Origin of the sequence: Caulobacter ginsengisoli (assembly GCF_030814835.1) — a bacterium.
Taxonomy (GTDB): Bacteria; Pseudomonadota; Alphaproteobacteria; order Caulobacterales; family Caulobacteraceae; genus Caulobacter; species Caulobacter ginsengisoli.
Genome location: NZ_JAUSVS010000016.1, coordinates 1 through 55942, shown reverse-complemented (window position 1 = coordinate 55942; position 55942 = coordinate 1). Strand labels below are relative to the sequence as shown.

Genomic DNA, 55942 nt, shown 5'->3' with positions numbered 1-55942 from the left:
CACTGTCTCGGCCGCCTCGGCGTCGTCGGCGGCGACCAGCACATCGGCGTCGATCGCCCCGCCCGCGGCCAGCTTCTCGGCCCCGATGGTCTGCAGGGCCGAGACCACCCGCACCGTCTCGCCCAGGGCCTGGGCCGCCTCGACCGCGGCGGCGCCGGCGGCGGGCAGCTGGACCGTGCCGACCTTGGGCGGGCGCAGGGGGACGGTGGTGTCGACGAATATCTTGCCGGCCACGGCCTCGCGGACCTGGGCCAGAGTCTCGGCATGGGCGGCGTAGGGCACGGCCAGCACGCAGATCTCGGCGCGCGCGGCGGCTTCAGCGAGGCCGGCGCCGCTGATGGCGATGTCCGGATAGAGGGCGGCGAGGCCGGCGGCGGCGTCCCGGGCCTTGGCGGCGTCACGCGAGCCGACCACCACGGTCCAGCCCGCCCGGGCCAGACGCATGGCCAGGGCCGAACCCAGGGCCCCCGTGCCGCCAAGAATTGCGATACTCGCCACGCTCTCCCCTTGTCCCAGACCCGCCAAAAAGCGGTCGCGCGGGTTTCCTCCCGCCTTCTGTCGGATGACTATAGACTCTGATCATAATTATGATCAACTATGCAAAATGACATCGGCTCCGAAGCCGGGATTCGAGGAGGAGACCATGGGTGAGACCCCCATCGCCGAAGGCCTGTTCGAGGTCGTCGACGGCGCCCCGCGCCTGATCGGCGGGCGGCGCAAACGCGACGGAATCACCGTCTTCCCCATGCCCGCCGGTCCCGAGGGCCGGCTCTATGACCCCGTGCGCCTTTCCGCCGAGGGCACGCTCTGGTCGTTCACCGTGCAACGCTTCCGGCCCAAGTCGCCGCCCTATGCCGGGGCCGACGACGAGGCCAGCTTCCGGCCCTTCGCCATCGGCTATGTCGAGCTGCCCGGTGAGGTGATCGTCGAGTCCAGGCTCGAGGTCGACGACTTCGCCGCCCTGCGGGTGGGCCTGCCCATGCGCCTGGCCCTGGCCCCCTTCGCCCTGGCCGGGGGCGAGACCGTCACCAGCTACGTCTTCCGCCCCGCTGCCTGAGAGAAAGCCATGACTGACGTCCACATCATCGGGGCCGGCATCCACCCCTTCGGCCGCCATGACGAGATGAGCGGCCTGGACCAGGGCGTGTTCGCCGTCCGCCAGGCCCTGGCCGACGCCGGGCTGGCCTGGGAAGACATCCAGTTCGCCTTCGGAGGCTCGGCCGCGGCCGGCAATGCCGACGCGGCCCTGCCCCGGCTGGGCCTGACCGGGGTGCAGTTCATCAACATCGCCAACGGCTGCGCCACCGGCGGCTCGGCGCTGCTGTCGGGCTACTGGGCGGTGAAGTCCGGTGAGTTCGACATCGGGGTGGTGCTGGGCTTCGACAAGCATCCGCGCGGGGCGTTCAACGCCGACCCGGAGGCCTCGGGCCTGCCGCGCTGGTACGGCCAGGTCGGCATGATGCTGACCACCCAGTTCTTCGCCAACAAGATCACCCGCTACATGGACCTGCACGGCATCACCCCCCGCTCCCTGGGGCTGGTGGCCGAGAAGGCCTACCAGAACGGGGCCCTGGCCCCGCATGCCTGGCGCCGCACGCCGGTGGACTTCGAGACCATCATGAGCTCGCAGATGCTGTCCGACCCGCTGACCAAGTTCATGTTCTGCTCGCCGGCCGAGGGCGGGGCGGCGCTGATCCTGGCCTCGGACCGCAAGATGCGCGAGCTGGGCCTCAAGGGTCCCAAGATCCGAGGGGCGGCGGTGCGCACCCGCGGCGAAGGCTCCTTCGAGGTGTTCGCGCCGTCGCTGAACATCACCCGTGGCCCTTCGCCCACCCAGACCGCCTCCAAGGCGGCCTACGAGATGGCCCAACTGGAGCCCAAGGACGTCGATGTCGCCCAGTTGCAGGACACCGAGTCCGGGGCCGAGATCATGCACATGGCCGAGAACGGCTTCTGCGCCGACGGCGAGCAGGAGCAGTGGCTGGCCGAAGGCGCCACGAAGTTGGGCGGCCGGCTGCCGGTCAACACCGACGGCGGCTGCCTGGCCTGCGGCGAGCCGATCGGCGCCTCGGGCCTGCGCCAGGTCTACGAGAACGTCCAGCAGCTGCGCGGCCGGGCCGAGGACCGCCAGGTCGAGGCGGCTCGCATCGGCTACAGCCAAGTCTATGGCGCTCCGGGTCTGTCCGGCGTGGTGATCCTGGAGGCCTGACCCCCCACAGGTTTCGGCGGGCGCCCTCCCAATCGTTCCGTCGCGACTGCGCCGCCCGCGGCTGGCTCTTCCGAGAGGGCCGCGGGCGGCGCCCTTTCGCAAATCCGCTAGATTATGATGACAATCATGATAAATAAGACGACCAAGAACCGCCGCATGGGAAGCGGCGGCGGCCAGGTGGGAGCCCGGGATGTTTTTTGAGCACAGCGACGAGACCAAGCACTGGGTCGGCAAGGTCCAGCAGTTCCTGGACGATGAGATCTATCCCAACGACGCCCTCTATCACCGGCAGGAAGCCGAGGGCAGCCGCTGGAAGGCCGTGCCGATCGTCGATGAGCTGAAGGCCAAGGCCAGGGCGGCGGGCCTCTGGAACTTCTTCATGCCGCCGCACAGCGGCCAGACCCATGTCGACGACAGCTTTCAGTTCGAGGGGGTGCAGCTCAGCAACCTGACCTTCGCCGCCATCGCCGAGCAGCTGGGCAAGATCGGCTGGGCCAGCGAGGTGTTCAACTGCGCCGCGCCCGACACCGGCAATATGGAAGTGCTGATGCGCTACGGCACGCTGGCCCAGAAGGAGCGCTGGCTGCGCCCGCTGATGAACGGCGAGATCCGCTCGGCCTTCCTGATGACCGAGCCGGCCGTGGCCTCCTCGGACGCCTCCAACATCCAGACCAGCATCGTCCGCGACGGCGACGACTATGTGATCAACGGCCGCAAATGGTGGTCCTCGGGCGTCGGCCACCCACGCTGCGACGTCTATATCCTGATGGGCAAGACCGATCCGAGCGCCCGCACCTACGGCCAGCAGTCGATGCTGCTGGTGCCGGCCAACACCCCGGGCATCACCATCGAGCGCATGCTGCCGGTATTCGGCTACGACCATGCCAGCCATGGCGGCCACGGCCAGGTGCTGCTGGAAAATGTCCGGGTCCCCGTCCAGGACGCCCTGCTGCTGGGCGAGGGCCGAGGCTTCGAGATCGCCCAGGGCCGCCTCGGCCCCGGCCGCATCCACCACTGCATGCGCATCATCGGCTGCGCCGAGATGGCGCTGGAGAAGATGTGCAGGCGGCTGCTCAGCCGCCGGGCGTTCGGCAAGCAGCTCTCCGAGCATTCGATCTGGGAGCAGCGGATCGCCGAGGCCCGCATCGATATCGAGATGTGCCGGCTGCTCTGCCTGAAGGCCGCCTGGATGATGGACACGGCCGGCAACAAGTCGGCGCGCGGCGAGATCGCCATGATCAAGGTCGCCGCCCCGCGCATCGCCTGCAAGATCATCGACGACGCCATCCAGGCCCATGGCGGGGCCGGGGTGACCACCGATTTCGGCCTGGCCGAGCTCTACGCCAACAACCGCATCCACCGGCTGACCGACGGTCCGGACGAGGTGCATGCCCGCACCGTGGCGCGGATGGAGCTGGGCCGCTATCCGGCGCCGGCCTCGGCCTGAAGGAGGCTGGCATGGGCATGGAGACAGCCGCGGAACAGGCCTTCCGACAAGAGGTCAGGGCCTTCCTGGCCGAGAAGCTGACCCCCGAACTGGCCGCCGCCGCCGCCCGCCAGGCCGGGGTGTTCGCCGACGGCGAACTCAGCCGCCGCTGGCACCGCATCCTCTACGAACAGGGCTGGGTCGCCCCGGCCTGGCCGAAGGAGCACGGCGGGCCGGGCTGGACGCCGCTGCAGCGCTTCATCTTCGACGACGAATGCGCCCGGGCCGGCGCCCCGCAGATTCCGGTGATGGGCCTGCAGATGTGCGGTCCGGTGATCATGCGCTACGGCACGGCGCAGCAGCAGGCCTTCTTCCTGCCGCGCATGCTGTCGGGCGAGCACTACTGGTGCCAGGGCTACAGCGAGCCGCAGTCGGGCTCGGACCTGGCCTCGCTGCAGACCCGGGCCATCTGGGAGGGTGACGACTACGTGGTCAACGGGACCAAGATCTGGACCACCCACGCCCAGCACGCCAACTGGATGTTCCTGCTGGTCCGCACCTCGGTCGAGGGCAAGGCCCAGGGGGGCATCAGCTTCCTGCTCACCCCAATGGACGCCCCCGGGATCAGCGTGCGGCCGATCATCAGCATTTCCGGCGAGCACGAGGTCAACCAGGTCTTCTTCGACGACGTCCGCATCCCGGTCGCCAATCGGCTGGGCGAAGAAAACGCCGGCTGGACGGTGGCCAAGCATCTGCTGGAGTTCGAGCGCGGGGCGGGGGCTTCGGCCAGTCGCCTCAGCCGCATGCTGGACCAGGCCCGGATCATCGCCGGCCGCGAGCTGAGCGGCGAAGGCTCCAGCCTCTGGGAAGACGATTCCGACTTCCGCGCCCGCTTAAACGCCCTGCGTATCGAGGTGGCGGGCCTGGCCCATGCCGAGGCCCAGGCCGCCGCCCAGCTGTCGGCGGGCAAGGACATCGGTTCCACCGCCTCGCGGCTGAAGCTGCAGGTCTCGACCCTGCAGCAGCGGGCCACCGAGCTGACCCTCGAGGCGCTGGGCGCCTATGCCGCGCCCGACCAGCGGGGCGCCCTGGGCTATGGGGCCAATGGCGAGCCGATCGGTCCCGCCCACGCCGTCACCCCGACCGCCCGCTACCTCAACACCCGCGCCGCCACCATTTACGGCGGCTCCAGCGAGGTGCAGCGCAACATCCTGGCCCGGGCGCTCCTGGGGTCGTGAAAACGCCCTGCCGCCGCTTTTTCGATTGCAATCAATAATAATCATCATCATAAATAAACACGACACAAACAGCCCATCGGACGACACCTGTCTGTCGCCGCGTCGGGCTCAAAAAACAGCCCGCCCGCTCAGGGCCTGACGGAGGAAACCGACGTGAACGCGCTCGTCAAAGAGTTCAAGGTGATCGACACCGACACCCATGTCATCGAGCCCTATGACCTGTGGACCTCGCGGATTTCCACGAAGAAGTTCGGCGACAAGGTCCCCCACGTGAAGTGGGACCCCAACATGAACGAGGACGCCTGGTTCTTCGGCGCCGACCGCACCGGCGCGGCCGCCGGCGCGGCCATGGCCGGCTGGCACGAGTATCCGCCCAAGCGCCCCCAGCGCCTGGAGCAGGTCGATCCCGGCCTCTACAACAACCTCGCCCGCCTCAAGAAGATGGACGAGTGCGGCATCTGGGCTCAGGTCCTGTATCCCAACGTCGCCGGCTTCGGGGCCGGCCGCTATCTGGCGCTGGGCGACCAGGAGCTGATGCTGGCCTGCGTCCAGGCCTATAACGACTGGCTGACCGAATGGTGCAGCGTCGCCCCCAAGCGCCTCATCGCCCAATGCGCCCTGCCGTTCTGGGACATCGAAGCGACGATCAAGGAAATGACCCGCTGCGCCCGCATGGGCCACAAGGGCGTGGTCATGTGCGGCGAGCCCGAGCATTTCGGCCTGCCCAAGCTGACCGACCCGCAATGGGACCCGCTGTGGGCCGCCGCCCAGGAGATGGGCCTGCCGATCAACTTCCACATCGGCACCGGCGACATGTGGTATTTCGAGATGATGCACGAGAGCATCGGCCGGCATGCCGCCTTCGCCTCGATGGGCGCCCTGTTCTCCATGGACAACGCCAAGGTCATCTCGCAGATCACCTGCGGCGGCGTCTGCGAGAAGTTCCCCAAGCTGAACTTCGTGTCGGTCGAGAGCGGCGTCGGCTGGCTGCCCTATCTGCTGGCCGGCCTCGACTACCAGTGGCTGAACTGCGGGGCCCACAAGGAAAACCCGCACATGAAGCTGCTGCCCAGCGAGTATTTCAAGCGCCAGGTCTACGGCACCTTCTGGTTCGAGAAGGCGACGCTGAAGCCGGCCATCGACATCATCGGGGCCGACAACATCCTCTACGAGACCGACTTCCCCCACCCGACCAGCATGTACCCCGGCCCGGCCACCTCGGCCCAGTTCCCCGCGGACTATATCGAGGAGGTCTTCGTCGGCATCGACCGCAAGGACGTCGAGAAGATCCTGCACGGCAACGCCGCCCGCATCTACCACCTGGAAGACTGATCCCGGCGGCCGGGCTTCGGCCCGGTCGTCCCCTCAGACGAACCAAACGGGAGGCGGGGTGAGCGACTATTTCGACATGTCCGGCAAGGTGGTGCTGGTCACCGGCGGCAGCCGGGGCCTGGGCTACGAGATGGCCAAGGCTTTCGCGCGACAAGGCGCCGACCTGATCATCGCCAGCCGCAAGCTGGACGCCTGCGAAGCCGTGGCGGCCGAGATCCAGGCCATGGGCCGCAAAGCCCTGGCCGTCTCCTGCCATGTCGGCGAATGGGACGCCCTGCCCACCCTGGTCGAGGCGGCCTACGACAGGTTCGGCAAGGTCGATGTGCTGGTCAACAACGCCGGCATCGCCCCGACCGCCCCCAGCTCGCTGGAGATCACCGAGGCGCTGTTCGACAAGACCGTGGCCATCAACTTCAAGGGCCCGTTCCGGCTCTCGGCCCTGGTCGGCGAGCGGATGGTGGCGGCCGGCAGCGGCTCGATCATCAACATCAGCAGCACCGCCGCGGTCGTCCCGGGGCCGGCCTATCCGGTCTATGCCGGGGCCAAGTCGGCGCTGAACATCATGACCCGCTGCCACGCCTTCGAGTTCGGCCCCAAGGTGCGGGTCAACGCCATCATGTGCGGACCGTTCTGGACCGACATCGCCAAGGCCTGGCGCGAGGAAGCCGACCGCACCTCCAAGGCGGCGGCCAAACGGATCGGCCGGCCGGAGGAGATCGCCACCACCGCCCTCTACCTGGCCAGCGACCAGTCCAGCTTCACCACTGGGACCATCATCCGCCTCGACGGCGGCGACCGATGAGCCTGAAGGGAAAATACCTGGGCGCGGTGGCCGAGATGCGGCCGCAGCATCGCCTCGACGTGGCGCGGCTGGAGACCTGGCTGGCCGGCGCGGTCGCCGGCTTCAAAGGCCCGCTCAATATCCGCCAGTTCGAGGGTGGCCAGTCCAACCCGACCTACCTGCTGGAGACCCCCGACCGGCGCTACGTCCTGCGCCGCAAACCGCCCGGCGTGCTGCTGCCCTCGGCCCATGCGGTGGACCGCGAGTTCCGGGTGCTGAGCGCCCTGGGCGGGGCCGGCTTCCCTGTGCCCGAGGCCCTGGTGCTTTGCGAGGACGACGACGTCATCGGCTCGATGTTCTACGTCATGGCCCATGTCGACGGGCGCATCTTCCTCGACTGCACGATGCCGGACCTGTCGCGGGACGACCGCGCGGCGGCTTTCGACTCGGCCAATGAGACCCTGGCCCGGCTGCACAGCCTGGACCTCGAGGCCCTGGGCCTCACCGACTACGGCCGACCCGGAAACTACTTCTCCCGCCAGATCGGCCGCTGGACCAAGCAGTACCAGGCCTCGCAGACCAGCGACATTCCCGAGATGGACCGGCTGATGGAGTGGCTGCCCGGCGCGGCGCCGACCGATGAGACAGCCAGCCTGATCCACGGCGACTATTCCTTCCACAACCTGCTGTTCCACCCCACCGAGCCGCGGGTGGTGGGGGTGCTGGACTGGGAGCTGTCGACGACGGGCCATCCGCTGGGCGACCTCTTCTATCACGGCATGGAATGGTACCGGCCGGCCGGCAGCGACGCGCGCGGCACGCTGAAGGACGCCGACCTCGAGGCTCTGGGCGTGCCCAGCCTGGACGCCTATGTCGCCCGCTACTGCGAGCGGACCGGCCGGCCGCCGGTCGAGAACCCCGGCTTCTACCGCGCCTACAACCTGTTCCGCGTCGCCGCCATCATCCAGGGCATAGCCGGCCGGGCCCGCGAAGGGACCGCCGCCACCGCCGACGCCGCCGCCCAGGCCGACCGGGTCGCGCCCCTGGCCAGAGCCGCCTGGGCCGAGGCCCAGAGTGTGGGCGCGGTCTGATGGCTGAAACCTTCCATCAATGGACACTCGCCGCCCGGCCGCTGGGCCGGGCCCTGGCCGAGACCGATTTCGACCTTGAGCTCGCCCAGCTCCCCGAGCTGCGCGATGGCGAGGTGGTGGTCCGCACGCAGTGGCTGGCCTTCGACCCGGCCCTGAAGGGCTGGATGGAGAACATCGCCGGCTATGTCGACGCCATGGCCATCGGCGATCCCATGCGCGGCTCTGGTCTGGGCGAGGTGGTCCAGTCGCGCCATGCCGACTTCGCGCCGGGCGACATCGTTCACGGCCCGCTGGGCTGGCGGGAGATGGCGGTGGTCGACGCCGCCCTGCTGGCCAGGGTCCCGGACGGGACGCCGCCGACCGCCTCGCTGGGCGTGCTCGGCACGACGGGCCTGACCGCCTATCTGGCCCTGGTCGAGATCGGCAAGCCCAAGCCCGGCGACACCGTGGTCATTTCGGCCGCGGCCGGGGCCACCGGATCGGTGGCCGGCCAGATCGCCAAGCTGGCCGGCTGCCGGGTCATCGGCCTGGCCGGCGGTCCGGAGAAATGCGCCTGGCTGGTCGACGAGCTGGGGTTCGACGCCGCCGTCGACTACCGCAACGACAAGGTCCGCGCCCGGCTGCGCGAGCTCTGCCCCGACGGCATCGACGTGATGTTCGACAATGTCGGCGGCGAGATCCTCGACGACTGCCTGGCCCGGCTGGCCGTGGGCGCGCGGGTGGTCATCTGCGGCGGCATCTCGCGCTACAATTTCGATCCCCGCGACGCCGGACAGATGCCGCCCGGACCGCGCAACTATTTCAACCTGGTCTTCACCGGCGCGACCATGCAGGGCTTCCTGCTGCCCCGCTACGAGGCGCAGATTCCCCTGGCCCGGCGGCGGCTGACCGACTGGGTCGGCTCCGGCGCCCTGCGCTACAAGGAAGACATCCAGACCGGTTTCGAGAACGCCCCGCGCACCCTGATGCGGCTGTTCGAGGGGCGGAACTTCGGCAAGCAGCTCCTGCGCCTTTGACCTATCCCAAATAAGGGCAATTGCTCTTGTGGTTTAGATCTATGACGATGATCATCCCGATCTCGACAGGATTTCCAAGGCGGTCTCCGTGCCCAGACGAACCCCAGCCAGATCATCTCCTGTCCGGCGAAATCTGAAGACCGCCGAGATCGTGGCGTTGGAGATCGTGCGCGACATCGTCGATCACGACCTCCAGACCGGCGACCGCCTGCCACACGAGCCGGAGATGCTGGCCCAGTACCGGGTCAGCCGCTCATCCCTGCGCGAGGCCCTGCGGCTGCTGGAGACCCAGGGGCTGATCGCCATCCGGCCCGGGGCCGGGGCCGGCACGGTGGTCGGCGAGGCGGCGCCCAGCAACCTGGGCCGCACCCTGACCCTGTATCTGCACATGTCGGACGGCACCTATGACGACCTGCTCAAGGCCTGGATGCTGACCGAGCCGCTGCTGGCCGGCCTGGCGGCGGCCAATCCGGATCGCGAGTGGGTCAGGGAGGTGATGGAGCCCTTCCTGGCGACCCATGACGGCGGCCCCCAGCGCGACATTCCCTCGGGCCTGGCCTTCCATGACGCCGTCGCCGAGTTGTCGGACAACCGGACCCTGGCCCTGACCCTGCGCGCCATCGGCTTCATCGTTTCGGACCACGTGCTGATGATGAAGGACCGCGACGGCCTGGAGACCTTCATCGTCGACGACCACTGCGGCCTAGCCCAGGCGATCATCGACGGCGATTCGGCCCTGGCCCAGCGGCTGATGGCCGAACATGTCCGCCATGTCGTCGATGATTTCCGCGCCTTCTGGCCGCGGCGGGTGGGCCAGCGCGTCACCTGGCGCTGAGCCGGCGGAGCCTTTCCGCAAAGGTTGTGGATCGTCCGCGCAAGCGGCGTCGGCAGGCCTGCAAATTACCATGATAATCACCAGTAATCTGAGTTTTCGGCCCTCCGGCGGCGTTGACAATGATAGAGATTATCATCATGATCTCGTCACAAACAAAAACATAAGACGAATTGGGAGGAGAGCGCGGGCGGGTCAGAACCACTAGGATTTTCAGTCCTTTGCGGTATGCCCTCTTTGATCTCTCGGATGCGCGTTGCGTGGTCCGGGCACGCTTTGGTGTGCCTGGGCGCCAGACAAACATAACGACAGCGAGGGAGGGGAAACATGTCTCGCAAGACCCAACTGAAATACGGCATGCTCTGTGGCGGAGCGACAATGGCCCTGGTCATGGGGCTGGGACTGCCGGCCCTGGCGGCCGACGCCGAGCCCAAGCCGGCCGACGCCACCGTCTCGGAAGTGATCGTCACGGCGACCAAGCGCGAGGAAGCGCTGAGCAAGGTCCCCGTCGCGGTCAGCGCCTATTCCGGCGACCAGATCCAGGCCGAGCGGATCACCAATTTCGACAGCCTGTCCTCGGCGGCCCCCGGCCCGACCTTCGTGCCGATCTCCGGGGCCAGCGGCTCGCAGGTGCAGATGCGCGGCCTCTACGCCTCCGATGACTCGCCGGCCTTCGACACCCCGGTCGGGGTGTTCATCGACGACGTCTATTACGGCTCGGTGGCCTCCTTCTATCCGGACTTCTTCGACGTCCAGCAGATCGCCGTCCTGCGCGGACCCCAGGGCACCACCTTCGGCCGCAACACGGTCGGCGGCGCGCTGCAGATCACCAGCAACAAGCCCTCCTTCGACGGCTTCTCCGGCGTGACCAACCTGACGGTGCGCAACTTCAACGGCCTGGAAGGCGACGGCTATTTCAACGCTGCGTTCAGCGACAGCCTGGCCGGCCGCTTCGCCTTCGGCTTCAAGGACGTCGACGGCTACCAGCACAACATCACCAACGACACCAACCTCAACGACAAGAAGGTCTGGAGCGCCCGGGCCTCGCTGCGTTTCCGTCCGACCGACGACCTGGATGTGCTGGCGTCGCTGACCTACACCCATGAGGACTCCAACGGCGACGGTCCGGTTCTCTACGGCCAGGGCGCGCTGATCGCCTCGCTCAAGGCGATTTCCAACGATCCGCACGACGTCTTCGTCGACGACGACGGGCAAACCAAGCGCAACGTCTACAACGGCTTTATCCGCGTCGACTGGGACAACCCGTTGGGGACCTTCACCTCGATCTCGGCCTATCGCCGGCTGAACTCGCTCTATGTCGAGGACATCGACGGCAGCCCCCTGCGGATCGCGCCCGACAAGGACGACCACAACCGCGAAAAACAGTTCAGCCAGGAATTCCGGCTGACCTCGCCGTCCGGCCAGCCGCTGGAATGGATCGCCGGCCTCTATTTCCTCAAGCAGTCGACCTTCCGCTCGGAGACCTACACCTTCGGCGGCCTGGGGCCCTGGCGCATCAACACCCTGACCGCCGGCGCGACCCAGCGGCCGACCATCTCGGGCGATATCGATACCTTCAGCTACGCGCCGTTCGCCGAGCTGAAGTGGAATATCAACGACCAGTGGGCCCTGACCTTCGGGGCCCGCTACACCCACGACGAGAAGAAGAACCACACGGTCCAGGGCCCGGCCTCGGTCTTCTTCGGGGCGGCCAAGGACGTCAAATCCGAGGAGACCTGGAACGCGGTGACCCCGCGCGCCATCCTCGCCTTCAAGCCCAACGAGGACCTGTTCTTCTACGCCAGCGCCTCGACCGGCTTCAAAAGCGGCGGCTACAACTACGCCGCCGCGACGGTCATCCAGGCGACCACCCCGCTGCTGCCGGAAAAGAACGTCACCTACGAGCTGGGGGCCAAGACCTTCTTCTTCGACCGGCGGCTGTCGGTGAACCTGGCGCTCTACAAGAGCAACACCAAGGACCTGCAGGTTCGCTCGCTGGTCGGCGCGACCCTGATGTCGACCAACGCCGGTGAAGCCGAGACCAAGGGGCTGGAACTGGAAGTGGCGGCCAAGCCGTTCGACGGGGCCAATATCGGCTTCAACTACGCCTACACCGACGCGACCTATGCCTCGTTCAAGGGCTGCGCGGCCGGCGGGGTGGACTGCACGGGCAACCAGATCCCGTTCACGCCGCGCAACGCCCTCAACGTCTTCGCCCAGTACACCTGGGACCTGGACTCGGGGGGCAGCTTCACCGCCAGGGTCGAGGATCGCTGGGCCAGCCACTACGAACTGACCCCGCAGAACAACCTGTTCCTGATCCGCGACAAGACGGCCCGCAACGGCTGGATCAACGCCTTCCTGACCTATGAGCCGGCGGAGGGGAACTGGAAGGTCCAGGCCTGGGGCCGCAACCTGGCGGACAAGACCGCGGTCACCTTCGGCACCAACTACTTCTTCTACCTGCTCACCAACACCGAGGCGACGGTGGGCGGACTGACCGAGGCCGACCGCACCTCGGTGACTGAACCCCGGACCTATGGCGTCACCCTGACCTATAGGTTCCAGTAGCCTGACGGCGGCGCGTCCCCCGACGCGCCGCCGCTTTTTTCCCCTCGGAGGAATCGGTGAAGACCACCGCCACGGGCCTGAACACCACGACACGTCAGGCCGCGATCGCCCTGGCGGTGCTGTTTGTCGTGGCGCTGTTCAACTATATCGACCGCTCGATCGTCTCGATCCTGCAGGAGCCGATCAAGAAGGATCTGGGCCTCAGCGACGCCCAGCTGGGCGCGATCACCGGTCTGTCCTTCGCCCTGTTTTACACCACCCTGGCCCTGCCCATCGCCCGGCTGGCTGACCGCACGGTGCGCAAGCGGCTGATCGCGGTCGCCTTCGCCACCTGGAGCCTGATGACGGCGCTGAGCGGCCTGGCCACCAGCTTCCTGATGCTGGTCGGTTTCCGGGTCGGCGTGGCCCTGGGCGAGGCGGGCTGCGTGCCGGCCAGCCACTCGCTGATCTCCGACTATTTCCCCCAGCGCCGGCGGGCCACGGCCATCGCCATCTGGGGCCTGTCCCTGCCGCTGGGCACCATGCTGGGCTTCGCGTCCGGCGGCTGGCTGGCGGCGCATTTCGACTGGCGCCAGGCCTTCCTGACCGTCGGGCTGGCAGGCGTGGCCCTGTCGGGCTTCGTGCTGCTGCTGCGCGAGCCCAAACGCGGGCAGTTCGACACGGGCCTGGCGGCCTCGGATGAGCCGATGCCGCTCAAGGCGGTGATCGGCAAGCTGTGGAGCCTGCGCTCATTCCGCTGGCTAGCCCTGGGCGGGGCGCTGCACGCCTATGCCCAGCACACCATGGTCAACTGGAACGCCCCCTTCTATGCCCGGGTCCATCACCTGACGATCGGCGAGATCGCCCTGGCCCTGGCCCTGCTGTTCGGAGTCGGCGGCGGGCTGGGTCAGTTCGTCGGCGGCCTGCTGGTCGACCGGGCCGGACGCCACGACCGGCGCTGGTATATGTGGCTGCCGGCCCTGGCCTCGCTGCTGCTGGTCCCCGCCGCCCTGGCGCAGTATTTCGTCGCCGACCCGAAGGTCTCGCTGCTGATCGGCGTGATCCCGGCCATCCTGCTGAACGTCTACCTGGCCCCCATCGTCGCCACGGCCCAGACGCTGGTCCCCTCGCGCATGCGGGCCTTCACCTCGGCCACCCTGGTGATGATCGTCAACATCCTGGGCCTGGGCCTGGGTCCGGTGGTCACCGGGGCGATCAGCGACCTGCTCAGCCAGCAGTATGGCCTGGGGCCGGACGCCCTGCGCTACGCCATCTCGACCTGCCTGGTCGCCAGCCTGGCGGCGTCCTGGGCCTTCTACCGCTCGGCCGCCCACCTGCCGGCCGAGATGTCGGCGGCGGACGAGGCCCAGGCGGTCCCGGCCCTCAACCCGGCGGCGGAACCGGCATGATCAGCGCCACTGGACCTTTTCGCCGACCCGGCGCGGCCAGTAGGCCTTGAAGTCCTCGACGACATGCTCGACATGCGCCGCCATCAGGTTGCGGGCCAGCTGCGGCTTGCCGTTCATGATGGCCTCGGCCACCGCCCGGTGATCGTCGACGATCTGGTCTTCCAGCTGGTCGCGCGGGGCGGTGTTGAGGATGTGGTCGGCGACGATAAAGCCGATGGCCTGGAAGTTCAGGTTCAGCACCCGATTGCCGGCCAGGTCCGACACCACGTCATGAAAGGCCAGGCCCGCGGGGATGCGGCGCATCTCGCCATGGCAGGTGTCGGCGCCCTCGAGGAAGGGCTCCATCGCCGCCTTGACCCTGGCCCGGTCGGGATTGCGCGCGGCCAGCTCGGCCAGCATCGGCTCGGTCATCATCCAGGCGTTGAGCAGCTCGTCATAGGTGACGCCGGACATGTGCAGATACAGCGTCATGGTCCGGGCGAAGTTGCCCGGCAGCACCTTGCCGACCACCGTGCCCGATCCGGGACCGGGTCGGATGGCGATCAGGCCCTGGACCTCCAGCAACCGCAGCGCCTCGCGCAGGGACGAGCGGCTGACCCGGTACTGGATCAGCATCTGGGCTTCCAGCGGCAGCCGGTCGCCGGCCCTCAGGCCCTGGTTGACGATGTCGCGGACGATGTCGAGCGCCACCAGCTCGGAGGTCTTCAGGGTCCGGCGCGCCGCCTCGCCCGACCAGGTCAGGTGACGCACGCCGTCCTCGCCTTCAGCGCCCCCGCCGTTCCGCCGTCTCGTGCGCCGTTCGGCCATGGTTGCTCCCAATCCCGGCGAGTCCGCTCGCCCCCTCCTTAATCAAGGAAACGACAGCGAAATTCAATCACCGGACGCGGCGCCCCGATTGACATCGCGCGGCCAGAGATCATAATCATGATTATAATAGACCGCGCTTATCCAAGCCCGCACAGGACCGACGATAAGCCGGCATGAGGAGGAGCCCCGCCTCGGGGAAACGACAGCCTTGTCCAGCACCGCCGACACCCTGCGCCGCTCCGGCGTTGAACCTTATCCAGACCCGCGCCGTCGTCCCGGACTGCGCAGCGGGCCGCTGTCGGGTGTCCGGGTGGCCGATTTCTGCTGGATGGGAGTGGGCGCCTGCGCCACCCGGCTGCTGGCCGACTTCGGGGCGCAGGTGATTCGCATCGAGGACCGCAACCGGCTCGACATGCCGCGCCGCCTGCCGATCTACAAAGGCGAGGCCCGCACCTATGGCGAGGAAGACGCCAATCCGGACCCCAACAAGGGCGGGCTGTTCAACAACTACAACCGCAACAAGCTGGGCGTGACCATCAACATGCGCGACCCGCGCGGCCGCGAGCTGGCCGACCGGCTGATCGCCGCCTCCAGCGTGGTGACCGAGAATTTCGCGCCCGGGGTCATGGAGCGCTGGGGGCTGACCTATGAGCGGCTGCGGGCCCTCTCGCCCGAAGTGATCTATGGCCGGATGAGCGGCTTTGGCCATACCGGCCCGCACGCCGAGCACCGCAGCTACGGCCCGGTGGTGCAGGCGGTCAGCGGCCTCTCGCACATCAGCGGCCTGCCCGGCGAGGAGCCCTCCGGCTGGGGGCTGTCCTACATGGACAACGAGGCGGCCTTCTTCAACGCCGCGGCGCTGATGATGGCCATCTACAGCCGCAACACCACCGGCAAGGGCTCGGAGATCGACGTCTCGGCGGTGGAGGCCGGCATCAACCTGCTGGGCCCGCTGCTGCTGGATGTCAGCGTCAACGGCCGCTCGACCCGGGGCCCGGACTTCCCGCCGGGCAATCGGCTGGAGGATCCCAACGCCGCCCCGCACGGGGTCTATCCGTGCCTGGGCGAGGACCGCTGGATCGCCATCGCCGTGTTCAATGACGCCGAATGGCTGGCCCTGCGCACGGCGATGGGCGAGCCCGCCTGGGCGGCCGAGGCCCGCTTCGCCAGCCAGACGGCCCGCTACGCCAACCAGGACGAGTTGGACTCGCGCATGGCCGGCTGGACCGCCGGCCAGGACCGCTTTGTCCTGATGCACCGCCTGCAGGCGGCCGGCGTGCGGGCCGGCGCCGTGCAGACGGCCGAGGATCTCAATGAGACCGACCCGCAGATCGCCCATCGCGGCACCTTCTTCGAGATGGACCATCCGGTGATCGGCGAGGCGCGGTTCGAGGGCACGCCGATCCGGTTTTCCTCGGTGGTCCAGGACAACTGGCGCTCGGCTCCGCTGCTGGGCGAGGACAACGGCTACGTCTTCCAGAACCTGCTGGGCCTCACCGCCGACGAGGTCGAAACCCTGACCGCCGAGGGGGTGCTGTGATGGCCCCGCCCTATGCCGGCCTGCGGGTGATCGAGCTGTCCGACGATCCGGGCGGCGACCATATCGGCCGGTTGCTGGCCGAGATGGGGGCGCTGGTGATCAAGCTGGAGCCGCCGGGCGGCTCGCCCGCCCGGGCGGTCGGCCCCTTCGCCGGCGGGGTGGTGGGCCCGGAAACCAGCCTCAACTTCCGCTTCTACAACGGTGACAAGCAGAGCGTCGTGGCCGATGTCGCCACGCCCGCCGGCCTGGCCGTGCTGCACGGCCTGTGCGCCGACGCCGACATCTTCATCTCGACCCTGCAGCCGGCCGCCCTGGCCGCCATCGGCCTGGACCTGGAGGCGCTGCGAGCCGCCAATCCCTGGCTGATCGTACTGTCGGTCACCGCCTTTGGCCTGACCGGTCCGTGGGCGGACTATAAGAGCAGCGACCTGGTGGCGCTGGCGGCGGGCGGGCCGCTGAACAGCTGCGGCTACGACGATCACTCGATCCCGCCGATCCGGCCGGGCGGCAACCAGGGCTATCACAGCGCCGCCAGCTTCGCCCATATCGGCCTGCTGCTGGCCCTGCTGGAGCGGCAGCGCTCGGGCGTCGGCCAGCTGGTCGATGTCTCGATGCACGAGGCCTGCGCGGTCAATATCGAGCTGGCCAACCCCTACTGGTTCTATCCGCGCATCAACGTCCAGCGGCAGACCTGCCGCCACGCCCAGCCGTCCCCGACCCAGTCGGCCCTCTTTCGCTCGGCCGACGACCGCTATGTCTATTTCGCCCTGATCCTCTCCGACCCCAAGGCCTGGGCCAGCCTGGTGGACTGGATGGAGGAGAAGGGCATGGCCGCCGACCTGGCCGATCCGGCCTATGCGGACCTCGCCTATCGCCAGGCCCAGTTCCCCGAGATCCAGTCGCTGGTCGAGTGCTTCTTCCTCATCCAGACGGCGGAGGAGGCCTATCACGAGGGCCAGGCCCACGGTCTGCCGATCGGGGTGCTCAACGCCCCCGAGGACCTGTTCGAGGACGAACACCTCAAGGCCCGCGGCTTCTGGGTCGAGGTCGAGGAGGCCGACGGCGCCCGGGTCAAATATCCCGGCCCGTCCTACGTCTTCTCCGCCTTCGCCGCCGTCCCACGCCGCCGCGCGCCGATGCTGGGCGAGCACACGGACGAGGTGCTGGCTCGGCTGTCGGAGGCCGGATCGTGACCGTGCTTGACGACGATATGGCCTTCGCCGGCCGCGACCGCACGGCGGTGGTGGGCATTGGCCAGACCGAGTTCAGCCGCGACTCCGGCCGCAGCGTCCTCTCCCTCGCCACCGAGGCCTCGCTGAAGGCCATCGCCGACGCCGGCCTGACCGTGGCCGATATCGAGGGCATCGTCCGCTGCGGCGACGACACCGTGACCCCGCCCACCCTGGCCGCCGCCCTGGGCGCGGCCAACCTGACCTACTGGGCCGACACAGGTCCCGGCGGGGTGGCGCCCTGCATGATGATGGGGCTGGCCATGGGGGCGGTGCTGTCGGGCCAGGCCAAGGCGGTGCTGGCCTTCCGCTCGCTGAACGGCCGCTCGGAATCGCGGCTGGGGGCGGGGGTGCAGCGCACGGGGGCCGAGGTCTCCGGCGGTGCCGGCTCCTATGACGAGTTCTTCGTGCCCTACGGCCTGATGACCGCCGGCCAGACCTTCGCCCTGATGACCCAGCGCCACATGCTGGACTATGGCACCACGGCCGAGCAGCTGGGGGCGGTGGCCATCGCCTGCCGCGAGCACGCCCAGCTGACCCCGCACGCCCAGATGCGCGGCAAGCCGCTGGCGATGGACGACTATCTGGCGGCCCGGATGATCTCCACGCCGCTGCGCCTCTTCGATTTCTGCCTGGAGTCCGACGGGGCCTGCGCGGTGGTGATCACCTCGGCCGAGCGGGCTCGCGACCTGCCCCGTCCGCCGGTGCTGATCCGGGCGGTGGCCGGCGGCTCGCCCCGCGATCACCGGGCCGGGATGATGTTCCCGGCCGTCACCCGCCACGACATGACCGAGCTGGGCGGCCGCCGCGCCGGCGAGGTGCTGTGGAACCGGGCCGGAGTCGGTCCCGGCGAGGTCGACATCGCCCAGCTCTACGACTGCTTCACCATCAGCGTCCTCCTGCAGTTGGAGGCCTACGGCTTCTGCGGCAAGGGCGAGGGCGGGCCGTTCGCCGCCAGCGGGGCGATCCGCCGGGGCGGCAGCCTGCCGATCAATACCGGCGGCGGCCACCTGTCCGAGGGCTATGTCCACGGCATGAACCACATCGTCCAGGCCGTGCGCCAGCTGCGCGGCGAGGCGGACATGCAGGTCGAGGGGGCGGAGCTGTGCCTCTGCACCGGCGGCCCGCTGCCGATCGGCTCCAGCGTCCTCTTCCGCAAGGCCGCCTGATGGCCGGTATCCTGCCCAACACGAATGACCGCGAGACCCGGGGCTTCTTCGAGGCGGCGGCGGAGGGTCGGCTGGTCTATCGCGCCTGCGACGACTGCGACCACGCCCTGCATCCGCCCACGGCCCACTGTCCCTATTGCGGCGGCTGGAACACCGCCTGGCGCACCTCGGCGGGCAAGGGCCGGCTGCATGCCTGGACCACCATCGCCCACCAGATCCACCCCGGCTATCCGGCCCCCTTCACCCTGGTGGTGGTCGAGCTGGAAGACACCCCGGACGTGCGGCTGATGGGCCGGCTGGACGGCGCCCCGGACCTCACCCCCGGCGAGCCGATGGACGTCTGGTTCGAGACCCTGGCCGACGGGGTCGTGTTGCCACAGTGGCGCCGCGCCGGCGCATGATCGGGATTTGACGCCATGACCCGCACGCCGAAGATCGGCATCACCACCTACAACTATCCCCCGCAGGAGCTGATCAACCTCGCCCGCACGGCCGAGCGGCTGGGCTTCGAGGGGCTGTGGTTCGGCGAGCACTATGTGATCCCCGGCGCCTATGGCAGCAAGCATCCGGGCATCGCCGACGCGGCGGACCACAAGGAGGACGAAATCCTCTCGCCGTCGGTCAGGCTCTACGATCCCTGGTTCACCCTGGGCGCGGTGGCCGGCGCCACCACCACCCTGAAGCTGGGCACGGCCATCTGCATCGTGCCGATCATGCATCCCCTGCTGCTGGCTCGCGCCACCGCCACGGCCCACGACGTGTCCGGCGGCCGCTTCCGGCTGGGCATGGGGGCGGGCTGGCTGAAGGAGGAGTTCGAGGCGCTGGGCGTGCCCTTCGAGGAGCGCGGCTCGCGGCTGGACGAGGCGATCGACATCCTGCGGGCGGCCTGGCAGGGCGGCTTCTTCGAGCACCAGGGCAAGAACTTCCAGTTCGGCCCCGTGCAGATCACCCCCCACGCCACCCCGGTGCCCATGGTCTGCGGCGGCAATACCGGCCCGGCCCTGCGCCGGGTGGTGCGGGTGGCCGACGCCTGGATGAACTCGGCCATGGTGACGCTGGAGGAGGCCCTGCGCCTGCGCGACAGCATCGAGCAGGGCCGGGCCGCGGCCGGCAAGACCGGCGCGCCGCTGACCTACTACCTGCGCCCGCCCGAGGCCACGGCCGACGAGGTCGGCCGCTTCGCCGCCGAGGGCTTCGACAACATCGTCCTGTGGGGGCCGCACGTCTGGTCGCCGTCCAGCGACATCCCCCTGGAGGCCAAGGTGGAGTCCCTGACCGCCCTGGCCCGCGACCTGGGCGTCACCCCGCCCGCCGCCGTGGCCGCCTGAGGAGAACCGCCCATGCAACTCACCCCCGGTTCGCGCTGGAAAAGCGCCGTCTGCGACACCGAGGCGGTGGTCGTCCGCCCGCCGTCCTCGCCTGTGGCGCTGGAATGCGGCGGTCAGCCCATGGTCGCCATCAAGGACGAGCGGCCGGCGGGCCTGGCCCTCGATCCGGATTTTTCGGCCGGCAGCCTATTGGGCAAGCGCTACCTGGACGCCGAGACCGGCCTGGAGGCCCTGTGCTCAAAGGGCGGGGCCGGCACCCTGGCGGCGGCCGGCCGGCCTCTGACCATCAAGGAAGCCAAGAAGCTTCCGTCCTCGGATTAGGCCCATGCACACCGCCCTCCTGCTCGACATGGTCGCCGGATCGTTTCCGGACCGGGCGGCCCTCGGCCCCAGCGCCGCCAGCGTCAGCTATGGCGAACTGGCTGAACGGGCCCGGGCCGGGGCGGTGACGGTGGAGGCCCTGGGCGAGGGCAGCCTGGTGTTCATCGGCCTGAACGGTCCCACCCTGCCGGTGGCGGTGTTCGCCGCCGGCCTGCTGGGACGGCCGTTCGCCCCCCTCAACTACCGGCTGGTCGATGAGGAGCTGCGCCGGCTGCTGGCCCGCACCGCCCCGTCGGTGGCCGTCGTCGATGACGACATGCTGGCCCGTGTCGCCGGGGTCGAGGGTGTGACCCTGCTGGCCCGCAGCGATTTCGAGGCGGCCTGCCTCGATCCCGCCAACCGAGCCGGCGAACTGGCCGAGGTGGAGCCGGACATCGCCGTCCTGCTGTTCACCAGCGGCACCACGGGCGAGCCCAAGGCGGCGGTCCTGCGCCACCGCCACCTGGCCGCCTATGTCATCTCCACGGTCGAGTTCATGGGCGCCGATGAGGACGAGGCCGCCCTGGTCAGCGTGCCGCCCTATCATATCGCCGGGGTGTCGGCGGTGCTGACCGGCGTCTATGGCGGCCGCCGGGTGGTGCATCTGCCGGCCTTCACGCCCGAGGCCTGGGTCGAGGCCGCCGTCGCCGAGCAGATCACCCACGCCATGGTGGTGCCGACCATGCTGGGCCGGGTCCTGGACCTGCTGCAGGCGCGGGGCGAGACCCTGCCGCATCTGCGGGCGCTGTCGTACGGCGGCGGGCGCATGCCTCAGCCGGTCATCGAGCGGGCCCTGGCCATGCTGCCGCATGTGGCCTTCGTCAACGCCTACGGCCTGACCGAGACCAGCTCGACCATCGCCGTGCTGGGACCGGACGACCATCGCCGGGCGATCGCCAGCGACGATCCGGCGGTGCGCCGCCGGCTGGGCTCGGTCGGCCGGCCGCTGCACAGCCTGGAGCTGGAAATTCGTGGCCCCTCCGGCGAGCCGATGCCGGCCGGCGCGGCGGGCGAGGTCTGGGTGCGGGGCGAGCAGATCAGCGGCGAGTATCTGGGCCGCAAGCTGATCCGCGACGACGGCTGGTTCCCGACCAACGACAGCGGCTGGCTGGACGAGGAGGGCTACCTTTTCGTCGAGGGGCGGCTGGATGACGTCATCGTCCGGGGCGGCGAGAACATCTCGCCCGGCGAGATCGAGGACGTGCTGCGCGCCCACCCCAGTGTGCGGGACGTGGCGGTGATTGGCCTGCCCGACGAGCAGTGGGGCGAGCGGGTGGCGGCGGTGGTCGTCGCCGACCCGCCGGTGGAGGCTGAGACGCTGGCGGACTGGGTGCGCCAGCGGCTGCGCTCGACCAAGACGCCCCAGGCCTTCTTCTTCCGCCCCGCGCTCCCCTACAACGAGACCGGCAAGCTGCTGCGCCGCGCCCTGCGCGCCGAGCTGGCCGCGCCGGTTCCGGCCTGAGCCCATGGACCTGACCTTCGACCTGGCGCGGGTGGAGGACGAGGTCGAGCGGCTCGCGCCGATGTTCGGGTCGCCCCTGCGGATCGTCGAGCTGGACGGGCCGGACCCGCAGCCGGCCGGCATCCTGGTCGGGGTCGACCGGGCCGGAAGATTGCCAGCCGATACCGGCGTTTGTGACCTGCTGCTGACCACGGCGGCCGACGCGCCCAGGCCCTGGGTTTCGCTGGCGGCGGACCAGCTGGACGCGGCCCTGACCAGGCTGGCGGCGGCGGTGTCGCACAGGCCGATGGCCGCGACGGCCCTGGTCCAGGCGCTGCGCCTGGGCCGGAGCCTCGGTTTCGACGACGCCCTGATCCTGGAGTCGGCCCTGTATTCGACCTTGCTGGGCGGCGAAGAGTTCCGCGCCTGGCGGCAGGCGACGCCAGCGCGGCCGGCCGCGACTGAGCCGTCGCCGCGCGTGGCCCTCGCCCGCGAGGGCGAGGCCTGGACCATCACCCTGACCCGGCCGGAGCGGCGCAACGCGGTCGATGCGCGGCTGCGGGACGAACTGGTCGAGGCTCTGCGGGCGACCGACGCCGATCCGGCGACCGCGGTCCTGCTCCAGGGGCAGGGGCCGGACTTCTGCGCCGGCGGCGACCTGGACGAATTCGGCTCGGCCGGCGACCTGGCCGCCGCCCATTTCACCCGCATCCTGCGCTCGCCGGCCCGGCTGATCGGCCGCCAGGCGGGCCGCATCACCGCCCGGGTCCAGGGCGGCTGTATCGGCGCCGGCATCGAGATGAGCGCCGCCGCCGGACGGCTGGTCGCCGCGCCGGGCGCCTGGTTCCTGCTGCCGGAGGTGTCGATGGGCCTGATCCCGGGGGCCGGCGGCACGGTGACCCTGCCGCGCCGCATCGGCCGGCGGCGCACCGCCTGGATGGGCCTGCTGGGCGAGCCGCTGGATACCCCCACCGCCCTGGCCTGGGGCCTGATCGACGCCGTGGAGCCGGCGCCATGAGCCGCCTGGCCCGCAAGGCGACCTTCGCCGCCGCCGATCCCGCGCCGATCCGCTGGGCGCTGTCGGGGCTGATGGCCCTGACCGGTCCCGCCGATGGCCCGCCCCGGCCGCTGGGCTTCGACCTGATGGCGGCCGTGGATACGCTGATCGCCGAGATCGAGACCGGCGCGGCGCGGCTGGGCCGGCCGATGACCGTCGATCCCCGTCTGCTCACCGAGCGCGCCGCCCTGACCGGCCTGACCCGGCAGGGCCGCACAAGCTGCGGCGGCGCCGCCCGGCTGGTCGAGGCCCGCGACGGCTGGCTGGCCGTGAACCTGCCCCGCGACAGCGACCGGCTGTCGGTCCCGGCCTGGCTGGGCGGCGGGCTGGACGAAGACCCCTGGATCGCCGTGGCCCGTGGCGCGCGCGGCCGGTTCCTCGATGACCTGGTCGCCGAGGGACGCGGGCTGGACCTGGCCGTGGCGGCGGTCGGGCGGGGAAACAGATCGCGCGAGCCGGTCAGGCTGCATCGCATGGCGGCCGGCGCCGATCGACGACGGACGAGCATGGCGCCGCTGGTCATCGACCTGTCGGCCCTGTGGGCGGGCCCGCTGTGCGGCCAGTTGCTGGCGGCGGCGGGCGCCCGAGTGATCAAGGTCGAGAGCGTCAGCCGGCCGGATCCGGTGCGGCAGGCCGCGCCCGAATTCTTCGACCGGCTGCAGGCCGGCAAGGCCTCGGTGGCGCTCGATTTCCGCGACCCCGGCGATCTGGTCCGGCTGCGGGCCATGCTGCACCGGGCCGATGTGGTGATCACCAGCGCCAGGCCCCGGGCCTTCGCCCAGCTGGGCCTGGAGCCCGAGGCGATCTTCGCCGGCAATCCGGGCCTGGTCTGGGTGGCGATCACCGCCCAGGGCTGGATGGGCCAGGCCGGCAACGCCGTGGGCTTTGGCGACGATGTGGCGGCCGGCGCCGGGCTGGTCGCCTTCGATGGCGCCGGGCGGCCGCTGTTCGCCGGCGACGCCCTGGCCGATCCGCTGACCGGCCTGGCCGCGGCCGGCGGGGCCTTGCGGGCCATGGGGCAGGGCGGCGGCTTCCTGGTCGACGCCAGCCTCGGCGGTGCGGCGGGCTTTGCCGCCTCGTTCGCCGCCACTTCGGACGGCCTGGTGTTCGGCGGCGAGGACGGCTGGCAGGTGGCCTGCGACGGCCGCGTGGCAGCCGTGGCCGAGCCGCGCGCCCGGCCCTGGCGCGGCGCGGCGGCGGCATTCGGCGCCGACACTGCCGAGGTGCTGGAGCGGCTGAGATGAGGGCGCCCGGCGATCTGCTCATCCGCGATGTTAGGGTCGAGGGCCAGGCCGGCCGCGACGTGCGCATCCGGCGCGGGCGGATCGTCGAGATCGGCGAGGCCCTCGGGGGCCGCGAGCCCGTACTGGACGGCGCCGGCGGTTGGCTGGTTCCGGGGCTCATCGACCACCACCTGCACCTGCTGGCCTGGGCGGCCATGCAGCGCTCGGTCCGCCTGGACAGGCTGGCGGGCCGCGAGCCGGTGCTGGCCAGAGCCCTGGCCGCCGCCCCGGGCGAGGGCTGGGTCCGCGCGGTCGGCTATCACGACAGCCTGTGCGGGCCGCTCGACCGCGAGCGCCTGGACCGCTGGGTTTCCCACCGGCCGGTGCGGGTCCAGTATTCGACCGGCAGCCTCTGGGTGCTCAACTCGGCGGCCCTGGCCCTGGTGCTGAAGGGGCCATTGCCGCCCTGCGTGGAGCTGGACGAAACCGGCCGCGCGACCGGCCGGATCTGGCGCGGCGACGCCTGGCTGCGCGGCCGGCTGGCCGACAGCCCGCCGTCCCTGGCCGGGATCGGCGCCCAGCTGGCGGCCTGGGGCGTCACCGGCGTCACCGACGCCAGCGCTGCGACCGGCCCGGCCGAGGCGGCGCTGTTGGCGCAGGCGGTCCGCTCCGGGGCCCTGCCGCAGCGGCTGACCCTGATGAGCGCCGGCCCGCTGGAGGAACCCGATGACGGGGCCTTTGCCCTGGGTCCGGTCAAGCTGCTGCTCGACGAGCACAGCCTGCCGGACTTCGACGAACTGGGCGCCCGGTTCGCCGAGGCGCGGGCCCGGGGCCGCCGCATCGCCGTCCACTGCGTCACCGCTGTGGAGCTGGCCTTCATCCTGGCGGCGTTCGAGACCTTCGGGGCGAGGCCCGGCGACCGTCTCGAGCATGGCGGGATCATCCCTGAGGACGCCATTCCAACCCTGGCGCGGCTGGGCCTGACCGTGGTCACCCAGCCGGCCTTCGTCGGCGAGCGCGGCGACCGCTACTTGGCCGATGTCGATCCGGTCGACCAGCCCGACCTCTACCGCTGCGCCAGCCTGCTGCGGGCCGGCGTTCGGGTGGCGGGCAGTTCCGACGCCCCTTACGCCTCGGCCGATCCCTGGGCCGCGATCCGGGCGGCGGCCTGGCGGCTGACGCCGACCTGCCGTCTGCTGGGCGGGGAGGAGCGGCTGTCGCCGGCCCAGGCCCTGGACCTGTTCCTGGGCGCGCGGGACGATCCCGGCGGCCCGCCGAGACGGGTGGCGGTCGGGGCGCTCGCCGATCTCTGCCTGATGACCGCCCCGGCCGAGCGGGCCCTGTTCGCCCGCCATCCGGTGGGGGCGACGATCATCGGAGGACATGTGGTGTTCCAACTGACAAAGACCCGCGCCCATGCGCCGGCTTGAGGGGCGAAGCGCCCTGGTCACCGGCGCCAATTCCGGCATCGGCAAGGCCCTGGCCCTGGAGCTGGCCCGCCGCGGCCATGCCGTGATCGCCGGGGTCCGCGATCCGGCCAAAGCGGCCGCCCTGATCGGGGAAGCGGCCGGGGAGGGGCATGCGATCCGGGCCGTGCGGCTGGATGTCACCGATCCGGACTCCATCCAGAGGGCGATGGCCGATATCACCGCCCGGGAGGGCCCGCCCGAACTGCTGGTCAACAATGCCGGCGTCTCGGCCAACGCGCCCCTCGAACTGCTGCCCGAGGACCATCACCGCCTGGTCTTCGAGACCAACTATTGGGGCTCGGTGCGGATGATGCAGGCGGTAGCGGGCGATATGCGCCGGCATTGCCGGGGCCGCATCCTCAACATCTCCTCGATCATGCCCCGCTTCGTGCTGGCCGGCACTACCGCCTATGCGGCCTCCAAGGCGGCCCTGGAGCGGGCCAGCGAGGCCCTGGCCCTGGAGATGGCCCCCTTCGGCGTGCGCGTCGTGGTCATCGAGCCGGGCGCGGTGAAGTCGGACCTGCAGGCCAACACCAGCGGAGGCGGGCGCTGGGCCGACCCGGCCCAGACCCCCTACGCCCCTACCTTCGCCCTGACACGGCGCATCCAGCTGCAGATGCTGGCCCAGGCGATGGAGGCGGACGCGGCGGCGCGGGTCATGCTCGATGCGGCCCTGGCTGACGATCCGCCCTTCCGCCTGCTGGTCGGCGAGGACGCCAACCGCTTCGTGCCGGCCCGGGAAACCATCGCTGACAAGGACTGGATCGCCATGGGCGCGGCGGGCGAGGCGGCCTTCGGGGCGCTGCTGCGTGACCGCCTGGGCGTGACGGAGGGCTAGGGCCGATCGAGATTCGAAGAGCCGGTCCGGTCTCGGCCGCCAACGCCGCGGGTGGCATGGATGTGGGTTTTTGGGGTCGCTTCGCGACAGGAAGAGAAGGCAGGGAAGAAGCGTGAGCGACGGCGCTTTCCCGAGGCCAGTCGTCGTTGATCCGCTGATATCCATCGAGGCGCGAAGCGCCTCAACAAGACCCCGCCAGCCGAGGATACACGGCGCGTCGGCCACCGCCACGGCCGCTTCCTCTTCTCTTCTGCCTTCTCTTCCTGTCGCGAAGCGACCCGAAAACCCACGCCTCCGCGAGACGCCGAGGTTCGGGTGAAGCCGCTAGAGGCGGCCCCATTTCCGATCACAGACCCTGAATGTCGATTGGCCCTAGGCCACCGCCGACTGGTCGTCCGTGCGCAGCGAGGGCGGCATGCGGCTGGGGCGATAGAGCACCCGCAGGGCCGTATCGACCAGCTCGTGCTGGCGGCTGTTGGGCCAGTCCTCGGCGTCGAACATCACCTGGACGGCCATGCCGGTGATCAGAGCCAGCAGGTGGCGGGCCGCGTGGGGCCGGTCGATCTCCGGGCGGATGGCGCCCTTTTCGTAGTGGTCGTTGAGCAGGTCGAGGATGCGGCTGCGCGCCAGCAGCACGCAATCGCGCTGCACCACGGCGATCGATTCGTCGGTGGCGGCCTTGGCCCAGAAGGCCAGCCAGATCTTCCACTCCTCCAGCCGCTCCTCGTCCAGCGGCATGATCCCGGCCAGATAGGCGCGCAGGTCGCCGCCGCTGCTGGTCAGGGTCGCCTCCCACCGCTGGGTCGAACGCTCGATCGTCGCCAGGTAGGTGAGGTGCAGCAACTCCTTCTTATTGTGGAAATAATGGGAAACGATGGCCGTGCTGAAGCCGGCCTCCGCCGCCACGTCCCGCACCGTCACAGCGTCCAATCCCGCTCGCGCAATAAGTCGCAGAGCCACGGCGACAACCTGGGCTCGTCTAGCATGATGATCGGCAGGAATTGGCATTGACGCCTTCACATAACGGTTGTTATATAACGCTCGTAACATAACAATAAACGATCCAGGGAGAACGTCAAAAAATGGGCCCCCCCTCCAGTTAGTTCAGGTTTGCCCATTCGGCCTCGGCCGATGCGGCTTTGTTACGCGTCCCCACCCATCCACGGCCGGACTTCCCGGCGCGGAGACCTTGTCCCGCGCGCCGGGGACCTGCGCCCGATTGCTTCGAGACCAGACCCCATGCGAGCCACCCGCGCCTTCCTGAAGACCGTCGACGACTGGCCCCTGTCGGGCGCCGCGGCGAGTTTCCTCAGCCAGAGCGAGTTCGGTCATCTGATCGAGGGCGAGATCGTCGCCTCGGCCTCGGGCGAGACCATGGCCATCTTCGACCCCGCCACGGGCCTGGAGTTCGCCCGTTGCGCGTCCGGCGGAGCCGAGGATGTCGACCGGGCGGTGCGCTCGGCCCGCCAGGCCTTCGACGACGGCCGCTGGCGCAACCTGGACGCCCAGGAGAAGGAGCGCCGGCTGCACCGCCTGTCGGTCCTGCTGCAGCAGAGCCGTCCCCTGCTCATGGACCTGGACGTCATCGATGGCGGGGTGGTCCGGGCCTATTCGGAATTCATCGTCCAGTTCGGCATCGACACGGTCGACTACTACGCCGGCTGGCCCACCAAGCTGCAGGGCCGCATGCCCGCCTCGCCGCCCGACGTGGTGGTGCAGGAGGTGCGCGAGCCGGTCGGGGTCTGCGCGGTGATCTCGCCCTGGAACGGACCCTCGGCCGCGCCCTGCGCCATCGTCCCGGCCCTGGCCTGCGGCAACAGCGTGGTGCTCAAACCCGCCGAGCAGACCCCGCTGACCGCCCTCGTGGTGGCCAAGCTCTGCCTGGAAGCCGGCATACCGCCCGGCGTGGTCAATGTCGTCCAGGGCCGGGGTGAGGTCGTCGGCGCCGCCCTGGTCGAGCACCCGCTGGTCGACGCCATCAGCTTCACCGGCTCGGGCGAGACCGGCCGCCGCATCCAGGCCGCCGCCGCCCCGACCCTCAAGCGCCTGAGCATGGAGCTGGGCGGCAAGAGCCCGCAGATCGTCTTCGACGACGCCGACCTGGACGCCGCCGCCACCGCCGTCGCCGGCGCCGCCTGGGGCCATTCGGGCCAGGTCTGCACGGCCGGCACCCGGGTGCTGATCCAGCGCGGCATCCATGACGAGCTGGTCGCCGAGATGGTCGCCCGCTCGCGCAACATCAAGATCGGCTCGGGTTTTAGGCCCGACACCCAGATGGGCCCGCTGATCTCGCAGGAGCAGTTGGACCGGGTGAACCGCTACGTGGCGCTGGGCAAGGCGCAGGGCGCGCAGGTGGCTCTGGGCGGCGAGCAGCACGGCAGCACGGGCTATTTCCACAAGCCGACCATCTTCACCGGGGTCGACAACCGCATGACCATCGCCCGCGAGGAGATCTTCGGTCCGGTGATGTCGGTCATCCCCTTCGACACCGAGGAAGAGGCCCTGGCCATCGCCAACGACACCGAGTTCGGCCTGGCCGCCGGGGTTTGGACCCGCGACCTGTCGCGCGCCCACCGGGCCAGCCGCGCCATTCGGGCCGGCACGGTCTGGATCAACACCTACCAGCGGGTCAATCCGGCCATCCCCTACGGCGGGGTCAAGCAGTCCGGCTATGGCCGCAGCCTCGGCCACGAGTCCCTGGAGCACTACACCCAGATCAAGACGGTCTGGATCAAGATCGCCTGACCGTCCCGCGCAGCAACCATGACGAAAGCCTCGAGCATGTCCCTCGAAGAGACCATCCAGCGGATCCAGGATCGCATCGACATCGTCGAGACGATGCATGAATACTGCCGCCACGCCGACAATCTCGACCCTCTCTCGATGGTCGCCCTGTTCACCGACGACTGCGTGGCCGACTTCTGGCCGGGCACGGGCCAGCTGCTGCTCAACGGCAAGGGCGAGCTGACCAGGATGCTGACCGACGCCCTGGCCGTGACGGTCAGCGGCAGCCACCACATCAGCAATGTCGAGGTCCGTTTCGAGACGCCCGACAGCGTGATCTTCCACAGCTACATGTATTCCTGGCAGCGCTTCACCGGCTTTCCGGTCACCGCCGACTGCCACCGCTGGGGCCGTTACGAAAATCGCTTTGTCCGCACGCCCCAGGGCTGGCGGCTTTCCCGCCTGCGGCTGATTTCCGCCGGCGAATACGGCGGCGCGCGCATCGGCGAGCAGCTGGGGCGGCCATTCCCGCCCGTCTTTGAGTAGCAACCCGGCCCTTCACCGCGGCCGACACGAAAAACAAACAACAAGGGGGAGGAACATCATGAACAGCAAGACCACCCGTCGATCGGCGCTCTCGCGAGCCCTGCTCATCTCGGTCTCGGGCCTCGCCGCCCTGGCCGGCGGCGTCGGCATGGCGCGGGCGGCGGAGACCGACGCCGAGCCCACCATGCTTTCGGACGTCATCGTCACCGCCCGCAAGCGGGAAGAGAACATCCAGAACATCCCGGTGGCGGTCAGCGCCCTCAGCGGCAAGCAGCTGGAACGCCAGTCGCTCAAGTCGATCGAGGACATTTCCGCCTCGATGCCCCAACTGACCGTCTCGCGCGGCAGCAGCGGCAGCGGCGCGACCATCAGCGTGCGCGGCATCGGCTCGTCCTCGACCAGCATCGGCATCGAGCAGTCGGTCGCGGTCATCGTCGACGGCGTCTATTACGGCCAGGGCCGGATCATCAACGAGGGCTTCTTCGACATGAAGCAGGTCGAGGTCCTCAAGGGGCCTCAGGCGCTGTTCTTCGGCAAGAACGCCACCGCCGGCGTGCTGTCCTTCACCTCGGCCGGGCCGACGGGCGAGTTCGAGGCGATGGGCCGCCTGGGCTATGAGTTCGACTCCAAGACCCCCTCGATCGAGGCGGTGGTCTCGGGGCCGGTCACCGACACCTTCGGCCTGCGCCTGGCCGTCCGCGGCTCGCAGATGCAGGGCGGCTACGTCCAGAACCAGGCGAGCGCGATGCCGCTCAGCACCCTGAACGTCAACACCTTCGCCTCCACCCTCCACGTCTCACCCGCGCCGGAGAAAGACATCCCCGGCGAGCAGGACTTCGTCGCCCGGCTGACCGGACAATGGAACCCCAACGACGCCTTCTCCCTGACCCTGAAGGCGGCCGTCGATACCTATCGGGTGACCGACGCCACCTGGAACGACGAGCTGATCTCCTGTCCGCTGGGCTCGGCCCAGGTCCACCCCGGCGAGATCTGCAACAAGGACTGGAAGATCCAGCAGAACGACGTCCCCAAGGACATCGCCGCGACCAACCCCCTGCTGGGCCGCCACGGCGGACAGCTCTATCAGGACTACGACTCCTACTCGTTCACCGCCAACGCCGACTACAGGGCCGGCCCCGTGACCTTCAGCTCGGTCACCGGCCTGCACCATTTCGTCAACTACTTCCTCGGCGACTACGACTTCACCGGCTCGGCCAACGGCGGCACCTGGGGCACGGAAAAGTCGGAATACCGCGCCTTCTCCGAGGAAATCCGCTTTCAGACCGACCTGGATGGGCCCTTCGACTTCATGGGCGGGGTCTACTACCAGAACACCCAGCTGGACTTCCATCAGCAGATCATCTTCCCGGGCGCCCTGGAAGATCCGACCGTCACCCGGCCCGAGCTGCGCTACATCACCCTGGAAAAGCTGTCGCGCACCGACGGAACCACCTTCGCGGGCTTCGGCCAGGTGATCTGGAAGATCGCCGACGGCTGGGAGCTGACGGCCGGCGGGCGCTACACCCACGAGACCAAGGATTCGACCTTCGACCAGCCCTATGTGATCAGCCTCTACCAGGGCGTCTTCGTGCCCAACTCGCCGCTGAACGCCAACCAGAGCTTCAACGACCTGTCGCCTGAAGTGACCCTGACCTGGCGTCCCCGCAGCAACCTGACGCTCTATGCCGCCTACAAGCGGGGCTTCAAGTCGGGCGGCTTCTCGGGCAGCGCCCTGCACAGCATCAACACCACCGTCGACGACCTGACCTTCGAGCCGGAGAAGCCGCAGGGCTTCGAGGGCGGGGTCAAGGCCACCCTGTTCGACGGCACGCTGCGGGCCTCGTTCGACGTCTTCAGCTACGACTACAAGGACTTCCAGATCGACTTCTTCGACGCCACCAAGATCCAGTACATCACCACCAACGCCGGCTCGGTGAAGACCGAGGGCGCCGAGTTCCAGGCCGAGTGGGCCCCCGAATTCGCCCACGGCCTGCTGATCAGCGGCAGCCTCTCCTACAACAAGTCGCGCTATGAGGATTTCGGCGGGGCGCCCTGCTGGGGCGGCCAGCGGCCGAGCCAGGGCTGCACCATCGTCGGGGGCCGCCCGGTCCAGGACCTCAGCGGCAAGCCCACCGCCAACGCCCCGGAATGGACCGGCTCGCTGCAGGCCGACTACCAGTCGGAGCCGATCAACGGCCTGGTCTTCGGTCTCTCGGGCAACCTGCATGGCAGCAGCGACTATCTGCTGAGCCCCTTCGCCAACCCCAACGGCCGGCAGGACGCCTACACGGTGTTCGACGCCTCGGCGCGGCTGGGCGGCGAGGATGGCCGCTGGGAGGTCGCCCTGATCGGCAAGAACCTCACCGATGAGTATGTCCTGACCTCCGCCGGCGACGCGCCCAGCTCCGGCAGCGGCACGGGCACGCCGCTCGGCATCCGCTCGGACCTGGTGGGCACGCCGCGCCCGCCGCGGACCATCGCCATCCAGTTCACGCTGCGCCGGTAGGGGCCTTTCCCCGGGGCGCGGCGCGCTCCGGGGCCATTCGATGGAGTAGATCTATGTCCGATACGCTTGAAGCGCCCGCTCAGCAGGACAGCGACGCGGAGGCCATGCGCCGGCTGGAGCGCCGCACCGTCGCCCATCTGGCGGCGGGCGGTACCACCGACTGGGGGCCGGCGCCCCTGACCATCTCGCCGTCGGAATACACCGACCCCGTCCGCTTCGAGGCCGAGAAGCGCGAGCTGTTCGGCAAGGCGCCCCTGCTGGCCGGCCTCTCCTGCGAGGTGGCCAACCCGGGCGACGTGCTGCTATTCGACAGCGTCGGGCCCGCCATCCTGATCGTGCGCAATCGCGAGGGCGCGCTGAACGCCTTCCTCAACATGTGCACCCACCGGGCCGCGCGGCTGGTCAGCGATTGCGCCAGGCGCAAGCTGCTGGTCTGCCCCTTCCATGCCTGGAGCTTCGACCTCGACGGCCGGCTGGTCGCCATGCCCGGCGAGGACTCCTTCGAGACCATCGATCGGACCACCCGCAATCTGGTCCGCGTCCCGGTCGGCGAGTGGGGCGGCATGGTCTTCGTCAAGGCCTATGCCGGCGAGGAGACCATCGATGTCGCCGCCTGGCTGGGCGAGATGGGCCCCGAGCTGCTGCGGCTGAACCTGGCCGGGACCAGCCTGATCAAGCACAGCCGGGTCGAGGTCGAGACCAACTGGAAATACGCCCTGGACACCTATGGCGAGGGCTACCATTTCGGCGCCCTGCACCCGACGACGTTCGGGACCACCACCTGCTCCAACGTCATCCTGTTCGACAGCTTCGGGCCCCACTACCGGGTCAACTTCACCAACAGCGGCTATCGCGACCTGGTCGGGGTGGACGAGCAGGACTGGCCGGTGACGCCCTACGGCGGCAGCCACCTGGTCTTCCCCAACTCCATCGTCTACGGCGCGCCCATGGAGGGCGGCGGCAGCATGATCGGCATGTACCGCCTCTATCCAGGCGATGTCCCCGGCCGCTCCTTCACCATCATGTCCACCTACCGCGGCGCCGACGCCCCGGCCGGGACCCCCGACGCCGCCTTCGAGGGGGCCCACGACTACATCGAAGAGGTCGTGCGCACCGAGGACTACAGCGTCTCCAAGGAGGGCCAGCGCAACCTGCAGCACGCGCCGGAAGGCTTCCGCATCGTCTACGGCCGCAACGAGATCGCCCTGCAGAACACCCACCGTCACGTGGCCCGGATGATCGGCATGCCGCTCGACTGATCCCGGGGAGGGGATGCGATGTCAGTCTATCTGCACGTCACGCTGGAGGTCCACGCCGGCGGCCTGGGCCGCTTCCTGGAAGCGATGGAGAAGACCGCCGTCCCTTTCCTGGAGGGTCAGGGCTGGCGTCTGGCCGGCGCCTTCATCCAGCGCACCGGGCGGCTGGGCAATGTCATCGATCTCTGGGAGCTGGACGACTTCCAGCATTTCGACCGCGGCCTGCAGGCCTTCATGGCGCAGCCGGGTTTCGCCGACTTCCAGGCGGTGCTGGCCGAGACGGTGATCAGCGAGACCATCGTCTTCGCCAACAAGGCTTCGTACATGCGCTGAGCGCGCGAGAGGGGAACTGGCCTTGACCACCGCCCGCCTGGAGCCCGCCGCTCCGCCCCTTCGCCTGGGGGCCATCACCTTCCTGATGGGCCTGGCCCAGCTGGTTATCACCGCCGACTTCTCCATCGTCAGCGTCGCCCTGCCGACCATCGGCCGGGGGCTGGCCATCCCGCCCGGCCAGCTGGCCTGGGTGGTCTCGGCCAATGGCGCGGTGTTCGCCGGCTTCCTGATCATCGGCGGGCGGCTGACCGACGCCATCGGCCACCGGCGAAGCCTGACCTGGGGCCTGCTGCTGTTCGGAACCGGCTCGCTGCTGTCGGGGCTCAGCGTCAATCTGTGGATGCTGCTGGCCGCCCGCTGCCTGCAGGGGCTGGGCGGGGCTTTGATCTCGCCGGCCAGCTTCTCGCTGATCCACGCCTTCCTGCCCGAGGGCCCGCCCCGGCACCGGGCCATGGGGGTGTTCGCCGCCATGCAGGGCCTGTCGGTGATCGTCGGCCTGGTGCTGGGCGGTTTGCTCACCACCCAGATCGGCTGGCGGGCGGTGTTCTTCCTCAACCTGCCGCTCATCGCCGCCTGCCTGGCCCTGACCCTGGCGGTGCTGCCAAGGGCGCCCTCGGCCGGACATGGGCGAGCCCTGGACGACGTGGTCGGGGCGGGGCTGATCGCCGCCTCCACCGGCCTGCTGCTGTCCGCCCTGTCGGCCCTGGGCGAGCACGGCCTGGTGTCCTGGCGCGGCGGCGGCGTGCTGGCCGCCGCCCTGGCCGGGTTCGCCGGCTTCTTCTGGCGTCAGGCGCGGCATGCCTCGCCGCTGCTGCCGCCCGCCCTGTTCCGGGCCGAGAACCTCACCGGCGGAGCCCTGGCCCTGATGGGACTGATCGGCGGCTTCGGCGGTCTGTTCGTGCTGACCAGCCTCTATCTGCAGACCGGCCTGCACTATTCCGCCGCCGCCGCCGGCCTGGCCATGACCCCCATCGCGCTGGCCACCATGGCCGCCGGCCCCTGCGCCCCGATGCTGATGAAGCGCTGGCCGCTGCGCAGCCTGGCCATCGGCGGCCTGTCGCTGGAGATCGCCGCCCTGTTGCTGCTGGCCCTGGCGGTTCCGCTGGGCCGCTACCTGACGCTGGTCGCGCCGCTGGCCTTCGTCGCGGTGTTCGGCAGCACCACCGCCTTCATGGCCCTGATGAGCCTGGCCCTGGCCCGCACCCCGGCGGAAACCCAGGGCGCGGCCTCGGGCCTGCTGTTCACCGCCCAGCAGATCGGCCTGCCGGCCGGGGTGGTCATCACCCTGGCGGTGTTCTCGGCCCTGTCCGGCGCGGAGTCGCTGGCCGCCTATGGGGCCGGCTTCCTGGCCCCGGCGGCGATGCTGGCGGCGGGTCTGGCCGCCGCGGTCCTGATGACCCGGCCCAGCCGTCTGGTGACGGACGGAACCGGCTGACCATGGCGGGCGGCGCGCTCCGGCCGCTCCGGTTTCCTCAGCCCAGGAACCCCTCCAGCTCGCTCATGAACAGCTCATACCGGTCATGGTGCAGCCAGTGCCCCGCGTCCGGGAAACTCACCACCCTGGCGTTCCTGAAATGCCGCATCCGCCCGTCCTTCTCCGGGTTCGAGGCCCAGCTCTTTTCGCCGTAGCAGAGCAGGGTGGGGCAGGTGATGTTCTCCCAGAGGCCGGCGATGGCCTCGGGGTCCATGTCGTGGGGGGCGTTCCAGACGTGGAGATAGTTGTCGAATTTCCAGCTGAACGTGCCGTCCTCGTTCTGGCTGACCCCGTGCTCGGTCAGGTGGCGGGCCTGGTCGTCGGTCAGGTAGCCGTTCTCGGCCTTCATGCGGCCCAGCGCCTCTTCCAGGCTGGCGTAGCGGCGGGCCTGGCGGCCGGCGACGGCCCGCTTGTCGTCGATCCAGTCGCGCCAGCGCTTCTGGGCTGGAATGGCGCGGCGTTCCTCGATCATTCGGGGGGAGGGGCCCAGGCCCTCGATGGCCACGACCTTGCTGACGTTCTCGGGGTAGAGGCCCGTATAGCGCAGGGCGATATTGCCCCCCAGGCTGTGGGCCACGATGGTCAGCGGAGCCAGCTTCAGCTGATGGATGAGCTGGGCCAGGTCATAGACATAGGCCCCCATCGAATAGTCGCCGTCGGGCGACCAGGCGCTGTCGCCATGGCCGCGCAGGTCCGGGGCGATGATGCGGTACCGCCCCCGCAGCCGCTCGGCCACCCAGTCCCAGCTGCGGCAATGATCGCGGCCGCCGTGCAGCAGCAGCAGCGGCGGCGCGCCGGGATTGCCCCAGTCGACATAGTGCAGGCGCAGGCGCTGGGAGATGAAGCTGTGCGAGGCGGGGCCGGTGAGCATCTGGGTCATGGCGGCTGCATACACCCACCCCGGCCGCTGGCGACAGGCGCCTTTCGTGGGAGGCGGGCTTAGAAGTTCTGCATCGCCGGGCCGCGCGCCCCGGCCTAGGAAACAGCCATGCGCATCCTGGCCGTCTCCGGAAGCCTGCGGGCCGCCTCGTCCAACAGCCGGGCGATACAGGCCCTGGCTTTGCTCGCGCCGGCGGGCGTGGAGGTCGAGATCTGGCGGGGGCTGGGCGAGTTGCCCTTCTTCAACCCCGACCTCGACATCGACCCCGCCCCGGCCAGGGTGGCGGCGTGGCGGGCGGCGGTGGAGGCCTGCGACGCCCTGGTGATCTCCAGCCCCGAATACGCCCACGGCGTGGCGGGCGTGATGAAGAACGGGCTGGACTGGCTGGTCTCCCATCCGGGCCTGCATGAGACGCCGGTGGCGGTGATCAACGCCACCCCGCCGGGCGACTACGCCCAGGCCCATATGCGGGACAATCTGTCGGTCATGTTCACCACCCTGGTCGAGGCCGCCTTCGTCACCGTAAACCTGCGTGGACGGAGCGAAACGCCCGCCCAGATCGCCGCCGATCCGGCGCTTTCGGCCCCCCTGCGCCAGGCCCTGAACGCCCTGGCCCAGATGGGCTGAATTGACGCGCAACCATTTGGCCCGACTCGCGCTCCACTAGGATGGGGCAGGGAGTGTAGGCATGGGATTCTATCGGGCGAGACGCGGGGATGGGCTGGGGATCGTGGTGGCCATCCTGATTGGCCTGCTGCTGACCCTGGCCAGCATCTTCCTGCTGGGCCGGGCCATGCTCGATCATCGCCAGGCGATGGGGCCCCCAAGCATTACCCTGGGCCTCAGCTAGCAACTCTTCGCCGTCTTCCGCGCTTGGTTAAGCACAAGGAGGACTCCAGATGGCAGCAACCCAATCGAGCGGCGGCAGTGGCATGGGCGTGGTGGTCGGCGTTTTGCTGGCCGCGCTCCTGGCGATCGGCGCATTCTTCATCTTCGGCGGCGGCATGCTGAACCAGAAGAAGTCGGTCGACCTGAACGTCAACCTGCCCAGCCCCGCCGCGCCCCCCTCGGCGCCGGAAATCCCGACCCCGCCGATTCCCAAGCCGCAATAGGCCCTTCGCGCCCAGCGCTTGCGGACGAGACCGGCGGATTTCCGCCGGTCTCGTTCTGCGTTCGGGGCGCGGTCTTCTCATCCCGTCTCATGTTCATAATGGTTAACAGAACGTAAACAACTATTTGCGGCTGGCCCGTGATGTGCTTTTAGAACCGCAAAAGGGAGACGACAGGATGAAATTGGCACAGATCGGGATCGCCCTCATGCTGGCCGCCTCGACCGCGGCGCCGGCTTTCGCGGCCGACGCGCCGGTGGTGGCTTCTGGTGAAGCGCTGGGCGGCACGGCGGGCGTCTGCATCCGCTGGGGCGAAGACCGCGATCACGTGGCCCAGGCCGTGGTGGTTCAGTCCACCGGCAATGTCCAGCTGGACGAGGTCATCGCCTCTTCCGTCAAGACCATGAACTGGCCGGCCCCCGGCGAAGGCTATGCCGGCCAATGGGTCGGGGTCAGCCTCTCGGTCGGCGGCGCTCCCCCGATCAGCACCCTCCCCAACTGCGCCCTGCTCGACGCTCCGGCCGTGCCGGGCTCCACCGCCAGCTAGCGTCGCCCCCGCGCGCTCGCGCGACCCACCCTCATTCGTCCTGTGGCGATCGGTCACGGCCATTGGTTGAGTGGCCGGCGGTCCCGTTAACGCGCCAGGCGCCCTGCTGCTGTATTGGCTATGGAGCGTCAGTCACGGATCGGGAAATGCATGAGCGGGCCGCCGGAGGCCGATAATCTGATCCGATCGACCCGCTTCCTGGTGGTCGACGACAATGCGCCCTGGATCAGGCTGGTGCGCGAGGTGCTGCTGGCCTGGGGCGCCGTGGCGGTCCGGGGCGTGTCGTCGGTGGCCCAGGCCCAGGCCGTCCTCGAAAAGCACGATGTCGGCATGATCATTTCGGATCTGGTGATGCCGGAAGAGGACGGCTTCAGCCTGGTGCGCTGGGTGCGGGCGCACGAGAATCCCGTCCTGCAGCGCACGCCGTTCGCCATCATCACCTCGGAGACCTCGCGGCTCAACATCACCCGGGCCGCCTGCTGCGGCGCGGACCTGGTGATCGAAAAACCGCTGAAACCGGCCCTGTTGCTGCCGCGCATGAAGGCCCTGCTGGCCGCACGCGCCGCCAAGCCGCGACCCACGCCGCCCTGCGGCAAGATCCTCACCGTTCCCTGTCCGCTGATCCCGATCAAGCCCAGCCCTTCGGAGGTCTCGGCGACACTGAAGGCCCTGGTCAGCGAGGCCGCCAGCGAGCCCTGCAAGTGGATGCCGGTCTCGACATTCGACGTGTTCTGAGCCGCGACCGCGTCTAGCCGAACACGCCCGCCCAGCCCGTGCCCTCGAGCGCCGCCTCGACCCTGGCGCGGTCGCCGGCGGCCAGGGCGGCGTACTCCTCGCGCAGCCAGTTCAGGCACTTGGCCTGGTAGGCGAAGGGCTGCTGCACCCAGGCCTGGCCATCGATCTGCGTGGACATCTCCGTCGCGCCCGAGGCCACTGCCTCGGCGTTGGCGACCAGCAGCGGCGCATAGACCCGGCCGGTCTCGGCGATCATCGCCAGCAGGGTGGCCGGCAGATTGGCGCTGTCGAACCAGTCACTGTCCTGAGGCTCCAGCCCCGAAAGATCCTCGGTCATCCCCACCCAGGCGGCCACGCGCGGGGCGGCCTTGTCGGCGATGGCGGTGGGCGTGGGGTCGAAGGCGACCAGCTGGGTCAACTGGCCGAACACCGCGAAGTCGCTGGCGCCCGGCCGCTCGCCCAGCAGGTAGCGGTGAGCGCAAAGATGGGCCTCCATCAGCGCCAGCCAGCGCACATAGCTGGCTTCGATCACTGGTCCGGTCGTCGGGTTGGAGCCGACATAGCGCAGCCGGCCGATCTGCCGCTCGGAGATGAAGGCGGCGCGCTGGGCCAGCTCGTCCGGGGCCATGGGCGGGCCCCAGCTCGGCAGCACCCGACCGGCCTTATCGGCGTCAGGCTCGAAGGCCCAGCGGTAGTGGAACATCGCCTTGGTCAGCCACTCGTCGCCATAGTCCTCCAGCAGGCTGTCGAGGAAGCGCAGGGCGGGGTCGGCCGGCTTGACTAGGCGGCCGGCGAATTCCGTCTCGAACCGCAGCAGCAGCGGGGTGGAATCGGTAACCGCCTGCACCTCGCCGTCCGCGCCCGGCAGATAGAAGGTCGGCAGCAGCCGCACCTTGGGCGCCGGCGTTCCGGGCGGCTCGCGGCCGGTGAAATAGAGTTTGTAGGGGATGCGGCGATAGCGCATCAGCGCCAGCATCTTGCGGGTATAGGGCGAGCCGGGGGCGCCGCTGAGGGCCAGTGGGGTGGTCAAGGTCACGCAGCGCCTCCCGATCTTTTTGGCAGTATGGCTGCCACAAGGGTGTGGGCGTCAAGCGTCAGTCGAAGAGGTCGCCCATCGAGAGGTCGGTCCGACGGCGGTGGAAGCCCAGGGGGCCGCGCAGGATCAGATAAAGCAACAGGCCGACGAGAACGAACCAGAAGGCGACCGTGAACAGACCGTAGGCGCCGACGAACATCGTCTGCAGAGCCGGCGGCATGTAGTCCCTGGCCAGGAAGCACAGGCCAAAGGCGGTCGAGTAGCTGCCAAGGGTCTGGCTGATCACCGCCAGCGAAGTCAGCCTGCCCCGCCAGCGCAGGAAGCCGGCCAGCGCCAGCATCGGCAGTCCCAGGCCGAGCAGGCTCGCCACGACCTGCCAGCCCGGCAGCTTCGAATTCGTCACCGCGACGCAGGCGACCATGATGGCGGCCCAGAGCATGAACCCGCCAAGCTGGGCGGCGCCCGACTCCCGCGCGGTCGTCCTGGCCTCCGGCAGGGGAGCAACGATGCCGCCCTGTTCGACCATGCTCATTCGCCCATCGCTATGTCATGCCGTCGTGGCTTGGCGTCGTCCAGCCCACGCAGGACGCCGCGGGTGACCATCAGGATCAGCATGCCGACGAAGGCCGCGCCCTGCACGACGTCCTCGTACCCGGCGGGTATCAGGTCACCGCCCCAGATCTTCAGGATCATGTCCAGCATCACCGCGCCCCAGAGAGCCAAGGCGACGGTCGTGAGCACGCGCTCGAAAGGTCGCACGCTCGACCACCGGCCATCGCGCCGGGTCCAGAGCACGATGAGGACCGAGGGCGCTATGGTCAGCCCGATCAGCGACAGCCTGCGATCGCCGTCGAGCCAGGCGGGAAACCAGCTCTGCGGCGCCAGCGCCACCGCCAGGGCGGCAAGGCCGACCACACAGACGACCAGCAGCAGCCAGCCCTTCCAGGCTGGCAGTTTGGCGAACTCGCTCTCGGCGGCAGGATTGGCCATAGCAGGACGATGTTCCCGTCCAGATCGCGGGTCAAGCCGGCTGCAGCAGGTCCCAGCGGTTGCCGCAGAGGTCCTCGAACACCGCCACGGTTCCGTAGGGCTCATGGCGCGGCGCCTCCAGGAACTTCACCCCGGCGGCGGTCATGCGGGCGTGATCGGCGGCGAAGTCGTCGGTGTGCAGGAACAGGAAGACCCGCCCGCCGGTCTGCTCGCCGATGCGGGCGGCCTGCTCAGGGTTGGCGGCCTTGGCCAGCAGGATGCGGGTCTCGGCGTCCGGGCGCGGGGCGACGACCACCCAGCGCTTGCCCCCGCCCATGTCGTTGTCCTCGATAAGGGTGAAACCCAGGGCGTCGCGGTAGAAGGCGATGGCGCCGTCATAGTCGGCGACGAGCAGCGAGATCAGGTTGAGGTGGCGCATGGCTTCCGGCAGGCTGGTGAGGATGGAGACCTAGCATGTCGCGTGAACGTCTGGCCCGGATGATCGAGGACGCAAGCCGTGTGGTGGTGTTCACCGGCGCGGGTATTTCCACCGAGTCCGGCATTCCCGATTTCCGCAGCCCGGGCGGGGTGTGGAGCAAGATGAAACCCATCTATTTCCAGGACTTCGTGGCCAGCGAAGAGAAACGGCTCGAAGCCTGGACCCGCACCTTCTCCGGCGCCGCCGGCTGGACGGGCCGCGAGCCCAACGCCGGCCATTATGCGGTGGCGCGGCTGGTGGCGGCGGGCAAGGTGAGTTCGGTGATCACCCAGAACGTCGACAACCTGCACCAGAACAGCGGCGTGCCCGACGACAAGGTCATCGAGCTGCACGGCAACGCCAGTTACGCGACCTGCCTGGAGTGCGGCCTGCGCCACGAGCTGGACGTGCTCAAGCAGAGCTTCCTGGGCCGCGGCGAAATCCCCAGCTGCCGCGCCTGTGGCGGCTTGGTGAAGACCGCCACCATCTCGTTCGGCCAGTCGATGCCCGAGGGACCGATGGCCCGGGCCGAGGATGAGATCCTGGCCTGCGACCTCTGCCTGGTGCTGGGCTCGTCCCTGGTGGTCTATCCCGCGGCCGGCTTCCCGCTGATGGCCAAGCGCAACGGCGCGGCCCTGGCCATCGTCAACCGCGAGCCGACCGAGCAGGACGTCGTGGCCGACCTCGTCCTGCATGACGAGATCGGCGAGGTGATGAGCGCCGTGGCGCCCGCTTCAGTCTAGGGGCTTGAGCTGGCCCAGCAGGGTCGGGATCAGTTCGCTGACCGTCGGGTGGATGTGCACGCTGCGCTGGATGACGGTGTAAGGCGCGTCGGCCGCCATCACATCGAGCAGGGAGTGGACGATTTCGTCCCCCTCGATGCAGAGCAGGGCCGCGCCCAGGATGCGCTGGGTCTGGGCATCGACCAGCACCTTCATGAAGCCGGTAGTCTCGCCCCGCTCCTTGGCCCGACCGACCCGGGTCATCGGCATGACCCCGACCAGGGCCGGACGACCGGCGGCGCGGACCTCGGCCTCGGTCATGCCTACCCGGCCCAGCGGCGGGTCGGTGAACAGGGCGTAGGCGGGGATGCGGTCGCTGACCTGACGCGGATCGTCGTCCAGCAGGTTGGCGGCCACGATCTCGAAATCATTGTAGCTGGTGTGGGTGAAGGCCCCCCGGCCGTTGATGTCGCCCAGCGCCCAGACCCCATCGACATTGGTGCGCAGCCGATCGTCGACCTTGATATAGCCGCGCGCGTCGGTCTCGACGCCTGCAGCGGCCAGGTCCAGCCCGTCGCTGTTGGGCAGGCGGCCGATCGCCAGCAGCAGGTGGCTGCCGGGGATGTCCAGCCCGGTCGCGGTCAGCCTCAGGCCGGCGGCGTCCGGCCGGACGGCGAAGTCGCGGACGCCGGTGTGGACGACGATCCCCTCGGCCTCGAGCATGGCGCGGACGGCCTGGCTGATCTCCGGGTCCTCGCGAGCGATCAGGCGGTCGCCGTATTCCAGCACCGTCACCGCCGCGCCGAAGCGGCGGTACATCTGGGCGAACTCCAGGCCGATATAGCTGCCGCCGACGACGATCAGATGCTCCGGGAGGGCGTCCAGGCCCATCATCCCGGTGTTGGTCAGGTAGGGGATGTCCGCCAGGCCGGGCCAATCGGGGATCACAGGCCGGCCGCCGGCGTTGATGAAGATCTTCGGGGCCGTCAGGGTCTCGCCATTCACGCTGACCGCGTGCGGGCCTTCGAAGCGCGCTTCGCCGCGGATCAGAGTCAGGCGCTCCATGTTTTCCAGCCAGGAAGTCAGCCCGTCGATCGAGGCCTGGACCACCGCGTCCTTGCGCGCCTTGACCTTGGCCATGTCCACGCGAACGGGACCGCCGAGCATCACGCCGTAGTCGGCCGCACGGCGGGCCAGATGGGCGACGCGGGCGCTGGCCACCAAGGTCTTGGTCGGGATGCAGCCGTCATTGACGCAGGTCCCGCCCAGATGCTCGCGCTCGATGAGGGCGACGGTCTGGCCGGCCCTGGTCAGCCGCTCGGCCAGGAAGGGCCCGGCCTGGCCGCTGCCGATGATGATCGCGTCGAAGGGTCTGGTCATGGGCGGAAGATGCGCGCGGGCGCGCAGGTTGGAAAATGCCGAAGCGGTCTGGCGATCATGCGCTGGGCGCATCGCCATTCTTGCTGTGAGAGGTCCATGCGCAGGGCGCATGGACTGAGGAACCAGACGGCATTTCACGGCCGGTCGGGCGGCGGGCAGAAACCGGCCACCAACCAGGAGATTATCCCATGACCAGATACCCGACCGGGGCCCCCCGCCGCATGGCGCTCGCCCTCGCCGCCGCCGCCGTTTTCGGCAGCGTCTTCGCCGCCGCCGTCCCCGCCTCCGCGGCCCAGCCCGCCGCCACCGCCACGGCGGCCGGCGTGATCCGGGTCAAGAGCGCCTACGGCTTGGACGAGACCGTTACCCGCCTCAAGGCCGACATCGCCAGCAAGGGCATCCGCTTCTTCGACGAGATCGACCAGTCACAACTGGCGGAGGGCGCGGGCCTGCCGCTCGGCCCCAGCAAGCTGCTGTTGTTCGGCAACCCGCCGCTGGGCGTGCAGTTCCTGACCTCCAACCCCTATGCCGGACTGGACTGGCCGGTGCGGATGCTGGTGGTGCAGGATGAAGCCGGCCAGGTCTGGGTGGCCTGGACCGACTTCGCCTGGATGGCGGACCGCTACGGCGTCACCGACCGCGACGCCGCCTTCAGGATGGCCTCCGAGGTCTCGGCCTCGATCGCGGGCAGCGCGCAGAAGTAGCCGGCTATCGCGCCATGTTGACGATCTGCAGCTGGGTGAACTCGGCCAGGCCCTCTTCGCCCAGCTCGGTCCCCAACCCTGAGAACTTCGCCCCGCCGAACGGGATGTTGGGGGCCAGTTCGGCGTGCTTGTTGATCCACACCGAGCCGCTGTCCATCTGGCCGGCCAGGTCCCAGGCCGCGTCCAGGTCGTTCGACCAGATCGAGCCGCCCAGGCCCCAGGGCGAGGCGTTGGCCCGCGCCACCGCGTCGCCCGCGTCGCTGAAACGGATCACCGGCAGCACCGGGCCGAACTGCTCCTCGTCGACCAGCCGGTTGCCGTCGGTGATGTCGCGCACGATGGTCGGGCGGATGAAATAGCCCTTGCCGGGCGTCGCGCCGCCGCCGGCGATGACCGTGCCGTGGCTCCTGGCGTCCTCGATGATGCCCAGCACCTTTTCGTACTGCATCCTGTTCTGGAGGGGACCGAACTGGGTGCCCTGCTCCAGCCCATCGCCGATCACCGCCTCGTCGGCCAGCCTGGCCAGCTCGGCGCACATGGCGTCGTAGATGCTGTCATGCACATAGGCGCGCTTGACCGCGATGCAGACCTGGCCGCTGTTCTGGAAGGCCCCGGCGAAGATCTTGCCGGCGGTCTCCTTGGCGTCCACGTCGCCCAGCACGATGGCCGCGTCGTTGCCGCCCAGCTCCAGGGTGATGCGCTTCAGCGCCTCGGCGGCCCCGGCCATGACCTTCTTGCCGGTCTCGGTCGAGCCGGTGAAGCTGATCTTGCGCACGTCCGGATGCTTGGTCAGCTCGCCGCCCAGGTCGTTGGCGTCGGCGATGACATTGAGCACGCCGGGGGGCAGCAGGTCCTTGATCAGCTCGGCCAGCCGCAGGGTGGCCAGCGGCGTGGTGGCGGCGGGCTTGAGCACGATGGTGTTGCCGGCCAGCAGGGCCGCCGGAACCTTGAAAGCCATCAGGATCAGCGGGAAGTTCCAGGGCACGATGGCCCCGATGACGCCCAGCGGCCTGCGGCGCTGCTCGACCTTGCGGGTCGGGCTGTCCTCCAGGACCTTGGCCGGCAGGTCGAGGCTGGCGAAGTAGCGGAAGAAGGCCGAGGCGCCATAGGCCTCGCCGACCGCGTCGCCGATCGGCTTGCCCTGCTCCTGGGTCAGGATGCGGCCCAGCTCCGGGGCGTTGGCCTGGATGACGTCGGCGATGGCCACCAGGGCGGCCTTGCGCTCGTCCATCGAGGTCCTGCTCCAGGCCGGGAAGGCGGCCTTGGCGGCGGCCACGGCCTGGTCCAGCTGGGCCTTGGAGGCGCGCGGACACTGGGACAGCACCTCCTCGGTGGCCGGATTGACCACGTCCATGACGGCGTCGCCGTCGACCAGCTTTCCGTCGATCAGCAGCTTGAAGGGACCCATGGCGCGCTCCTCATGATTGTTGGCGGCACGAAAGGCCGGTGACGCTACGGCCGTCAAGCCTTGCTCCACCTTGCTCGGGGGACGAACAGGTCTAGATTGCCCGGCCTTTCCGTAGCGAGACGCGTATCCCACATGCCAGTCAGCCTCGACGTCCCGCGCCGCCGCCGCCGCACCAAGATCGTGGCGACGCTGGGTCCGGCCAGTTCCGACAAGGCGATGATCCGCGAGCTGTTCGTCGCCGGGGTGGATGTCTTCCGCCTGAACTTCAGCCACGGGGACCATGCCGACCACGCCGACCGGCTGAAGCTGATCCGGGAGATCGAAGCGGAGAGCGGCCGGCCGATCGGCGTGCTCGCCGACGTGCAGGGCCCCAAGCTGCGGGTCGGACGGTTCAGCGGCGGCCATGTCGATCTGCGGGCCGGGACCGAGTTCCGGCTGGACCTGATCTCGACCCCCGGCGACGCGCGGCGGGTCGAGCTGCAGCATCCCGAGATCATCGAGGCCGCCGGCATCGGGACTCAGTTGCTGCTCGACGACGGCCGCATCCGGCTGGAGGTGGTGCGCAAGGGGGCCGACCGGCTGGAGACCAAGGTGCTGACCGGCGGGCGGCTGTCCGACCGCAAGGGCGTCAATGTCCCGGGCGTGCTGCTGCCGATCCCGGCCCTGACGGTCAAGGACCTGGCGGACCTGGCCTTCGCCCTGGAGCAGGGGGTCGACTATATCGGCCTGTCATTCGTCCAGCGGCGGGCGGATGTGGAACAGGCCCGTTCCATCGTCGGCGACAAGGCCTGGATCCTGACCAAGGTCGAAAAGCCCCAGGCCCTCGACGACCTGGAGGGCATCGTCGCCCTCTCCGACGCGGTGATGGTGGCGCGGGGCGACCTGGGGGTCGAGCTGCCGCCCGAGGACGTGCCCATGGCCCAGAAGCGGATCATCCGCTGCGCCCGGCGCCTGGCCAAGCCGGTGATCGTCGCCACCCAGATGCTGGAGAGCATGATCACCTCGCCCGCCCCGACCCGGGCCGAGGCCACCGACGTCGCCGCCGCGGTGCTGGACGGCACGGACGCGGTGATGCTGTCGGCCGAGACGGCGGCCGGCCAGTATCCCATCGAGGCGGTGCGGATGATGGACCGCATCATCGCCCGGGTGGAGCGGGACGAGGAATGGCGCACCGCCAACGCCGCTTCCCGCCCCGAGCCCGAACACACCAGCGCCGGCGCCATCGCCGCCGCCGCCCGCCAGGTCGCCGCCACCATCGGCGCCCAGGCCATCGGCGCCTTCTCGCAGTCGGGCTCCACCGCCCTGCGCATCGCCCGCGAGCGGCCCGAGGCGCCGGTCATGGGCTTCACCCCGGTTCTGGAAACCGCCCGCCGCCTGGCCCTGGTCTGGGGGGTGCACGCCATGCAGGTCGGCGAGGTCCACTCGATGACCGAGACCGTGGCCAAGGCCACCTCGCTGGCCCGGCGCGAGGGTTTCGCGGGACGTGGCGAGGAGATCGTGGTGGTGGCCGGCGTGCCGTTCGGCCAGCCGGGCACGACCAACGCGCTGCGGGTGGCGACGGTCGGCGGGCGGTAGGATGCAAGACGCCATTGCGGAAATGCTTCGGGTTGTCCCGGAGTTCAACGACGACCTCACGACTCCCGAAATGGACGCGCTCGTTCCGCTCCTGGATGTGCTCAAGCATCCGCTGTCGCGCGCCGATATTCAGGCGCTGATTTCAATGCTGCCCGAAAACGGCGACACGGCCATGGGCCTGAACTGGACGATCCTCCACGCCATCGAGGCCTCGCCGGAATGGCCGTTGTGGGACTTGCTGACCGCCAAGGACCATGAGTGGATAGACATCTTCAGGCTGCGGCTGAGAAACGGCGGACATCAGCCACCTGAAGGCTTCTAGAGCCCCATCATCTTCCCGCGCAGCCGCCGCATGCCGCCCAGCCAGCGGTCATAGTCGCCGGCCTTGCGCTGCATGTAGGTCAGCACCTGCGGGTGGGGCAGGATCAGGAAGGTTTCGGCGGCCAGGCCCTGGACGACGCATTCGGCCACCTCGTCGGGGGTCATGACGCCGTCGAGGTTCTGGGGCTGGGCCGACGGGTCGCCGCCCTGGCGCAGCATGGCGGTGTCCACCCCTTGCGGGCACAGCACCGAGACCCTGATCCCGGCGTCGCCATTGGTGATGGCCAGGCTCTCGGCGAAACCGATGGCGGCATGCTTGGTGGTCGAATAGACCGCCCCGCCGATTTGGCTGAGCAGGCCGGCGGCCGAGACGGTGTTGAGGAAATGGCCCTCGCCCCGAGCGATCATGCCGGGCAGGGCGGCTCTGGCGGCGTAGACATGGGCCATGACGTTGACCCCCCAGGCCCGCATCCACACCGCGTCCGGCGAGGAAGCGGCGTTGCTCCGGTCCGGATCGCCGTCTCCAATGCCGGCGTTGGAGCAGAAGAGGTCGATCCGGCCCTGGTCGGCCTCGACGGCGGCGACCATGGCGGCCATCTGCTCGCCGTTGGAAACATCGACCGTATAGGCCTTGCCGCCGATGGCCTTGGCGGTGGCGGCGGCGCCCTCGGCGTTGCGGTCGACCACGGCGACGTGGGCCGCGCCCTCGGCGGCGAAGCGGCGGGCCAGGGCCGCGCCGATCCCCTCGGCGGCTCCGGTGACGACGACGACTTTTCCGGCGACCTGCATGGCGTTCTCCCTGGCGATTCTTGAGTTGCCGGCAATCCTGCCCGCAGCAAGCGTCAATCGCCATCCCACCCTTCAGCCGTCATCCTGGGTCTTGTGCCCAGGATGACGGCTGAGGAGTTGAGAGGTGAGGGGGTCACGACGAAAGGCTTGCTCCCGGCGGCGCGGATAGCCGACGATGGCGCCAATCAAGCAAAACAGGGACGGGGCCCATGGGCGATCTGGTGCTGCGCAAGGACGAGGACGGGCTGACCACGCTCACCCTCAACCGGCCCGACAAGCTGAATGCGCTGAACGTCGCCCTGTTCGCCGAGCTGGACGCCCACGTCCAGGCCATCGCCGGCCAGACCGAGAGGGTGGGCGTGGTCATCGTGCGCGGGGCCGGCCGCTGCTTTTCGGCCGGCCATGACCTCACCGACATCGCCGCCGGCGAGAAGCTGCCCCGGCCGCACTTCCAGTCCGACATCATCGAGCGGCTGGCCGACCTGCCCCAGGTCGTGATCAGCGCCGTGCACGGTCACTGCTACACCGGCGCCCTGGAACTGGCCCTGGCCGGCGACCTCATCGTCGCCTCCAGTTCGGCCAAGTTCGGCGACACCCACGCCCGCTTCGCCCTCACGCCGGTCTGGGGCCTCTCGCAGCGCCTGCCCCGGCGGGTGGGGACCTACAAGGCCCGCGAGATGATGTTCACCTGCCAGACCTACAGCGGCGAACAGGCGGCCTCGTTCGGCCTGGCCAATGTCTGCTTTCCGGAGGGCAGTTTCGAGAGCGACCTGGAGGCCTATGCCCGCGCCATCCTGGCCAACAGCTGGTTCAGCCACCGGGCCAACAAGCGGCTGCTGCGCGAGACCGACGGCCTGCCGATGAAGGTCGGCCTGGCGCATGAGGTGTTCCGGGGCGAGGGCCGGGGGCCGGACATGGAAGCCCGCATCGAGGCCAGTTTCCGCAAGAAATAATCCGCAGGAATTCTTGGGGCGAGATTGCCTCGCATTCACGTGACCGGAATCGGGTTTCGCGGTATGGCGGAAGAGATGGGCCCGCCTCCCCGATGAGCCAGAATCCAACGCCTCGCGTCTCCGAGATCCTGGCCGGCGTCGCCGCCGTCAGGCGAAAGCACGTGGCCGTCAGCGATGTGCTGGAAGCGTTCGGCGACCGGGCCTTCGGGGCGCTGATGTTCGTGTTCGCCGCGCCCCTGGCCCTGCCCATGCCGCCGGGGGTCTCGGCCATCCTGGGCGCGCCGCTGCTGTTCATCTCCGCCCAGTGGATGGTGGGCCGCAAGACCCTCTGGCTGCCCAGGATCGTCACCGAGCGGACCATGACCCGCTCCGACTTCGCCGCCATGCTGGAGAAGGTGACGCCCTTCCTGTCCTGGCTGGAGAGCCACCTGCGCCGGCGGCTCAGCGTGCTCTATGGCCGGGTATTCGACCGGATCACCGGCCTGATGTGCCTGGTGCTGGCCATCATCGTCTTCCTGCCCATCCCGTTCGGCAACATGCTGCCCTCGTTCGCCCTGGCGGTGTTCGGCCTGGGCTTGGCCGAGCGCGACGGGGTGGCCGCTCTGGTCGGCTGGTCGGCCTCGGCGCTCAGTGTGATGATCCTGGCGGTGCTGTCCAACGCGCTGATCCAGGCTTTCGTCACCTTCTTCAGGGTGCTGCTGAATACGTTCTAGGTTCCCTGTTGGATAAAGGGGACCTTGGCGAAGAGGCGTCGCTCGGCCCCGCGCGGGTCGTCGGCCAGGGCGCTGACCGTATTGAACACCATCGTCTGGCGCCGGGGCAGGCTGTAAGGCGCCCAGCCCGGATCGCCGCCCCGGGCGAAGGCCAGGAAGGCGTCCTGCATGGCCTGGCTGACCGCCCTGGCGTCGGCGGCCGTCCCGGTGATCGAGCCTGGCGCATCGAGGGTTCCGAACACCAGCGGGATGTCCAGCGTATGCGGCGCCCCCCACTTGCCGCCGTCCTGGGGCGATCCCCAGTCCAGCTGGTAGGCGAAGGCGGGCGAACCCTGCTGGGCCCGCAGTTCGGCCTCGACCACGGCGGCCCGCCAGGAGCGCGAGGCGGTGGTGGCGGCGAAGAAGACGTCGCTGGGGCTGTAGGCCGGATAAATCTGGCGATAGGTCGCCACCACCAGGTCGGGGTCGATATCGACCCGCAGCTGTGGGCCCAGGCGCCCCGGCAGGTCGTCCCAGGTCAGGCTGAAGGTCGAGGGATCGGACCGGCCGATCAGGCCCCGGGTCTCGTCATGGGTGTTGCCGATCATCATCGGGATGGCGGCCGACTGCGGCGGGGCGTCGGGATAGAAGGGGTGGCGGGTAAGCGAGCGCTCATCGAGGACGGGGCCCATGTAGAGGCCGCCCGAGCCGATGATGGGGTCGACGGTGGCCAGCGCCTCGACCAGCTTTTCCACTGGCGCCTCGGCGGCTTGTTGCGGCGTCAGGCCCAGTCTGGCCAGCATCGCCTGGGCCCGTTTGGTGGCGTTGCCGGGACCGGAGGCGGTGAGCTGCTGGCCGCTCATGGTGGCGGCGCGGTGGAACAGGCCCGCGGCGGCCGGCATGGCCATCAGGGTGGCGATCTTGGCCCCGCCGCCGGACTGGCCGAAGACCATGACCTTGCCCGGATCGCCGCCGAAGCCGGCGATGTTGCTGCGCACCCACTGCAGGGCCAGGACCAGGTCCAGCATGCCGGCATTGCCGCTGTCCTCGAAGCCGGGCGCGAGACGACGCAGATAGAGATGCCCGAAGGCGTTCAGCCGGTGGTTCAGGGTGACCACCACCACATCGCCCCGCTCGGCCAGCCTGCGGCCGTCGTAGAGCGGGCTGGAGCCCGAGCCGTTCGAATAGGCCCCGCCGTGGATATAGACCATCACCGGCCGCCGGGCCGCGTCCAGGCCGGGAGTCCAGAGGTTGAGGAACAGGCAGTCCTCGGCCGTGTTGGCCTCGTCGCTGCGCTGGGGCGAGCCGGGGCCGAAAGCCGTGGCCTCGGCGATGGCGGTCCAGGGCGCGGGCGGGGCCGGTGGTTGGAAGCGCCGGGGCGGGGCGCCGTAGCGGACGCCCCTGAAGGCTTTGATCGGCCCGTCGAGATAGCCCCGTACCTTGCCGGCGGTGGTCTGGGCGATGGGAAAGGCGGCGGGCTTGGCCGGGGCCGAAGTCGCCAGCGTGGTCGCACCGAGGCCGGCGAGCACTGAACGGCGATCCATGGCGAAAACTCCGGCTTTTCCGTGATGATACCGGTTACCTGGCAAAACTATCAATCTTCCGAAGCTGTCGGTAACAGCCGACTGAACCAAGCGCGCGAGCAAGGGTTGTCTTGCACAGAGCGGCGTCCTGCCGCGCTGGGGAGAACACCATGTCAGTTGAAACCTTGCTTATCTGGCTGCTGGTCGGCGCCGTGGCCGGCTGGCTCGCGGGTATCATCGTCAAGGGCTACGGCTTCGGACTGCTCGGCAATATTGTCGTCGGAATCGTGGGCTCTTTTATCGGCGGCTGGCTCTTCGGCCAGTTCGGCCTGTTTACCGGCAACGGGATCGTAGGCAGCATCATCGGCGCCACCATTGGCGCGGTCATCCTGCTGCTGCTGATACGCCTGATCCGCCGCGCGTAAGCTGCCGACAGGGTTTGTGCGAACGGAGCCGTCTTGGTTTTCCAAGGCGGCTTTCCGTCGGTTGCCACGACCTTGGCCAAGCCAGAGCTTCACGAACTCGTGCCTAGCCCCCGCCCACCCCCGGGTGTTCGATGATCTCAGCCGCCCGCGGCCTCTCCGACCGTGACGGGCGGGTCAATGCGCGGCGAGCCCGCCCCTTTGCAAGGCCAGGGTCCTCGCCGCCGACAGGTGGAGATGATTGTCATGGCTTCCAGAAAGGTTGCTGCCGTTCGGTCGATCGCGCTGATCGGCCCGAACGGCGCCGGTAAGACGACCCTGTTCGAGGCGCTGCTCTACGCCGCGGGCGCGGTGGACAGGCAGGCCGTGGTCGGCCAGCCAGGCTCGGTGGGCGACGCCAGCCCCGAGGCGCGGGCCGCCGGCCAGTCGGTCGAGCTCAACATCGCCAGTTTCGATTTCATGGAGGACCGCTACGCCCTGATCGACTGTCCCGGGTCGGTCGAATTCCGCAGCGAGATGGACCACGCCCTGCCGGCGGTGGACCTGGCCCTGGTGGTCATCGACTCCGACCCGGGCAAGGCCCTGCTGGCCCAGCCCTGGCTGAAGACCGTCGAGCGGCTGGGCATTCCCCACGCCATCTTCGTCAACCGCATCGACCAGGCGCGGGCCAGCGCCAGCGACCTGCTGGCCGCCCTGCAGCCGGTCAGCGCCACCCCGGTCGTCGCCCGCCAGATCCCGATCTGGAAGGACGAGCACGTCACCGGCTTCATCGACTTGGCCCTGGAACGGGCCTTCATCTACCGGCCGGGGACGGCCTCCGAGCAGGTCGACATTCCCGCCGAGCTTCAGGCCGAGGAGAAGGACGCCCGCTTCCATATGCTCGAGCAGATGTCGGACTATGACGACGCCCTGATGGAGCTGCTGCTCAGCGACGAAACCCCCGACCGCGACACCGTCTTCGCCGACCTGATCGCCGAGACCCAGGCCGGCCAGATCACCCCGGTCTTTTTCGGGGCGGCCCTGCAGGGCAACGGCGTGCGCCGCCTGCTCAAGGCCCTGCGCCACGACACCCCCGGACCCGAACAGGCCGCCGAACGGCTGGGGGCGCCGGGCAACAGCGCCTATGTGATCAAGGCCAGCCATGCGGGCCAGGCTGGCAAGATGACCTATGCCCGGGTGTTCGGCGGGCCGCTGAACGACGGGGCCGAACTGGTGCTGCCCAACGGCCATCCCGGCCGGGTCAGCGGCCTCTTCGCCGTGCAGGGCCAGACGACCCGCAAGATCGCCAAGGCCGAGGCCGGCGACATCGTCGCCCTGGGCAAGCTGGAGGAGGCTCATGCCGGCGACCTGCTGGCCGTCGGCAAGCCCGCCGCCGCCCGGGTTGCGCCTGAGCCGCGCTATCCCGTCTACCAGATCGCCATCGCCACCAAGGACCGCAAGGACGACGTCCGGCTCTCAGGGTCGCTGGCCAAGCTGCTGGAGGAGGACACTGGCCTGGGTCTCGTCCACGACGCCGAGGCGCATGAGATGCGGCTGACCGGCCAGGGCGAGGCGCATCTGCGCATCGCGCTGGATCGCTTAAGGCGCCGCTATGGGGTCGAGGTGGTCACCGCCCCGCCCGGCACGCCCTACCGGGAGACCATCCGCAAGGCCGTCACCCAGCGCGGCCGCCACAAGAAACAGACCGGCGGCCATGGCCAGTTCGGCGACGTGGTGCTGGAGATCCGGCCGCTGGCCCGGGGCGAAGGCTTCCAGTTCCAGGAGAAGATCACCGGGGGGGTGGTGCCCCGGCAGTGGTTCGGCGCCGTGGAGCAGGGGGTGCGCGACGCCATGGAGAAGGGGCCGCTGGGCTTCCCGGTCGTCGACGTGGCCGTGACCCTGGTCGACGGCAGCTATCACGCGGTCGACAGCTCCGAAATGGCCTTCCGGACGGCCGGCCGCATCGGCATGAGCGAGGGCCTGGCCCTGGCCCAGCCCATCCTGCTCGAGCCCATCGAGAAGCTGACCATCTATGCGCCCAACACCGCCACCTCGCGGATCACCTCGACCATCTCCAACAAGCGCGGCCAGATCCTGGGCTTCGACGGGCGCGAGGAATGGCCGGGCTGGGACCGCATCGAGGTCTACATGCCCCACCCCGAACGCCAGGACTTCATCATCGACCTGCGCTCGATGACCCAGGGCCTGGGCAGCTTCGAGGCCCAGTTCGACCACATGGTGGAACTGACCGGGCGCAAGGCCGAGGAGGTGTCGCAGAAGGCGCGGGGCGGGGGAGAGGCGAGGGCTTAGCACGCCACGTCGATCGGCCCCGCCGTGCGCTGGTAGAGCTTCTTGACCGCCTCGTAGCACTCGCAGGCCATGGCCTCGAGGCCGGAGCGGTCGAGGATGTCGACCACGCCGCGGCGATAGCGGATCAGGCCGCGGTTCTGCAGCTCGCCGGCGACGGCGGTGACGGTGGTGCGCTGCACCCCCAGCATCGCCGCGACGGTGTCCTGGGTCAGCGGAACGGTGTCGCTGCCGGTGCGGTCCTGGCAGGCCAGCAGCCAGCGGCTGAACCGGGCGCTGACCGAGTGCAGGGCGTTGCAGGCGGCCGACTGCAGTGACTGGCCCAGCAGGGCGTCGTCCTGGGTATCGATCGCGGTGCGCAGGGAGGGGCTGCGGCTGGCCGCTTCGCTCAGACGCGCCGCGGCGATGCGCGCCGCGCGTCCACCCATCTGCACCATGGCGCGGGCGGTGGCGTAGCGGGGACCGTTGGAGGTCAGGCCCAGGGCGCCTTCGCAGCCGATGGTGGCCGATTCCACCATCTGGCCATTGGCCATCGGCGTCATCAGCGAGATGACGCATTCGTTGGGCAGGTATACGATGTCCATGGTGTCGCCGCGCTCGTAGAGCACGCGACCCTTTTCCAGATCCACGACCGTCAGCCAGGTCGACAGGCGCGCGAAATCCTCTGCGTTCAGCGCGGCCAGAAGGCGGTTTTTCAGCAATGGAATTGACAGCGTCATGTCAGAACAACGCCGCTCAGCGATCCGGGTTGCGCCTGTGGAAACAGGGTGAGGCCCTGCCTGTCCGCCGTCACCGGTGTCGAGTGACCAAGAAAAACCCAGTTTGGGGAATCGCCAAGACTGGAAAACCGGCAACTGCTCCTGCGAGCGCCCTGTCTAAAGTGTGATCACATTCATCCGGCCGCCGGATGTTCGCCTCAATTGTCGAAGTCAGGAAACAAAATCATGAAGTATCGTCAGATGGGCCGGACCGGCCTTTTTGTCTCCGAAATCTGCCTGGGGGCGATGACCTTCGCCGGCGAGGGCGGCATGTGGGGCGCCATCGGCAGCGTCGACCAGGCGGGCGCCGACGCCATGATCGGCCGGGCCCTGGAGAGCGGGGTCAATTTCATCGACACCGCCGACGTCTACAGCGCCGGGGCCTCCGAGCGGATGGTCGGCCAGGCCCTGAAGAATCTTGGCGTCAAGCGCTCGGACGTGGTCATCGCCACCAAGGCCTTTGGCGAGATGGGCCGCGGCCCCAACGACCGCGGCGCCTCGCGCGGCCACCTGATGGACGCGGTCCAGGCCAGCCTGGAGCGGCTGGGGGTCGATCACATCGACCTCTACCAGATCCACGGCAACGACACCGTCACCCGCGTCGAGGAGACCCTGCGGGCGTTGGACGACATGGTCCGCCAGGGGCTGGTCCGCTATGTCGGCTGCTCCAACTGGCCGGCCTGGAAGATGATGAAGGCCCATGGCCTGGCCGACCAGCACGGCTGGGCGCGGTTCGAGACGGTGCAGGCCTACTACTCCATCGCCGGCCGCGACCTCGAGCGCGAGATTGTCCCGATGATGGCCGACCAGGGCATGGGGCTGATGGTCTGGTCGCCCCTGGCCGGCGGCCTGCTGTCGGGCAAGTTCGGACCCGACAGCGAGGGGCCGGAAGGCGCGCGGCGGGCCCTGTTCGACTTCCCGCCGGTCAACCGCGACCGCGCCTGGCCCTGTGTGGCCGAGATGCGGAAGATCGCCGAGGCGCGGGGCGTGTCGGTGGCCCGCATCGCGCTCGCCTATGTGCTCAGCCGCCCGTTCGTGACCACGGTGATCATCGGCGCCAAGACCGTCGAGCAGCTGGACGACAACCTGGCCGCCGCCGACATCGATCTGACCGCCGAAGAGCTGGCGGCGCTGGACAAGGTCTCGGACCTGCCGCCGGAATATCCCGGCTGGATGCTGGTGCGGCAGGGCGGCCAGCGCGTGCCGGGGCCGTTCAGGAAGAAATAAATCCCTAGAACCCCTCCTCCTCGATGGAGGAGGGGCAGGGGTGGTGGTGGTGGCAGTGCGTTTCCGGAAGCACTCGGGGAGGCGACCACGCCACCCTGAGCTTATCCCCTGACACCGAGCGCACACCACCACCCCTGCCCCTCCTCCATCTGTTCAGACCGGGGAGATGGGTGACAGACGTTCGGGGACATCCGTTACAGGTTGAGTTTGATCCATAGACCTTCGCAGGTCGATGGAGGCGATG

The 55942-nt window shown here is 69.3% G+C and carries 55 protein-coding genes (1 of these 55 cut by a window edge); 42 read left to right on the top strand and 13 right to left on the bottom strand.

From position 1 onward, the window contains the following. Window positions 1-498, bottom strand: partial view of a coenzyme F420-0:L-glutamate ligase gene (gene cofE / locus QO010_RS23490; RefSeq protein WP_307353148.1) — the start only. It extends 933 nt beyond the left edge of the window; only the first 498 of its 1431 coding nucleotides appear in the window; the start codon lies at window positions 496-498; its stop codon lies off the left edge, out of view. A gap of 145 nt (window positions 499-643) precedes the next feature. Between cofE and QO010_RS23485 the strand changes: the two genes are divergently transcribed. The 11 genes from QO010_RS23485 to QO010_RS23435 all read left to right on the top strand — a co-directional run bounded on the left by QO010_RS23485 (window position 644) and on the right by QO010_RS23435 (window position 13884). Then, window positions 644-1057, top strand: coding sequence for a Zn-ribbon domain-containing OB-fold protein (locus QO010_RS23485; RefSeq protein WP_307353147.1), 414 nt, complete (start codon window positions 644-646; stop codon window positions 1055-1057). Between the two features lie 9 nt (window positions 1058-1066). Next, window positions 1067-2209: a thiolase family protein gene (locus tag QO010_RS23480; RefSeq protein WP_307353146.1), complete on the top strand. Its 1143-nt coding sequence runs from the start codon at window positions 1067-1069 to the stop codon at window positions 2207-2209. Between the two features lie 190 nt (window positions 2210-2399). After that, complete coding sequence (locus QO010_RS23475) at window positions 2400-3656, top strand: acyl-CoA dehydrogenase family protein (protein ID WP_307353143.1); 1257 nt, start codon at window positions 2400-2402, stop codon at window positions 3654-3656. Window positions 3657-3667: 11 nt separating this feature from the next. Then, window positions 3668-4873, top strand: coding sequence for an acyl-CoA dehydrogenase family protein (locus QO010_RS23470; RefSeq protein WP_307353141.1), 1206 nt, complete (start codon window positions 3668-3670; stop codon window positions 4871-4873). A gap of 153 nt (window positions 4874-5026) precedes the next feature. Next, window positions 5027-6205, top strand: coding sequence for an amidohydrolase family protein (locus tag QO010_RS23465; RefSeq protein WP_307353139.1), 1179 nt, complete (start codon window positions 5027-5029; stop codon window positions 6203-6205). Window positions 6206-6263: 58 nt separating this feature from the next. Beyond that, window positions 6264-7007 carry an SDR family NAD(P)-dependent oxidoreductase gene (locus QO010_RS23460; protein ID WP_307353137.1) on the top strand — a complete coding sequence of 248 codons (744 nt, stop codon included), beginning with the start codon at window positions 6264-6266 and terminating at the stop codon, window positions 7005-7007. Beyond that, the gene (locus QO010_RS23455; protein WP_307353135.1) at window positions 7004-8077 is read left to right on the top strand and encodes a phosphotransferase family protein; all 1074 of its coding nucleotides are present in this window, start codon (window positions 7004-7006) and stop codon (window positions 8075-8077) included. Before QO010_RS23460 ends, QO010_RS23455 begins: the two co-directional genes overlap by 4 nt. After that, a complete protein-coding gene (locus QO010_RS23450) occupies window positions 8077-9093 on the top strand; it encodes an NADP-dependent oxidoreductase (RefSeq protein ID WP_307353133.1) in 1017 nt (338 codons plus the stop codon). The genes QO010_RS23455 and QO010_RS23450 overlap by 1 nt, the downstream gene beginning before the upstream one ends. Window positions 9094-9244: 151 nt before the next feature. Beyond that, a complete protein-coding gene (locus QO010_RS23445; protein ID WP_307353131.1) occupies window positions 9245-9928 on the top strand; it encodes a FadR/GntR family transcriptional regulator in 684 nt (227 codons plus the stop codon). Window positions 9929-10252: 324 nt separating this feature from the next. Beyond that, on the top strand, window positions 10253-12496 hold the full coding sequence (locus tag QO010_RS23440) for a TonB-dependent receptor (protein WP_307353129.1): 2244 nt from the start codon (window positions 10253-10255) through the stop codon (window positions 12494-12496). A gap of 56 nt (window positions 12497-12552) precedes the next feature. Next, on the top strand, window positions 12553-13884 hold the full coding sequence (locus QO010_RS23435; protein WP_307353127.1) for a spinster family MFS transporter: 1332 nt from the start codon (window positions 12553-12555) through the stop codon (window positions 13882-13884). On the opposite strand, the gene QO010_RS23430 is transcribed toward QO010_RS23435, so the two are convergent. Beyond that, window positions 13885-14691, bottom strand: a complete 807-nt coding sequence (locus tag QO010_RS23430; protein ID WP_307353124.1) for a FadR/GntR family transcriptional regulator — start codon at window positions 14689-14691, stop codon at window positions 13885-13887. It abuts the gene before it with no gap. Between the two features lie 208 nt (window positions 14692-14899). Between QO010_RS23430 and QO010_RS23425 the strand changes: the two genes are divergently transcribed. The 11 genes from QO010_RS23425 to QO010_RS23375 are packed head-to-tail and all read left to right on the top strand — an operon-like array spanning window position 14900 to window position 26345. Continuing rightward, the gene (locus QO010_RS23425; RefSeq protein ID WP_307353121.1) at window positions 14900-16231 is read left to right on the top strand and encodes a CaiB/BaiF CoA transferase family protein; all 1332 of its coding nucleotides are present in this window, start codon (window positions 14900-14902) and stop codon (window positions 16229-16231) included. After that, window positions 16231-17424, top strand: a complete 1194-nt coding sequence (locus tag QO010_RS23420) for a CaiB/BaiF CoA transferase family protein (protein WP_307353117.1) — start codon at window positions 16231-16233, stop codon at window positions 17422-17424. The genes QO010_RS23425 and QO010_RS23420 overlap by 1 nt, the downstream gene beginning before the upstream one ends. After that, window positions 17421-18629: a thiolase C-terminal domain-containing protein gene (locus QO010_RS23415; protein ID WP_307353115.1), complete on the top strand. Its 1209-nt coding sequence runs from the start codon at window positions 17421-17423 to the stop codon at window positions 18627-18629. Before QO010_RS23420 ends, QO010_RS23415 begins: the two co-directional genes overlap by 4 nt. Then, window positions 18629-19030, top strand: coding sequence for a Zn-ribbon domain-containing OB-fold protein (locus QO010_RS23410; RefSeq protein WP_307353113.1), 402 nt, complete (start codon window positions 18629-18631; stop codon window positions 19028-19030). The genes QO010_RS23415 and QO010_RS23410 overlap by 1 nt, the downstream gene beginning before the upstream one ends. Window positions 19031-19045: 15 nt before the next feature. Continuing rightward, on the top strand, window positions 19046-19957 hold the full coding sequence (locus QO010_RS23405; RefSeq protein ID WP_307353112.1) for a TIGR03619 family F420-dependent LLM class oxidoreductase: 912 nt from the start codon (window positions 19046-19048) through the stop codon (window positions 19955-19957). 12 nt (window positions 19958-19969) lie between these two features. Beyond that, on the top strand, window positions 19970-20278 hold the full coding sequence (locus QO010_RS23400; protein ID WP_307353110.1) for a hypothetical protein: 309 nt from the start codon (window positions 19970-19972) through the stop codon (window positions 20276-20278). Between the two features lie 4 nt (window positions 20279-20282). Continuing rightward, window positions 20283-21779, top strand: a complete 1497-nt coding sequence (locus tag QO010_RS23395) for a class I adenylate-forming enzyme family protein (RefSeq protein WP_307353108.1) — start codon at window positions 20283-20285, stop codon at window positions 21777-21779. Window positions 21780-21783: 4 nt separating this feature from the next. Further along, complete coding sequence (locus QO010_RS23390) at window positions 21784-22776, top strand: enoyl-CoA hydratase/isomerase family protein (RefSeq protein WP_307353107.1); 993 nt, start codon at window positions 21784-21786, stop codon at window positions 22774-22776. Beyond that, entirely contained in the window at window positions 22773-24059 is a 1287-nt protein-coding gene (locus QO010_RS23385) for a CoA transferase (RefSeq protein WP_307353105.1), read from the top strand. Before QO010_RS23390 ends, QO010_RS23385 begins: the two co-directional genes overlap by 4 nt. Continuing rightward, complete coding sequence (locus QO010_RS23380) at window positions 24056-25468, top strand: amidohydrolase family protein (protein ID WP_307353102.1); 1413 nt, start codon at window positions 24056-24058, stop codon at window positions 25466-25468. Before QO010_RS23385 ends, QO010_RS23380 begins: the two co-directional genes overlap by 4 nt. After that, on the top strand, window positions 25455-26345 hold the full coding sequence (locus tag QO010_RS23375) for an SDR family oxidoreductase (RefSeq protein ID WP_307353100.1): 891 nt from the start codon (window positions 25455-25457) through the stop codon (window positions 26343-26345). The genes QO010_RS23380 and QO010_RS23375 overlap by 14 nt, the downstream gene beginning before the upstream one ends. Before the next feature lie 372 nt (window positions 26346-26717). On the opposite strand, the gene QO010_RS23370 is transcribed toward QO010_RS23375, so the two are convergent. Beyond that, window positions 26718-27353 carry a TetR/AcrR family transcriptional regulator gene (locus QO010_RS23370; RefSeq protein ID WP_307353098.1) on the bottom strand — a complete coding sequence of 212 codons (636 nt, stop codon included), beginning with the start codon at window positions 27351-27353 and terminating at the stop codon, window positions 26718-26720. A 231-nt stretch (window positions 27354-27584) separates the two neighbouring features. Between QO010_RS23370 and QO010_RS23365 the strand changes: the two genes are divergently transcribed. The 6 genes from QO010_RS23365 to QO010_RS23340 are packed head-to-tail and all read left to right on the top strand — an operon-like array spanning window position 27585 to window position 35145. Beyond that, a complete protein-coding gene (locus QO010_RS23365) occupies window positions 27585-29090 on the top strand; it encodes an aldehyde dehydrogenase family protein (RefSeq protein WP_307353096.1) in 1506 nt (501 codons plus the stop codon). A 36-nt stretch (window positions 29091-29126) separates the two neighbouring features. Beyond that, a complete protein-coding gene (locus QO010_RS23360) occupies window positions 29127-29615 on the top strand; it encodes a nuclear transport factor 2 family protein (protein ID WP_307353095.1) in 489 nt (162 codons plus the stop codon). A gap of 58 nt (window positions 29616-29673) precedes the next feature. Beyond that, a complete protein-coding gene (locus QO010_RS23355) occupies window positions 29674-32121 on the top strand; it encodes a TonB-dependent receptor (protein ID WP_307353094.1) in 2448 nt (815 codons plus the stop codon). 53 nt (window positions 32122-32174) lie between these two features. Further along, on the top strand, window positions 32175-33380 hold the full coding sequence (locus QO010_RS23350; protein WP_307353092.1) for an aromatic ring-hydroxylating oxygenase subunit alpha: 1206 nt from the start codon (window positions 32175-32177) through the stop codon (window positions 33378-33380). Window positions 33381-33398: 18 nt separating this feature from the next. Further along, window positions 33399-33710, top strand: coding sequence for an NIPSNAP family protein (locus QO010_RS23345; RefSeq protein WP_307353090.1), 312 nt, complete (start codon window positions 33399-33401; stop codon window positions 33708-33710). A 22-nt stretch (window positions 33711-33732) separates the two neighbouring features. Beyond that, window positions 33733-35145, top strand: a complete 1413-nt coding sequence (locus tag QO010_RS23340) for an MFS transporter (protein ID WP_307353088.1) — start codon at window positions 33733-33735, stop codon at window positions 35143-35145. 37 nt (window positions 35146-35182) lie between these two features. Here the strand turns inward: QO010_RS23340 and QO010_RS23335 are convergent, their stop codons facing one another. After that, on the bottom strand, window positions 35183-36064 hold the full coding sequence (locus tag QO010_RS23335; protein WP_307353086.1) for an alpha/beta fold hydrolase: 882 nt from the start codon (window positions 36062-36064) through the stop codon (window positions 35183-35185). A gap of 108 nt (window positions 36065-36172) precedes the next feature. Here QO010_RS23335 and QO010_RS23330 point away from each other — a divergent pair, with 108 nt between their 5' ends. From QO010_RS23330 to QO010_RS23310, 5 genes are all read left to right on the top strand, one after another. After that, window positions 36173-36691, top strand: coding sequence for an NADPH-dependent FMN reductase (locus tag QO010_RS23330; RefSeq protein WP_307353085.1), 519 nt, complete (start codon window positions 36173-36175; stop codon window positions 36689-36691). Between the two features lie 61 nt (window positions 36692-36752). Then, complete coding sequence (locus tag QO010_RS23325) at window positions 36753-36914, top strand: hypothetical protein (protein ID WP_307353084.1); 162 nt, start codon at window positions 36753-36755, stop codon at window positions 36912-36914. Window positions 36915-36963: 49 nt separating this feature from the next. Continuing rightward, the gene (locus QO010_RS23320; protein ID WP_307353083.1) at window positions 36964-37176 is read left to right on the top strand and encodes a hypothetical protein; all 213 of its coding nucleotides are present in this window, start codon (window positions 36964-36966) and stop codon (window positions 37174-37176) included. A 175-nt stretch (window positions 37177-37351) separates the two neighbouring features. Further along, window positions 37352-37720, top strand: a complete 369-nt coding sequence (locus QO010_RS23315) for a hypothetical protein (protein ID WP_307353081.1) — start codon at window positions 37352-37354, stop codon at window positions 37718-37720. Between the two features lie 150 nt (window positions 37721-37870). Then, complete coding sequence (locus QO010_RS23310; RefSeq protein ID WP_307353080.1) at window positions 37871-38455, top strand: response regulator; 585 nt, start codon at window positions 37871-37873, stop codon at window positions 38453-38455. Window positions 38456-38468: 13 nt separating this feature from the next. Here QO010_RS23310 and QO010_RS23305 read toward each other — a convergent pair whose 3' ends face one another. Genes QO010_RS23305 through QO010_RS23290 form a run of 4 tightly spaced genes read right to left on the bottom strand, consistent with a single transcriptional unit; the run spans window position 38469 to window position 40899 of the window. Further along, a complete protein-coding gene (locus QO010_RS23305) occupies window positions 38469-39491 on the bottom strand; it encodes a glutathione S-transferase N-terminal domain-containing protein (protein WP_307353077.1) in 1023 nt (340 codons plus the stop codon). Window positions 39492-39549: 58 nt separating this feature from the next. After that, window positions 39550-40023: a hypothetical protein gene (locus QO010_RS23300; protein WP_307353076.1), complete on the bottom strand. Its 474-nt coding sequence runs from the start codon at window positions 40021-40023 to the stop codon at window positions 39550-39552. Continuing rightward, window positions 40020-40481 carry a hypothetical protein gene (locus QO010_RS23295; RefSeq protein ID WP_307353074.1) on the bottom strand — a complete coding sequence of 154 codons (462 nt, stop codon included), beginning with the start codon at window positions 40479-40481 and terminating at the stop codon, window positions 40020-40022. The genes QO010_RS23300 and QO010_RS23295 overlap by 4 nt, the downstream gene beginning before the upstream one ends. Window positions 40482-40512: 31 nt before the next feature. Further along, entirely contained in the window at window positions 40513-40899 is a 387-nt protein-coding gene (locus tag QO010_RS23290; RefSeq protein ID WP_307353072.1) for a VOC family protein, read from the bottom strand. Between the two features lie 35 nt (window positions 40900-40934). Here QO010_RS23290 and QO010_RS23285 point away from each other — a divergent pair, with 35 nt between their 5' ends. Continuing rightward, window positions 40935-41681 carry an SIR2 family NAD-dependent protein deacylase gene (locus QO010_RS23285; protein ID WP_307353069.1) on the top strand — a complete coding sequence of 249 codons (747 nt, stop codon included), beginning with the start codon at window positions 40935-40937 and terminating at the stop codon, window positions 41679-41681. On the opposite strand, the gene QO010_RS23280 is transcribed toward QO010_RS23285, so the two are convergent. Next, the gene (locus tag QO010_RS23280) at window positions 41673-43040 is read right to left on the bottom strand and encodes an FAD-containing oxidoreductase (RefSeq protein WP_307353067.1); all 1368 of its coding nucleotides are present in this window, start codon (window positions 43038-43040) and stop codon (window positions 41673-41675) included. The two genes, QO010_RS23285 and QO010_RS23280, sit on opposite strands and share 9 nt — an antisense overlap. Before the next feature lie 188 nt (window positions 43041-43228). On the opposite strand from QO010_RS23280, the gene QO010_RS23275 reads away from it, so the two are divergent. Then, window positions 43229-43744: a DUF302 domain-containing protein gene (locus QO010_RS23275; protein WP_307353065.1), complete on the top strand. Its 516-nt coding sequence runs from the start codon at window positions 43229-43231 to the stop codon at window positions 43742-43744. A gap of 4 nt (window positions 43745-43748) precedes the next feature. On the opposite strand, the gene QO010_RS23270 is transcribed toward QO010_RS23275, so the two are convergent. Continuing rightward, the gene (locus QO010_RS23270) at window positions 43749-45152 is read right to left on the bottom strand and encodes an aldehyde dehydrogenase family protein (RefSeq protein ID WP_307353064.1); all 1404 of its coding nucleotides are present in this window, start codon (window positions 45150-45152) and stop codon (window positions 43749-43751) included. Between the two features lie 132 nt (window positions 45153-45284). Here QO010_RS23270 and pyk point away from each other — a divergent pair, with 132 nt between their 5' ends. Then, window positions 45285-46727 (top strand): pyruvate kinase, encoded by a 1443-nt coding sequence (gene pyk / locus QO010_RS23265; protein WP_307353062.1) that lies wholly within the window; start codon window positions 45285-45287, stop codon window positions 46725-46727. 1 nt (window position 46728) lies between these two features. Next, window positions 46729-47049, top strand: a complete 321-nt coding sequence (locus tag QO010_RS23260) for a hypothetical protein (protein WP_307353061.1) — start codon at window positions 46729-46731, stop codon at window positions 47047-47049. Here the strand turns inward: QO010_RS23260 and QO010_RS23255 are convergent. Continuing rightward, window positions 47046-47837: an SDR family oxidoreductase gene (locus QO010_RS23255; RefSeq protein ID WP_307353059.1), complete on the bottom strand. Its 792-nt coding sequence runs from the start codon at window positions 47835-47837 to the stop codon at window positions 47046-47048. The two genes, QO010_RS23260 and QO010_RS23255, sit on opposite strands and share 4 nt — an antisense overlap. Window positions 47838-48046: 209 nt before the next feature. Between QO010_RS23255 and QO010_RS23250 the strand changes: the two genes are divergently transcribed. Beyond that, entirely contained in the window at window positions 48047-48790 is a 744-nt protein-coding gene (locus tag QO010_RS23250; protein WP_307353058.1) for an enoyl-CoA hydratase/isomerase family protein, read from the top strand. 92 nt (window positions 48791-48882) lie between these two features. Beyond that, on the top strand, window positions 48883-49503 hold the full coding sequence (locus tag QO010_RS23245; RefSeq protein WP_307353056.1) for an exopolysaccharide biosynthesis protein: 621 nt from the start codon (window positions 48883-48885) through the stop codon (window positions 49501-49503). On the opposite strand, the gene QO010_RS23240 is transcribed toward QO010_RS23245, so the two are convergent. Beyond that, window positions 49500-51026, bottom strand: coding sequence for a carboxylesterase/lipase family protein (locus QO010_RS23240; protein WP_307353055.1), 1527 nt, complete (start codon window positions 51024-51026; stop codon window positions 49500-49502). The genes QO010_RS23245 and QO010_RS23240 overlap by 4 nt on opposite strands. 149 nt (window positions 51027-51175) lie before the next feature. On the opposite strand from QO010_RS23240, the gene QO010_RS23235 reads away from it, so the two are divergent. Both QO010_RS23235 and QO010_RS23230 read left to right on the top strand, forming a co-directional pair. After that, window positions 51176-51430: a GlsB/YeaQ/YmgE family stress response membrane protein gene (locus QO010_RS23235; protein ID WP_307353054.1), complete on the top strand. Its 255-nt coding sequence runs from the start codon at window positions 51176-51178 to the stop codon at window positions 51428-51430. 243 nt (window positions 51431-51673) lie between these two features. After that, the gene (locus QO010_RS23230; protein WP_307353053.1) at window positions 51674-53716 is read left to right on the top strand and encodes an elongation factor G; all 2043 of its coding nucleotides are present in this window, start codon (window positions 51674-51676) and stop codon (window positions 53714-53716) included. Here the strand turns inward: QO010_RS23230 and QO010_RS23225 are convergent. After that, entirely contained in the window at window positions 53713-54414 is a 702-nt protein-coding gene (locus tag QO010_RS23225; protein WP_307353052.1) for a Crp/Fnr family transcriptional regulator, read from the bottom strand. The genes QO010_RS23230 and QO010_RS23225 overlap by 4 nt on opposite strands. Before the next feature lie 243 nt (window positions 54415-54657). Between QO010_RS23225 and QO010_RS23220 the strand changes: the two genes are divergently transcribed. Further along, window positions 54658-55698: an aldo/keto reductase gene (locus QO010_RS23220; RefSeq protein ID WP_307353051.1), complete on the top strand. Its 1041-nt coding sequence runs from the start codon at window positions 54658-54660 to the stop codon at window positions 55696-55698. Window positions 55699-55942 lie beyond the last annotated feature (244 nt).

What these genes read in the sequence shown, in the direction of transcription:
- QO010_RS23375 (WP_307353100.1), top strand. Translation starts at nt 25,455, where the DNA reads ATGCGCCGGCTTGAGGGGCGAAGCGCCCTGGTCACCGGCGCCAATTCC.
- QO010_RS23380 (WP_307353102.1), top strand. Translation starts at nt 24,056, where the DNA reads ATGAGGGCGCCCGGCGATCTGCTCATCCGCGATGTTAGGGTCGAGGGC.
- QO010_RS23440 (WP_307353129.1), top strand. Translation starts at nt 10,253, where the DNA reads ATGTCTCGCAAGACCCAACTGAAATACGGCATGCTCTGTGGCGGAGCG.
- QO010_RS23320 (WP_307353083.1), top strand. Translation starts at nt 36,964, where the DNA reads ATGGCAGCAACCCAATCGAGCGGCGGCAGTGGCATGGGCGTGGTGGTC.
- QO010_RS23450 (WP_307353133.1), top strand. Translation starts at nt 8,077, where the DNA reads ATGGCTGAAACCTTCCATCAATGGACACTCGCCGCCCGGCCGCTGGGC.
- QO010_RS23230 (WP_307353053.1), top strand. Translation starts at nt 51,674, where the DNA reads ATGGCTTCCAGAAAGGTTGCTGCCGTTCGGTCGATCGCGCTGATCGGC.
- QO010_RS23400 (WP_307353110.1), top strand. Translation starts at nt 19,970, where the DNA reads ATGCAACTCACCCCCGGTTCGCGCTGGAAAAGCGCCGTCTGCGACACC.
- QO010_RS23300 (WP_307353076.1), bottom strand. Translation starts at nt 40,023, where the DNA reads ATGAGCATGGTCGAACAGGGCGGCATCGTTGCTCCCCTGCCGGAGGCC.
- QO010_RS23260 (WP_307353061.1), top strand. Translation starts at nt 46,729, where the DNA reads ATGCAAGACGCCATTGCGGAAATGCTTCGGGTTGTCCCGGAGTTCAAC.
- QO010_RS23385 (WP_307353105.1), top strand. Translation starts at nt 22,773, where the DNA reads ATGAGCCGCCTGGCCCGCAAGGCGACCTTCGCCGCCGCCGATCCCGCG.
- QO010_RS23430 (WP_307353124.1), bottom strand. Translation starts at nt 14,691, where the DNA reads ATGGCCGAACGGCGCACGAGACGGCGGAACGGCGGGGGCGCTGAAGGC.
- QO010_RS23350 (WP_307353092.1), top strand. Translation starts at nt 32,175, where the DNA reads ATGTCCGATACGCTTGAAGCGCCCGCTCAGCAGGACAGCGACGCGGAG.
- QO010_RS23355 (WP_307353094.1), top strand. Translation starts at nt 29,674, where the DNA reads ATGAACAGCAAGACCACCCGTCGATCGGCGCTCTCGCGAGCCCTGCTC.
- QO010_RS23290 (WP_307353072.1), bottom strand. Translation starts at nt 40,899, where the DNA reads ATGCGCCACCTCAACCTGATCTCGCTGCTCGTCGCCGACTATGACGGC.
- QO010_RS23295 (WP_307353074.1), bottom strand. Translation starts at nt 40,481, where the DNA reads ATGGCCAATCCTGCCGCCGAGAGCGAGTTCGCCAAACTGCCAGCCTGG.
- QO010_RS23390 (WP_307353107.1), top strand. Translation starts at nt 21,784, where the DNA reads ATGGACCTGACCTTCGACCTGGCGCGGGTGGAGGACGAGGTCGAGCGG.
- QO010_RS23280 (WP_307353067.1), bottom strand. Translation starts at nt 43,040, where the DNA reads ATGACCAGACCCTTCGACGCGATCATCATCGGCAGCGGCCAGGCCGGG.
- QO010_RS23395 (WP_307353108.1), top strand. Translation starts at nt 20,283, where the DNA reads ATGCACACCGCCCTCCTGCTCGACATGGTCGCCGGATCGTTTCCGGAC.
- QO010_RS23285 (WP_307353069.1), top strand. Translation starts at nt 40,935, where the DNA reads ATGTCGCGTGAACGTCTGGCCCGGATGATCGAGGACGCAAGCCGTGTG.
- QO010_RS23370 (WP_307353098.1), bottom strand. Translation starts at nt 27,353, where the DNA reads ATGCCAATTCCTGCCGATCATCATGCTAGACGAGCCCAGGTTGTCGCC.
- QO010_RS23245 (WP_307353056.1), top strand. Translation starts at nt 48,883, where the DNA reads ATGAGCCAGAATCCAACGCCTCGCGTCTCCGAGATCCTGGCCGGCGTC.
- QO010_RS23405 (WP_307353112.1), top strand. Translation starts at nt 19,046, where the DNA reads ATGACCCGCACGCCGAAGATCGGCATCACCACCTACAACTATCCCCCG.
- QO010_RS23475 (WP_307353143.1), top strand. Translation starts at nt 2,400, where the DNA reads ATGTTTTTTGAGCACAGCGACGAGACCAAGCACTGGGTCGGCAAGGTC.
- QO010_RS23315 (WP_307353081.1), top strand. Translation starts at nt 37,352, where the DNA reads ATGAAATTGGCACAGATCGGGATCGCCCTCATGCTGGCCGCCTCGACC.
- QO010_RS23255 (WP_307353059.1), bottom strand. Translation starts at nt 47,837, where the DNA reads ATGCAGGTCGCCGGAAAAGTCGTCGTCGTCACCGGAGCCGCCGAGGGG.
- QO010_RS23410 (WP_307353113.1), top strand. Translation starts at nt 18,629, where the DNA reads ATGGCCGGTATCCTGCCCAACACGAATGACCGCGAGACCCGGGGCTTC.
- QO010_RS23420 (WP_307353117.1), top strand. Translation starts at nt 16,231, where the DNA reads ATGGCCCCGCCCTATGCCGGCCTGCGGGTGATCGAGCTGTCCGACGAT.
- QO010_RS23220 (WP_307353051.1), top strand. Translation starts at nt 54,658, where the DNA reads ATGAAGTATCGTCAGATGGGCCGGACCGGCCTTTTTGTCTCCGAAATC.
- pyk (WP_307353062.1), top strand. Translation starts at nt 45,285, where the DNA reads ATGCCAGTCAGCCTCGACGTCCCGCGCCGCCGCCGCCGCACCAAGATC.
- QO010_RS23240 (WP_307353055.1), bottom strand. Translation starts at nt 51,026, where the DNA reads ATGGATCGCCGTTCAGTGCTCGCCGGCCTCGGTGCGACCACGCTGGCG.
- QO010_RS23325 (WP_307353084.1), top strand. Translation starts at nt 36,753, where the DNA reads ATGGGATTCTATCGGGCGAGACGCGGGGATGGGCTGGGGATCGTGGTG.
- QO010_RS23330 (WP_307353085.1), top strand. Translation starts at nt 36,173, where the DNA reads ATGCGCATCCTGGCCGTCTCCGGAAGCCTGCGGGCCGCCTCGTCCAAC.
- QO010_RS23455 (WP_307353135.1), top strand. Translation starts at nt 7,004, where the DNA reads ATGAGCCTGAAGGGAAAATACCTGGGCGCGGTGGCCGAGATGCGGCCG.
- QO010_RS23270 (WP_307353064.1), bottom strand. Translation starts at nt 45,152, where the DNA reads ATGGGTCCCTTCAAGCTGCTGATCGACGGAAAGCTGGTCGACGGCGAC.
- QO010_RS23345 (WP_307353090.1), top strand. Translation starts at nt 33,399, where the DNA reads ATGTCAGTCTATCTGCACGTCACGCTGGAGGTCCACGCCGGCGGCCTG.
- QO010_RS23470 (WP_307353141.1), top strand. Translation starts at nt 3,668, where the DNA reads ATGGGCATGGAGACAGCCGCGGAACAGGCCTTCCGACAAGAGGTCAGG.
- QO010_RS23360 (WP_307353095.1), top strand. Translation starts at nt 29,127, where the DNA reads ATGTCCCTCGAAGAGACCATCCAGCGGATCCAGGATCGCATCGACATC.
- QO010_RS23485 (WP_307353147.1), top strand. Translation starts at nt 644, where the DNA reads ATGGGTGAGACCCCCATCGCCGAAGGCCTGTTCGAGGTCGTCGACGGC.
- QO010_RS23365 (WP_307353096.1), top strand. Translation starts at nt 27,585, where the DNA reads ATGCGAGCCACCCGCGCCTTCCTGAAGACCGTCGACGACTGGCCCCTG.
- QO010_RS23480 (WP_307353146.1), top strand. Translation starts at nt 1,067, where the DNA reads ATGACTGACGTCCACATCATCGGGGCCGGCATCCACCCCTTCGGCCGC.
- QO010_RS23335 (WP_307353086.1), bottom strand. Translation starts at nt 36,064, where the DNA reads ATGACCCAGATGCTCACCGGCCCCGCCTCGCACAGCTTCATCTCCCAG.
- QO010_RS23275 (WP_307353065.1), top strand. Translation starts at nt 43,229, where the DNA reads ATGACCAGATACCCGACCGGGGCCCCCCGCCGCATGGCGCTCGCCCTC.
- QO010_RS23235 (WP_307353054.1), top strand. Translation starts at nt 51,176, where the DNA reads ATGTCAGTTGAAACCTTGCTTATCTGGCTGCTGGTCGGCGCCGTGGCC.
- QO010_RS23310 (WP_307353080.1), top strand. Translation starts at nt 37,871, where the DNA reads ATGAGCGGGCCGCCGGAGGCCGATAATCTGATCCGATCGACCCGCTTC.
- QO010_RS23250 (WP_307353058.1), top strand. Translation starts at nt 48,047, where the DNA reads ATGGGCGATCTGGTGCTGCGCAAGGACGAGGACGGGCTGACCACGCTC.